The sequence below is a fragment of the Pseudomonas sp. Sample_16 genome (assembly GCF_004307665.1).
Classification (GTDB): domain Bacteria; phylum Pseudomonadota; class Gammaproteobacteria; order Pseudomonadales; family Pseudomonadaceae; genus Aquipseudomonas.
In genome coordinates, this window is sequence record NZ_RCOB01000210.1 from 1 (window position 1) to 40,838 (window position 40,838).

Here is a 40,838-nt window from a genome sequence, read left to right on the forward strand (position 1 = left end):
GCGAAGTATACCCGAGCGTCTTCGCGGGGGGATCGCTATAATCGGCGGCTTTTGTGTTCATGAGTGCGGGGTGTGGGATGCGCGATCGACTGTTGGCTGCGGAGAAGGTGAAAGCCATCGATTGGCGTGATGGCGCCCTCTATCTGCTTGATCAGCGTGTTTTGCCGTTCGAGGAAACCTGGATCGCCTATACCAGCGCGGCCGGCGTGGCCGAAGCCATTCGTACCAGGGTGGTGCGCGGTGCGCCGGCGATCGGCATCAGCGCCGCCTATGGCATTGTGCTGGCGGCCCGCACCCGGATTGCCGAAGGCGGCGACTGGTATGCGGCGCTGGAAGAGGATTTCGCACTGCTCTCCGACGCCCGTCCCACTGGCGTAAACCTGTTCTGGGCACTGGGCCGCATGCACGATCGGCTTGATCGCCTGAAAGAAAATGCCGACCCGCTGGTTGCGCTGGAAGCCGAGGCGATCGCCATTCACGAAAGTGATCGCGAAGCCAACCTGACCATGGCGCAACTGGGCGTGGACCTGATCCGCAAACACCAGGGCAATGCCCAGGCGATCCTGACCCACTGCAATACCGGCGCGCTGGCCACCGGCGGCTTCGGCACCGCGCTGGGGGTGATTCGCGGTGCGTTCATCGAAGGCATGGTCGAGCGTGTGTATGTCGACGAAACCCGTCCCTGGCTGCAAGGTTCGCGGTTGACCGCGTGGGAGCTGGCCAACGAGGGCATTCCCGTAACCCTGAATGTCGATTCCGCCGCGGCCCACATCATGAAGACCAAGGGGCCTACCTGGGTCATCGTCGGCGCCGACCGGATCACCGCCAACGGCGACGTGGCCAACAAAATCGGTACTTATCAACTGGCGGTCAATGCCATGCACCACGGCGTGCGCTTCATGGTGGTGGCGCCGAGTTCGACCATCGACATGCATTTGGCCAGTGGTGATGACATTCCGCTTGAAGAGCGTGACGGTCGCGAATTGCTGGAAGTCGGCGGCAAGCGCCTCGGCGCGGGAGTGGATGCGTTCAACCCGGTATTCGACGTGACCCCGGCGGATCTGATCGACGCCATCGTCACTGAAAAAGGCATCGTCGAACGCCCGGATACCGCGAAAATAGCGCAGCTGATGTGCCGCAAGCGCCTGCATTAAAGGATTGTTGTGCCTGAAAGGTCGCCATCGCTGGCAAGCCAGCTCCCACAGGGTTTGCGCCCGCCATTAATCCTGTGGGAGCTGGCTTGCCAGCGATGGGGCCTTAAAAGTCAATAAACAACCACAAGCCAGGCCTCAAATCTGCATACAAAGAAGCTCTAAGCCTCTCTCGTCCCCTTCAAGCCTGTCACCGGTCAACTAACTACTCTCCATGCGCATCTGGGGGATAGGTGCGTGGCGGCTCTTGTGATAACATCCGGCGGTTTCCAGGGTTGCCCCGCGGGGTGACCTTTACTGCGCAGATCCGTGGCATAACTCGTTGATTTGTCGTAAGTCGGTGCATGGCACTCAGCCGGCAGCGGCGAGCTTCGTTGGTCCCATATGGATATGACGAAGTTTCACCAGAAAAAGGAATCAGGCTTCTCATGGGCGAACTGGCCAAAGAAATCCTCCCGGTCAATATCGAAGACGAGCTGAAGCAGTCCTACCTCGACTACGCGATGAGCGTAATTGTCGGGCGGGCACTGCCGGATGCGCGCGATGGCTTGAAGCCCGTGCACCGGCGTGTGCTGTTCGCGATGAGCGAGCTGGGCAACGACTTCAACAAGCCGTACAAGAAATCTGCCCGTGTTGTCGGTGACGTGATCGGTAAGTATCACCCGCACGGTGATACCGCGGTGTACGACACCATCGTTCGGATGGCGCAGCCATTCTCCCTGCGCTACCTGCTGGTAGACGGCCAGGGCAACTTCGGTTCGGTGGACGGCGACAACGCCGCGGCCATGCGATACACCGAAGTGCGCATGACCAAGCTGGCACACGAGCTGCTGGCTGACCTGCACAAGGAAACCGTGGACTGGGTGCCGAACTACGACGGCACCGAAATGATCCCGGCGGTCATGCCGACCCGTATTCCCAACCTGTTGGTCAACGGCTCCAGCGGTATCGCCGTGGGCATGGCGACCAACATCCCGCCACACAACCTCGGTGAAGTCATCGACGGTTGCCTGGCGCTCATCGACAACCCTGAGCTGACCGTCGACGAGCTGATGCAATACATCCCCGGTCCGGACTTCCCGACCGCGGCGATCATCAACGGTCGCGCCGGCATCATCGAAGCCTACCGCACCGGTCGCGGGCGCATTTACATGCGTGCCCGTTCGATGATCGAAGACATCGACAAGGTCGGTGGCCGCCAACAGATCGTCATCACCGAACTCCCTTACCAGCTGAACAAGGCGCGTCTGATCGAGAAGATCGCCGAGCTGGTAAAAGAGAAGAAGCTTGAAGGCATCACCGAACTGCGCGACGAGTCCGACAAGGACGGTATGCGCGTCGTGATCGAGTTGCGTCGCGGCGAAGTGCCTGAGGTCATCCTCAACAACCTCTACGCCCAGACCCAGCTGCAAGCGGTGTTCGGTATCAACATCGTCGCGCTGATCGACGGCCGTCCGCGGATCCTCAACCTCAAGGACCTGCTGGAAGCCTTCGTTCGTCACCGTCGCGAAGTGGTGACCCGCCGTACCGTGTTCGAACTGCGCAAGGCGCGCGAACGTGGTCACATTCTCGAAGGTCAAGCGGTCGCCCTGTCGAACATCGACCCGGTCATCGCCCTGATCAAGGCTTCGCCAACGCCGTCGGAAGCCAAGGAAGCGCTGGTCAGCACCCCTTGGGAATCCTCGGCGGTAGTGGCGATGGTCGAGCGTGCCGGCGCCGATTCGTGCCGTCCGGAAAACCTCGATCCGCAATACGGCCTGCGCGAAGGCAAGTACTTCCTCTCGCCAGAACAGGCGCAAGCCATTCTGGAACTGCGTCTGCACCGTCTGACCGGTCTGGAACACGAGAAGCTGCTGGCCGAGTACCAAGAGATCCTCAACCAGATCGGCGAGCTGATCCGCATCCTCAACAGCGCCACGCGTCTGATGGAAGTGATCCGCGAAGAGCTGGAAGTGATCCGTGCCGAATACGGCGACGTGCGCCGCACCGAGATTCTCGATGCACGTCTCGACCTGACCCTGGGTGACATGATCCCGGAAGAAGATCGCGTCGTGACCATTTCCCACGGTGGCTACGCCAAGACCCAGCCATTGGCTGCGTACCAGGCCCAGCGTCGTGGCGGTAAAGGCAAGTCGGCGACTGGCGTCAAGGATGAGGACTACATCGCTCACCTGCTGGTTGCCAACAGTCACACCACGCTGCTGCTGTTCTCCAGCAAGGGCAAGGTGTACTGGCTGAAAACCTACGAAATCCCAGAAGCATCCCGCGCCGCCCGTGGTCGTCCGCTGGTCAACCTGCTGCCGCTGGATGACGGTGAATACATCACCACCATGCTGCCGGTCGAGGAATACACCGAAGGCCACTACATCTTCATGGCCACCGCCAACGGCACCGTGAAGAAGACCCCGCTGGAATCCTTCAGCCGTCAGCGCAGCGTCGGCCTGATCGCCCTGGAACTGGATGAAGGCGACGTATTGATCAGCGCCGCCATCACCGATGGCGAGCGCGAAGTCATGCTGTTCTCCGACGGCGGCAAAGTGACGCGCTTCAAGGAATCCGACGTTCGCGCCATGGGCCGTACCGCCCGCGGTGTGCGCGGCATGCGTCTGCCGGAAGGCCAGAAGCTGATTTCCATGCTGATCCCGGAAGAAGGCAGCCAGATCCTCACCGCTTCGGCGCGTGGTTATGGCAAGCGCACCGCGATCACCGAGTTCCCTGAATACAAGCGTGGCGGTCAGGGCGTTATCGCCATGGTCAGCAACGAGCGTAACGGCCGTCTGGTCGGCGCGGTGCAGGTGCTCGATGGCGAGGAAATCATGCTGATTTCCGACCAGGGCACGCTGGTGCGTACTCGCGTCGACGAAGTCTCCAGCCTGGGCCGTAACACTCAGGGCGTGACCCTGATCAAACTGGCCAATGACGAAACACTGGTCGGCCTGGAACGGGTTCAGGAGCCTTCGGAAGTCGAGGGCGAAGAGCTGGAAGGTGAAGAGGGTGCAGTGTTCGAAGGTGACGTCGTAATCAATGATGTCGCCGAAGACCAGCAGCTCGACGCCGCCGCTGACGAAGAACCACAGGAATAAGCGGGTAAACAGGGGGCGGATGAGAATTCGCCCCCTTGTTGTTTGTCCGGTATGAAAATCTGCAACACTGCGAATGATCGTTCCCACGCTCCGCGTAATGATCGTTCCCACGCTCTGCGTGGGAATGCATCCCATGACGCTCTGCGTCATGGGACGCGGAGCGTCCCCAGCGGCATTCCCGCGCAGAGCGTGGGAACGATCATTCGCAGACCAAAAGATTCAAGTGACCACCAGATCAGAGCGAGATTGGATGTGAGCAAGAGAGCCTATAACTTCTGTGCCGGTCCTGCGGCGCTTCCCGAAGCTGTCCTGAAGCGCGCCCAGGGTGAACTTCTCGATTGGCACGGCAAGGGCCTGTCGGTCATGGAAATGAGCCATCGCAGCGATGAGTTCGTGTCCATTGCCACCAAGGCAGAGCAGGATCTGCGTGATCTGCTGAATATCCCCTCGAACTATAAAGTGCTGTTCCTGCAAGGCGGCGCCAGCCAGCAATTTGCGCAGATTCCGCTGAACCTGTTGCCGGAAAACGGCTCTGCCGATTATATCGACACCGGTATCTGGTCGCAGAAAGCCATCGAAGAAGCTTCGCGCTATGGTCACGTCAACGTCGCCGCGACCGCCAAGCCTTACGATTACTTCGCCATTCCCGGCCAGAACGAATGGAAGCTGTCGAAAGACGCGGCCTACGTTCACTACGCACCGAACGAAACCATCGGCGGCCTGGAATTCCAGTGGATTCCGGAAACCGGTGATGTTCCGCTGGTGGCCGACATGTCCTCGGACATCCTGTCGCGTCCGGTAGATGTTTCCCGTTTCGGCATGATCTACGCCGGCGCGCAGAAAAACATCGGCCCGAGCGGCATCGTCGTCAACATCGTGCGCGAAGACCTGCTGGGTCACGCCCGTTCCCTGTGCCCGACCATGCTCAACTACAAGGTCGCGGCCGATAACGGCTCGATGTACAACACGCCGCCAACCCTGGCCTGGTACTTGTCCGGCCTGGTGTTCGAGTGGCTGAAAGAGCAGGGCGGTGTCGAAGCCATCGGCAAGCTCAATGAAGTGAAAAAGCGCACGCTCTACGACTTCATTGATGCCAGCGGTCTGTACAGCAACCCGATCAATCACTCGGACCGCTCGTGGATGAACGTGCCGTTCCGCCTGGCTGACGATCGCCTGGACAAGCCGTTCCTGGCCGGCGCCGACGAACGCGGCCTGCTGAACCTCAAAGGGCACCGTTCCGTGGGCGGCATGCGTGCCTCCATCTATAACGCCGTCGACATCAACGCGATCAACGCGCTGGTTTCGTACATGGCAGAGTTCGAGAAGGAACACGGCTGATGTCTGAGCAAGAACTCAAGGCACTGCGCCTGCGCATTGATGCTCTGGACGAAAAAGTCCTGGAGCTGATCAGTGAGCGCGCGCGCTGCGCCCAGGAAGTCGCGCGAGTAAAGATGGCCTCGCTGGCCGAAGGCGAAGTGCCGGTGTTCTATCGTCCCGAGCGCGAAGCTCAGGTGCTCAAGCGTGTCATGGAACGCAACCAGGGGCCGCTGGGCAACGAAGAGATGGCGCGTCTGTTCCGCGAAATCATGTCGTCGTGCCTGGCGCTGGAGCAGCCACTGAAAGTGGCTTACCTCGGCCCTGAAGGCACCTTCACCCAAGCGGCAGCGATGAAACACTTCGGCCATGCGGTGATCAGCAAGCCGATGGCGGCGATCGACGAAGTGTTCCGTGAAGTGGCGGCCGGTGCGGTGAACTTTGGCGTGGTCCCGGTGGAAAACTCCACCGAAGGTGCGGTCAACCACACCCTCGACAGCTTCCTCGAACACGACATGGTGATCTGCGGTGAAGTCGAGCTGCGCATTCACCATCACCTGTTGGTCGGTGAAAACACCAAGACCGACAGCATCAGCCGTATCTACTCCCACGCCCAGTCCCTGGCCCAGTGCCGCAAGTGGCTGGACGCCCATTACCCGAATGTCGAGCGCGTGGCAGTGTCCAGCAACGCCGAAGCGGCCAAGCGGGTCAAGGGCGAGTGGAACTCGGCGGCGATTGCCGGCGACATGGCGGCCGGTCTCTACGGGCTGACCCGTTTGGCCGAGAAGATCGAGGACCGTCCGGACAACTCCACGCGCTTCCTCATGATCGGTAATCAGGAAGTGCCGCCGACCGGCGACGACAAAACCTCGATCATCGTGTCCATGAGCAACAAGCCGGGCGCGCTGCATGAATTGCTGGTGCCGTTCCACGATAACGGCATCGATCTGACGCGCATCGAGACCCGTCCGTCGCGCAGCGGTAAATGGACCTACGTGTTCTTCATCGACTTTGTCGGCCACCACCGCGATCCGCTGGTAAAAGGTGTGCTGGAAAAGATCAGTCAGGAAGCAGTGGCACTCAAAGTGCTGGGTTCCTACCCGAAAGCAGTTCTTTAAGGGGCGGTAGCAATGAGTGGCAATTTCCTCGCTCTGGCACAGCCGGGCGTGCAACAACTTTCGCCTTATGTTCCGGGCAAACCCGTGGACGAACTGGCGCGCGAGCTGGACCTCGATCCGGCCAGCATCGTCAAACTGGCGAGCAATGAAAACCCGCTGGGCGCGAGCCCCAAGGCGTTGGCAGCCATCCGTGATGCGCTGGCCGAGCTGACCCGTTATCCGGACGGCAACGGTTTTGCGCTCAAGTCCCTGCTGGCCGAGCAATGCCGCGTCGAGCTGAATCAGGTGACGCTGGGCAACGGTTCCAACGACATTCTTGAGCTGGTGGCGCGCGCCTACCTGGCGCCGGGCCTCAACGCCGTGTTCAGCGAGCACGCGTTCGCGGTCTACCCGATTGCCACTCAGGCAGTGGGTGCCCAGGCCAAGGTCGTTCCGGCCAAGGAATGGGGGCATGACCTGCCGGCCATGCTGGCGGCCATCGATGCCAACACCCGCGTGGTGTTCATCGCCAACCCGAACAACCCGACCGGCACCTGGTTCGACGCCGAGGCGCTGGACGAATTCCTGCAGGATGTCCCGGAGCACGTATTGGTCGTGCTGGACGAGGCCTACATCGAATACGCCGAGGGCAGCGACCTGCCGGACGGTCTGGATTTCCTCGCGGCTTATCCGAACCTGCTGGTCTCACGTACGTTCTCCAAGGCCTACGGCCTTGCATCGCTGCGCGTCGGTTATGGTTTGTCCAGCGCCGTGGTGGCCGATGTGCTGAACCGTGTGCGCCAGCCATTCAACGTCAACAGCCTGGCTCTGGCCGCGGCTTGCGCGGCGTTGAAAGACCAGGACTACCTGGCTGAAAGCCGCCGCCTGAACGAAGCCGGCATGCAGCAACTGGAAGCGGGTTTCCGGGAGCTGGGGCTGAGCTGGATTCCTTCCAAAGGCAACTTCATTTGCGTCGATCTCGGTCAAGTCGCGGCCCCGGTGTTCCAGGGCTTGCTACGCGAAGGCGTGATCGTGCGTCCGGTGGCCAACTACGGCATGCCGAACCACTTGCGCGTGACCATCGGTCTACCGGCAGAAAACAGCCGCTTCCTTGAGGCGCTGACCAAGGTTCTGGCTCGTGGTTGATGTCACTGCACTGCAATCTGCTGAACCTATGATCGGGCGCCTGGTGGTGGTCGGTCTGGGGTTGATCGGCGGTTCATTTGCCAAGGGTTTGCGCGAAAGTGGCGTGTGCCGCGAAGTGGTCGGGGTCGATCTCGATCCGCAGTCGCGCAAGCTGGCGGTTGAACTGGGTGTGGTGGATCGCTGCGAAGAAGACCTGGCCGTTGCCTGCCAGGGTGCCGACGTGATCCAGCTCGCCATCCCGATCCTCGCCATGGAGAAAATGCTTGGCCGTTTGGCCAGCATGGACTTGGGGCAAGCGGTTCTGACCGATGTCGGCAGCGCCAAAGGCAACGTCGTACGTGCCGCCACTGAGGCGTTCGGCGGCATGCCGTCGCGCTTCGTGCCGGGACATCCGATCGCTGGTTCCGAGCAGAGCGGGGTGGAAGCCTCCAATGCTGAGCTGTTCCGTCGCCACAAGGTGATCCTGACGCCGCTGGAGCAGACCGATCCGCAAGCTTTGGCCGTGGTCGATCGACTGTGGCGCGAATTGGGCGCCGATGTCGAGCACATGCAGGTCGAGCGCCACGACGAAGTCCTGGCCGCGACCAGCCACCTGCCGCACCTGCTGGCCTTCGGTTTGGTCGATTCGTTGGCCAAGCGCAATGAAAATCTTGAGATCTTCCGTTACGCTGCGGGCGGTTTCCGCGATTTCACGAGAATCGCCGGAAGCGACCCGGTCATGTGGCACGACATCTTCCTCGCCAACCGCGAAGCTGTCCTGCGCACACTCGATACATTTCGCAGCGACCTCGACGCCTTGCGCGACGCGGTCGATGCAGGGGATGGGCACCAATTATTGGGCGTTTTCACTCGCGCCCGGGTTGCCCGCGAGCATTTCAGTAAAATCCTGGCCCGTCGGGCCTATGTGGACGCTATGAATTCCAACGATCTGATTTTCCTGGCTCAACCTGGTGGCCGCCTGTCCGGTCGGATTCGCGTACCAGGTGACAAATCGATTTCCCACCGTTCGATCATGCTCGGCTCCCTGGCCGAAGGCGTCACCGAAGTCGAAGGCTTCCTCGAGGGCGAAGACGCCCTGGCGACCTTGCAGGCGTTCCGTGACATGGGCGTGGTCATCGAGGGCCCGCACCACGGTCGCGTGACCATTCACGGTGTCGGCCTGCATGGCCTGAAACCCGCGCCTGGCCCGATCTACCTGGGCAATTCCGGTACTTCGATGCGCCTGCTGTCCGGTCTGCTGGCCGCACAGGATTTCGACAGCACCCTGACCGGCGACGCTTCGCTGTCCAAGCGCCCGATGAATCGCGTGGCCAATCCGCTGCGCGAAATGGGCGCCGTGATCGAAACCGCCGCTGAAGGCCGTCCGCCGATGGTCATCCGTGGTGGCAACAAGCTCAAGGGCCTGACGTACACCATGCCAATGGCCAGTGCCCAGGTGAAATCCTGCCTGCTGCTGGCGGGTCTGTATGCCGAAGGCAAGACCACCGTCACCGAACCGGCACCGACCCGCGATCACACCGAACGCATGTTGCGCGGCTTCGGCTACCCGGTCACCGTCAATGGCGCGACCGCCTCCGTCGAATCCGGCAGCAAGCTGACCGCGACCCACATTGAAGTACCGGGCGACATCTCGTCGTCGGCGTTCTTCCTGGTGGCCGCTTCGATCGCTGAAGGTTCAGACCTGGTACTGGAGCATGTCGGCATCAACCCGACCCGTACCGGTGTGATCGACATCCTGCGCCTGATGGGCGCCGACATCACCCTGGAAAACCAGCGTGAAGTGGGTGGCGAGCCGGTAGCGGATTTGCGCGTACGGGCGGCTAAACTCAAGGGTATCGAGATTCCTGAAGAGTTGGTTCCGTTGGCTATCGACGAATTCCCGGTCCTGTTCGTGGCAGCTGCCTGCGCCGAAGGCCGTACTGTGCTGACCGGCGCCGAAGAGCTGCGGGTCAAGGAGTCGGACCGTATTCAGGTCATGGCCGATGGCCTGCTGGCGCTGGGCGTCAAGTGCGAGCCAACCCCGGACGGCATCATTATCGATGGCGGCTCGATCGGCGGCGGCGAAGTGCATGGTCACGGCGATCACCGGATTGCCATGGCATTCAGCGTTGCATCGCTGCGCGCTACTGCACCGATCCGCATCCATGATTGCGCCAACGTCGCGACATCGTTCCCGAATTTCCTGGCGTTGTGCGCACAGGTCGGTATCCGCGTTGCCCAAGAGGCTCAGTCGTGATCAAAATTGCACCGGTCATCACCATCGATGGGCCAAGCGGCTCCGGCAAAGGTACGGTCGCCGGGATCCTGGCCAAGCGTCTGGGCTGGAACCTGCTGGATTCCGGTGCACTTTATCGGCTGTTGGCATTCGCCGCGCATAACCACGGCGTTGACCTGACCAACGAAGAATTGCTGAAAAAACTTGCCGCTCATCTGGATGTGCAGTTCATCGCGGCGACCGAAGGTCAGCTGCAACGCATCATCCTGGAAGGCGACGAAGTCAGCGATGTGATCCGCACGGAAAGCGTCGGCTCCGGTGCCTCACAAGTGGCTGCATTGCCCGCCGTGCGCGAGGCGCTGCTGCAGCGCCAGCGTGCATTCCAGGAAGCGCCGGGTCTGGTGGCCGATGGCCGGGACATGGGAACGGTGGTTTTTCCGGACGCGCCGCTGAAGATTTTCCTGACCGCCAGTGCCGAGGAGCGTGCGCGCCGTCGATACTTGCAGTTGAAGGGCAAAGTCGATGGTGTTAGTCTGTCGAGTCTGCTAGATGAGATACGTGCACGCGATGAGCGTGACACCCAGCGAGCGGTAGCCCCGCTCAAGCCGGCGGCTGACGCCATACAGCTGGATTCCACGGAATTGTCCATCGATCAGGTGCTGGAACGCATCATGAGCGAGATCGCCATTCGCGATATTGCCGGGTGACCAAGAAGGCCGCAGGGGACCAGTCATAGTCCTGGGGCGCTTCTTCTAAATGAAACTAACCCACACCGTCTGGGGTGTGGAGATGGGCGTATTCTTCGCCCTCATCAACAGGAATTAAAATGAGCGAAAGCTTTGCGGAACTCTTTGAAGAAAGCCTAAAAACCCTGAACCTTCAGGCAGGCTCCATCATCACCGGTGTTATCGTTGATATCGATTACCAAGCTCGCTGGGTAACCGTTCACGCTGGCCTGAAGTCTGAAGCACTCATCCCGCTTGAGCAGTTCTACAACGACGCTGGCGACCTGACTATCAACGTCGGTGACGAAGTTCACGTTGCGCTGGACTCGGTTGAAGACGGCTTTGGTGAAACCAAGCTGTCCCGTGAAAAAGCCAAGCGCGCTGAATGCTGGATTGTTCTGGAAGCAGCCTTCGCAGCCGAAGAAGTGGTCAAGGGCGTTATCAACGGTAAGGTTAAAGGCGGCTTCACTGTCGACGTTAACGGCATCCGTGCGTTCCTGCCAGGTTCTCTGGTTGACGTCCGTCCAGTGCGCGACACCACGCACCTGGAAGGCAAAGAGCTGGAATTCAAGGTCATCAAGCTGGACCAGAAGCGCAACAACGTTGTCGTTTCCCGTCGCAGCGTCCTGGAAGCCGAGAACTCCGCCGAGCGCGAAGCTCTGCTGGAATCCCTGCAGGAAGGCCAACAAGTCAAAGGTATCGTCAAGAACCTCACCGATTACGGCGCATTCGTCGATCTGGGTGGCGTCGATGGCCTGCTGCACATTACCGACATGGCTTGGAAGCGCATCAAGCATCCTTCCGAAATCGTCAACGTTGGCGACGAGATCGATGTCAAGGTTCTGAAGTACGATCGCGAGCGCAATCGTGTTTCCCTGGGCCTGAAGCAACTGGGCGAAGATCCATGGGTTGCTATCAAAGCCCGTTACCCAGAAAGCACTCGCGTTACCGCTCGTGTAACCAACCTGACCGACTACGGCTGCTTCGCTGAGCTGGAAGAAGGCGTTGAAGGTCTGGTACACGTTTCCGAAATGGACTGGACCAACAAGAACATCCACCCTTCGAAAGTCGTACAAGTCGGCGACGAAGTGGAAGTTATGGTTCTGGACATCGACGAAGAGCGTCGTCGTATCTCCCTGGGCATCAAGCAGTGCAAATCTAACCCATGGGAAGATTTCTCTGGCCAGTTCAACAAGGGCGATAAAATCTCCGGCACCATCAAGTCGATCACCGATTTCGGTATCTTCATTGGTCTGGACGGCGGCATCGACGGTCTGGTTCACCTGTCCGACATCTCCTGGAACGAAGTGGGCGAAGAAGCCGTACGCCGTTTCAAGAAGGGCGACGAGCTGGACACTGTTATCCTGTCGGTTGACCCAGAGCGTGAGCGCATCTCCCTGGGCATCAAGCAACTGGAAAGCGATCCGTTCTCCGAGTACGTTCAAGAGAACGACAAAGGCGCAATCGTTAAGGGCATCGTGAAAGAAGTTGACGCTAAAGGCGCCATCATCACCCTGGCCGACGATATCGAAGCGACTCTGAAAGCCTCCGAAATCAGCCGTGACCGCGTTGAAGACGCGCGCAACGTTCTGAAAGAAGGCCAGGAAGTAGAAGCCAAGATCATCAGTGTTGATCGCAAGAGCCGCGTAATCCAGCTCTCGATCAAGTCGAAAGACGATGCTGAAGAGAAAGAAGCAATCCAGAGCTTGAAAGACAAGCCTGCTGCTGACATGGCTGCTGGTCCTACCACTCTGGGCGACCTGTTGCGTGCACAAATGGAAAAACAGAACTAAGTTCTGACTTTCTGTAAAAAAGGGCGACTTCGGTCGCCCTTTTTTATGCCCGGAATTTGTAGCTTCTCCCCCGTAGGCGCTGCCGAAGGCTGCGATCCTTCCAACATGCGCGCACGATCAGCAAACCCACGAAACCAACACCCCCGCAAAACTGTCTCTTTCTTTAACAGGATCAACCGCTTATTTGCAGCTAGTCTTACGCTCAAGCGAACCAAGCCAGGGCAGCATGCCTGGCATAAGGAAGTGAATGAACAAGCTCATCGTCGCAATAGCTTTACTGACACTGGCGGGCTGTACCACTAATGCCAAGACCCATGCGGTACGAGGTGTCAGCGGCATTGAGGTTGATTGTTCGGGATTGGGCTCGGGCTGGGAAAAATGCCAAAAGCGCGCAGCCAAGGAGTGCAAGGGCGCTGGCTATAAAGTCGTCACCCGGTCAGACGATGCAAAGGAAGAAGATGAATTCCCGTTCGGCTTCAATCCGGCAGGCTACCTGACACGAACCATGCTGGTCATCTGCAGGTAACGTCGCCAATCAGGATCGGCGTAGTGACCTCAGAACCGCCACCTTCTTCTGCTGGAAGATATGTCAAAACTCGGGCTGTTCAAATTCACGCGGGCGTGCTAAAACCTTTGGAGCGATTTTCCTAGCTGCTTGAAAAAGAAGGGAAAAATATGACGAAGTCGGAGTTGATCGAACGAATTGTCACCCATCAAGGGCTGCTCTCATCCAAGGATGTGGAGCTGGCCATCAAGACCATGCTCGAACAAATGTCCCAATGCCTGGCCACCGGTGATCGGATCGAGATCCGCGGGTTCGGCAGCTTCTCCTTGCACTACCGCGCGCCGCGGGTAGGTCGCAATCCGAAGACTGGTCAGTCGGTTAGCCTGGATGGCAAGTTTGTTCCGCATTTCAAGCCGGGGAAGGAGCTGCGAGATCGCGTGAATGAGGAAGAGGAAGAAGGCCTTTGACAGTCTCTGTGATTCAAGGAGCTGCTGATGCGTAACCTCAAGCGTATATTGCTCGCGGTGTTCATTCTGCTGTTGGTGTTGGCGATCCTGGCGTTTGTCCTCGAGAATCAGCAATCGGTTTCCCTGCTATTCCTTGGCTGGGCGGGGCCGCAGTTACCCGTTTCGTTGGTCATAGTGTTGGCGCTGCTGATCGGCATGGTGATTGGGCCGGTCATTAGCTGGATTTTGGGTCGTGTCTCCAGAGCGTCGCGCAGACGGCTCGTTTGATTGCGGCACTGCAAGTGACAATTAAACGTCAATTACTGCTTGTCCATATCCAATAGTAAAACCGTCATTAAGCTGTAAAATGTTGCGCTTCTCCGATAGTGGCATATTCCCATAACAGTTAAGGCTTTTTCGTCAGAGGTCTCGGCTGGTTTGATGGGTATTGCATTCATGGATCAGGCAGTGCGCGACTTGACGGCTGTCTGCAACTCAAGGGTATGGTTTCGCGTGAAAATTCTTGTTACCGGTGGCGCCGGGTTTATTGGCTCGGCGGTCATTCGTCATATCATTTCCAGCACCAATGACTCTGTCGTTAACGTCGATAAGCTGACTTATGCTGGCAACCTTGAGTCACTGTCTCAAGTTGGTCAGAGCCCGCGTTACGCCTTTGAGCATGTCGACATCTGCGATCGGGATCAGATTAATCGAATCCTGCACGAGCATCAGCCGGACGCGATCATGCATCTGGCTGCTGAGTCGCATGTTGATCGCTCGATCTCTGGCCCATCTGAATTCATCCAGACCAATATTATCGGTACTTATACGTTGCTCGAAGCGGCGCGCCGTTATTGGACTGGGTTGGATGATGTACGCAAGGCCAACTTTCGCTTTCACCATATTTCGACAGATGAAGTCTATGGTGACCTTGATGGCCCAGAAGATCTCTTTACCGAAAACACCCCCTATCAGCCGAGTTCGCCATATTCAGCCAGCAAGGCTAGTTCCGACCATCTGGTTCGTGCCTGGAGCCGTACCTACGGCCTACCCGTACTGGTAACGAATTGCTCGAACAACTATGGCCCTTGCCACTTTCCCGAGAAACTGATCCCGTTGATCATTCTCAATGCGCTAGAGGGCAAACCATTGCCGGTCTACGGTAAGGGCAACCAGGTTCGCGACTGGCTCTACGTTGAAGATCACGCCCGCGCCCTTTACAAAGTGGTAACCGACGGCGTAGTGGGCGAGACATACAACATTGGCGGCCATAACGAAAAGCAAAACATAGAAGTGGTGCGTACTCTCTGTGCGCTGCTCGACGAGCTTCGTCCGGACTCGGCACATCGGCCACATGCCAACCTTATCACCTACGTTCAGGATCGCCCTGGGCACGACCAGCGCTACGCGATCGACGCCAGTAAAATCCAGCGTGAGCTTGGCTGGGTGCCGGAGGAAACCTTCGAGACCGGAATTCGCAAAACCGTCGAATGGTATTTAGAAAATGCTGAGTGGGTTGAGCATGTGAAAAGTGGTAGCTACCAACAATGGATCGATCAGAACTACGCAGGTCGCTCAAACAACGCATGAAAATCCTGCTACTTGGAAAGAACGGTCAGTTGGGGTGGGAGCTGCAACGCTCGCTGCCTCCGCTTGGTGAATTGATTGCCGTGGATCGGCGCGTCACCGATGGTCTTCCCTCGCTGTAAGTGGCAAGGTGTCTTTTGCATGGTTACGCCAGCTATGCGATCGGTTTCGCTCAGGCAAGCGGCGGCAGCTCGCCGTAAAAACGATTAGTCCAGTAGAATCGGCTACCTATCCTGCGCCCGCTCGTCGTCCTCTGAATTTGCGTTTGAATACTAGAAGCTGCGCGAGAATTTTTCTCTACACTTGCCGGATTGGCAAAATGGTGTAAATCGAATGCTTAGGGAAGTTCTTAATAAATGAGCACGATCAATCGTAAAGGCATCATCCTCGCTGGTGGTTCGGGCACGCGTTTGCACCCGCTGACTCTTGGTGTGTCTAAGCAAATGTTGCCTATCTACGACAAACCAATGATTTTCTATCCTCTGTCTGTGCTGATGCTCGCCGGCATCCGGGAAATCTTGATTATCTCCACGCCGGAAGACATACCGAATTTCCGCAAGTTGCTGGGCGATGGCAGCCTTTACGGTATCAAGCTCAGCTATGCCGAACAACCAAGCCCAGATGGCTTGGCGCAAGCTTTCATCATCGGTGAAGAATTCATTGGTGATGACCCGTGCTGCTTGATTCTAGGAGATAACATCTTCTACGGCCAAATTACCGAGCACCTTCGCTCGGCTGGTGATCAGGTACATGGGGCGACCATTTTTGGCTATCACGTCTCAGATCCGGAACGCTTTGGTGTCGTGGAGTTTGATGCAACAGGTCAAGTCTTGAGTATTGAAGAGAAGCCGCAGCACCCCAAGTCCAACTATGCAGTGACTGGCTTGTACTTCTATGACAATCAGGTTGTCGAGATCGCGAAGAACATCAAACCTTCGGCGCGAGGCGAGCTGGAAATTACTGATATCAACCGCGTCTACCTCGAGCAAAAGTCGCTCAAGGTCGAGATGCTCCGGCGCGGGTTTGCTTGGTTGGATACAGGAACCCACGATTCTTTGCTTGAGGCGAGCCACTTCGTACACACAATCGAGAAGCGCCAAGGACTGAAAGTCGCGTGTCTTGAAGAAATTGCCTACAACAAAGGATGGATTTCAGCCGCCGAGTTGCTGGCCCAGGCTGAGCGTCTTGGCAAGACTGGTTACGGTCAGTATCTGGAAAAGCTTCTGGAATCCCATCCGCGCTGATATTTCATCGGTGTTGAGGGTTGATGTTATTTTGATGGCAGATAACAACGCCATTTATTTGTTTTCAAATGATTTTTTCGTCTCCGGTCGGCCCGTGAGTTATTAATCGTCAGTACTAGCTGTAGAATGGTCGACAGAATTGTTAGGCCTGTTGGATACACAGCTGATTCTCAATTGAGTTGCTTGAAACGGTGTGAATATCCGAGAGCCGGTGCCAGGGAGGTTCGTGCAGGCGAAGTGCATCAGGAGGCCCGACAGGATTGTATCAACGTTGAGCAGCCCCAACTGCAATCGCTTCAAGCAATAGCTTGCATTGATTACGATGCAGGAATGACTGGAAACATAACTGAGCCCCGCTTGCTGGTCGCATCTGCCAGAGGAGGGGATTAAGGACCTAGAGCATGGAACTGATTCCCGTAATTTTGTCTGGTGGAGTGGGTAGCCGTTTGTGGCCTGTTTCTCGAGAGGCTCACCCCAAGCCGTTCATGGACTTGCCAGATGGCCAGAATCTCATTCAGAAAACTTTTCTGCGCGCATCGCGCCTGGAAAGCGTGGTAGAGATTCTCACGGTGACCAACCGGGAGCTCTTGTTCAAAACCGAAGACGAATACGGCGCAGTCAATAAAGCCAAGCTTGCGCAAGGTTTCATTCTGGAACCATTCGGCCGCAATACAGCAGCCGCCGTTGCTGCTGCCGCGCTACAACTGGAAGCCTCCCACGGCCCTGATGCCCAGATGCTGGTATTGGCTGCAGATCATCTGATCAAAGATGAAAAAGCTTTTGCTGCTGCCGTGACTAACGCCATGGCGCTCGCCGCCGAAGGATGGCTGGTCACATTCGGCATTCAGCCGACGTATCCCGAAACCGGATTCGGCTACATAGAGGCGCAGAAAGCTGCACCCTTGAAGGGCGGATTGAAGGTAGCCCGCTTCGTCGAAAAGCCTGATCTGGATACAGCCCAAGCCTATGTCAGCGCAGGTAATTATTACTGGAATTCCGGTATGTTCTGTTTTCGGGTCGGCACAGTTCTCGAAGAACTCCGCGAGCATGCACCGGACGTCGTGGCCGCTGTCATCAAGACCATCGAGCAATCGCGTCTTACGTCGTCTTCCAAGTATCGCTGCCTCGCGCTCAACGCTGAAGCATTCGCCGAAGTGCCGGATATTTCCATCGACTACGCGCTGATGGAGCGTTCGTCCAAGGTCGCGACCATTCCATGCGATATCGGTTGGAGTGACATAGGCTCGTGGAATGCCGTCAGTGAGTTGACTGAACCTGATGAGAATGGCAACCGTTTTGAGGGGGAAGTGCTGTCTCACGGGTCGCGCAACAACTATGTGAACAGTGAAGGCCGCCTGACGGCACTGGTGGGTGTTGAAGATCTGCTAGTGATTGATACACCTGACGCAGTGATGATTGCCCACAAAGATCACGCTCAAGACGTAAAACACATAGTCAATCAGCTCAAAGCTTGCAGTCATACGGTTCACCTGCTGCACCGCACCGTGCATCGCCCGTGGGGTACTTACACAACGCTTGAAAACGGCGATCGTTTCAAAATCAAGCGCATTGTGGTGAAGCCGAAGGCGTCGCTGTCCCTGCAAATGCATCATCACCGAAGCGAACACTGGATCGTCGTCAGTGGCATGGCTGTGGTCATCAACGACAAGCAGGAGCTGATGTTGAACACCAATGAGTCGACATTTATCCGTGCGGGCCACCAGCATCGATTGATGAACCCGGGGGTCATAGACCTGGTGCTGATTGAAGTGCAAAGTGGTGATTATCTCGGCGAGGACGATATCGTGCGCTTCGATGATAACTACGGTCGCGCCGACAAGTAACAGGGCCTTGCTCAAGCCAGGTCGGTGAGGTACTCGCCGACCGGGCTTTTTTGCTTTTTATCTAGGCTGATACTTCCGTCTGTCGCAGACGTGTGACTCGCGGTGCGGCATCACTTCATATACCTCAGTAAGAGAGCGGTATGAACACCCCTATCAAAACCCAATGTTTCAAAGCCTATGACATTCGTGGCCAGGTTCCGTCCGATCTCAATGAAGAAGTTGCCTACCGGATTGGTCGAGCCTTGGTTGCCGAATTGCAGGCCAGGAATGTTGTGCTGGGCCGGGATATGCGCCTCGAAAGCCCAATGCTGGCAGAGGCGATGACTCGTGGGTTGCTTGAGGCAGGCGCGAATGTCATCGATATAGGGTTGTGCGGCACCGAGGAAGTCTACTTTGCCACCAGTGCGTTTGGAGCTGACGGCGGCGTGATGATCACTGCAAGCCACAATCCCAAGGGCTACAACGGGATGAAGCTGGTAAAGGCGCAATCTCGGCCGATCAGTGGTGATACCGGTCTCCATGCCATACGCGACCGTGTGGAAGCAGGGGATCTGGGAGCGTTGGCGACAACTCCCGGCAAGATTCAATACGAATTGGATAAGTCTCGCTACATCGAGCATCTGCTTTCTTACGTCAATGTCGACAATCTGAAGCCATTGAAAATACTGGCCGACCCGGGCAATGGCGCAGCTGGGCCGGTATTGCAACAATTGGTTTCGAGGCTGCCTTTCGAATGGGTGATGATCAATGCTGAACCCGATGGCAATTTTCCGAACGGTGTACCTAACCCGTTGCTGCCGGAAAATCGTGACCTGACACGGCTATCCTTGCTGGAAAACGGCTGCGATCTGGGGTTGGCTTGGGATGGCGATTTCGACCGTTGCTTCTTTTTTGACCAGAATGGTCGATTCATCGAAGGTTATTACCTGGTAGGGCTGCTGGCAGAAATGCTGCTGAAAAAGAACCCGGGGTCGAAGATCATTCATGACCCGCGGCTGACATGGAACACCATCGATCAGGTTCGATTGGCGGGCGGTGTTTCAGTACAATGCAAAACTGGTCACGCCTTTATCAAGGAGCGCATGCGCCTGGAAAATGCAATCTATGGTGGTGAAATGAGTGCCCACCATTATTTCCGGGATTTTGCTTATTGTGACAGCGGCATGATTCCCTGGCTGCTGGTGACTGCGTTGATGTCTGCCTCGGGTAAAAATCTGGCCCAGCTTGTTGATGAGCGCATTGCCGCCTATCCATGCAGTGGCGAAATCAACTACCGAGTGAGCAACGTGGCAGCAGCACTGGAAGAGGTCTTGAAGCATTATTTGCCTCAGTCACCTCAACTGGACGAAACGGATGGAATTAGCCTGGATTTCTCTGATTGGCGTTTCAATCTGCGAGGTTCCAATACCGAACCCTTGTTGAGACTGAATGTGGAGAGCGGAGGGGATCCGGCGCTGGTAGCTACAAAAGTCAAAGAAATTGAGGGATTGCTGAACAGTAAATATATGGAATGAAAAAAACGGTTCTCACTTCCGAATGGAAGGTGAGAGGGCGGCAATGAGTTGGCTCTCTGATAGAGACTTACTGTTCGATTGATTAATTTAAATTGGTGAAAAAATGAGCGACAAGAAAGTAGCGTTGATTACGGGTATTACTGGTCAAGATGGGGCTTACCTCGCTGAGTTCCTGCTCAAAAAAGGTTATTCGGTACACGGCATCAAGCGCCGTGCCTCGCTGTTCAATACTCACCGTATTGACCACCTTTACCACGACCCGCATAAGAAAGGCTACGATCTGAATCTGCACTACGGTGACCTGACCGATTCGAGCAGCCTGATCCGCATCGTGCAGGAAGTCCAACCCGATGAAGTTTACAACCTCGGGGCGCAGAGCCACGTTGCTGTATCCTTCGAGTCGCCAGAATACACCGCTGACACGGATGCCATGGGTACACTGCGCATTCTGGAAGCAATCCGTATCGCCGGCCTTGAAAAGAAGACCAAGTTCTATCAGGCATCGACTTCTGAGCTTTACGGTCTGGTGCAGGAAATTCCTCAGAAAGAGACTACTCCTTTCTATCCACGCTCCCCATATGCCGTCGCCAAGATGTACGCCTACTGGATCACCGTGAACTATCGCGAGTCCTACGGTATGTATGCTTGCAACGGTATTCTCTTCAACCACGAATCGCCAATTCGCGGTGAAACATTCGTAACTCGCAAAATCACACGTGCTTTGGCACGAATCAAGGTCGGTCTGCAAGACTGCCTGTACCTCGGTAACATGGACGCCCTGCGTGACTGGGGTCATGCCCGTGATTACGTAGAAATGCAATGGCTCATGTTGCAACAGGAAACGCCAGACGACTTCGTGATCGCGACAGGTGAACAGCATTCTGTTCGCGAGTTTGTCGAGGTTGCTGCGAAAGAAATCGACATCAAGATTCGTTGGGAAGGTACGGGTGTAGACGAGAAAGGTTACGACGTCGCTACCAACCAATGCATCGTTGCCGTCGACCCGCGTTATTTCCGTCCTGCCGAAGTTGAGACGCTGCTGGGTGACCCAAGCAAAGCCAAGGCAAAATTGGGCTGGGAGCCAACTACCTCCTTCAATGAGTTGGTAGAAGAAATGATGCGTGAAGATCTGCGTGAAGCCAAACGCGACAAGCTGGTCGCTGAACACGGCTTTAAATATTTCCAAGGTCAGGAATAAAGGGGGCTGGGATGATTCCTGTATATCAGCCCTTCCTGGGCGGCCGCGAAAAGGAATACGTAAACCAGTGTCTCGATTCGACCTGGATTTCTTCTCGTGGAGAATTTATCTCCCGTTTTGAGAGCGAGTTCGCCCGTTACATTGGTGCAGAACACGCGACCACAGTGAGCAATGGCACCGTAGCTCTTCACCTGGCAATGGCAGCATTGGGGCTTGGGCCTGGCGATGAAGTGATTGTTCCGACACTGACCTATGTCGCGTCGGTCAACACCATCATGCAGACCGGGGCGAAAGTCGTGTACGCCGAATCGTTGGCGGATACCTGGAACGTCGACATTGCTGACATTCGCAGTCGTATCACGCCAAAAACCAAAGCGGTCATGGTCGTGCACTTGTACGGCTTGAGCTGTGACATGGACGAAGTCGTCGCGCTTTGCAAAGAGCACAATCTGCTGCTGATCGAAGACTGCGCAGAAGCTTTTGGCTCTCTGTACAAAGATCAGCATGTTGGCACCTTTGGCGATGTCGCTACCTTCAGTTTCTTCGGCAACAAAACCATTACTACCGGTGAGGGTGGAATGGTGGTTTGCAAGAACAAGGACATTCACGAAAGAGCCTGCCATCTCAAGAGTCAAGGCGTCTCCAAGACCCGGGAATACTGGCACGACGAGTTGGCTTACAACTATCGGATGACCAATATCTGCGCGGCCATTGGCCTCGCTCAATTGGAACGTGCTGACGAGATCATTGCACTCAAGCGGCAGGTCGCGGACTGGTACCGTGAAGCACTTGAAGGGCTTCCATTGCAGATGCACGCAGAGCAGCCAGGAACCCGTCACTCCTACTGGATGTGCTCGGTAGTGCTGGATGATGCGAGCAAGCGTCAGGCGCTGCGTGATCATTTGAAGAGCAAAGGTATCGAAACACGTCCGCTATTTGCTCCCGCTAACACCATGCCGCATTGCAAAACGGACGAGACTTTTCCGGTCGCGCAGGATCTTAGCTCGCGTGGGATGAACCTTCCGAGTTATCCGACTCTGACTCGTGAGCAGGTGCAGCAAGTAGTAGAAGAGATTCGATCTTACTTTGCCAGCTGATGATGCGCTTGAATTGAGGCTGGCAACAGCCTCAATTTTTATAAGAATTCAAAGAGGACGAATAATGTCCAGGCTTTCGAATTTAATTATTCAGGGGAAGTAATGTTTTCGTATTTTTCGCGCGTTTGGGCTGCTCGATACTTTTGGGTGCATCTTGCACTGGCTGATTTGCGTTCCCGCTGGCGCAGGTCGTTTTTTGGTGTGACATGGTCAATTATTCAACCATTGGGCATGACCGTACTCCTGACGCTTGTATTTAGCAAACTGTTCAATACGGATGTATTAACCTACGCCCCCTATGTTCTTTCTGGGATAGTCGTGTGGGAATTTATTTCGGCTAATACTATTGGCGGCTCTTTGTCATTCGTTCAAGCGGATGCCTACATAAAACAATGTAATCATCCTTTGGCAATTTATACCCTGCGTACGGTAATTGGTAGTTCAATCGTGCTCATGCTGGCCAGCGTTTCTCTCTATCTCTGGGTCGCAATCATGATGCCTCAGAATTTCGGTTGGAGTTGGTTGGCGACCCTAACGATATTCCCCATCGTTGCTTTGATAGCATGGCCCGTGTCAACTCTACTCTCCTATATCAGCACCCGTTTTCGCGACGTTCCCCATGCGCTCGGCCTGGTTATGCAGTCTTTGTGGTTTGTATCCCCGGTGTACTTTGAAGCAAAAATGTTTCAGAACGGCGGACTGCATGCCCTGATCGACTACAACCCGATCTATCACATTCTTCAGTTGTTTAGAGCGCCTCTATTACAAGGGGAATGGCCAACGTTGGCTAACTATTCCTACAGTTTAGGGACCGCTTTGTTTTTTGGCTTGATCGCGATGTGTGTTGGTTACAAAGCAGAGCGGAAGGTGATTTTTTACCTATGAGAATGAATAAGATCAATCAGATCAATGTAAAAAATGTGAATCTCCATTATGCAGCCGCTGCTTACAAGGAGCGTTCGTTAAAGTCGTTGTTGGCGAATATCTTCTCAAAAAAAGACGCTGATAATCATGTAGCTGATATTCATGCGCTGAAGAATATAAATGTTCAAATTGTCAGTGGCGAGCGTGTAGGGCTTCTTGGTCATAATGGCGCGGGTAAGAGTACATTCCTCAAGACTGTTGCCGGCTTGTATCCTATCTCCAGCGGCGAACTGAATGTGCAAGGCCAGGTTCGTTCCTTGTTCGACTTAAGCTTGGGTTTTGAACCTGATGCGACAGGGCGGGAAAATATCCTTTATCGAGGTTTGTTGCTTGGTCTGTCACCCAAATTTATGCGAGAGAAAATCGACGAAATCGTCGAGTTTGCTGATTTGGGCGAATTTATTGATTACCCTATTAAAACATATTCTGCCGGGATGCAAGTGCGACTTGCGTTCGCTATTTCCACCACGGTGGGCGGCGACATATTGTTGCTGGATGAAGTTATTGGTGCGGGCGATGCCAACTTTATGGCAAAGGCGAAAGTAAGAATAACCAGTCTGATCGAAAAAGCAGAAATTCTCGTTCTTGCCTCTCATGACTTTGGAGCCTTGCAATCCATCTGTACCCGAGGATTGGTATTTCATCATGGTGAGTTGCTGTTCGATGGTAAAATCACTGACGCAATTGCTGAATACAAGAAGATAAATGGACTTGCTGATGCAAACTAAACCGCTTCGTGTGATGTGGCTGCTGAATCATGGTGCGGCTCGTAAATTCGAGCTTGAAATGCTTAGGTCTCTGGGCGTCAATGAGTTTTTTTTGCCAAAGTCATTTCCACAGGAAATCGGTTTTCGTTCGGCTAGCATTGATTATTCTGAAGATGCGAATCTAACTATTCCAACTGAAGATCTGGAAGTATTGAACCAGCAGAATTGGTATGTGGCACCTTCCAAAGAAGCTTGGGATATTGCCAATAAATACTTTGATATCTGTTTTTTCATCTGCCATTCGAAAGGCTTCATGAATGAAGTATCGAGATCATTTACCGGTGCGGCTATCTGGCGTGCTTATGGCCTGGATAAAACACTAAGTTATTCAGAAGTGGTTAAGGTTTTATCTCTAGGTACACAGTCTGTCAAGAAGCTCGGTCGACGGCTTTGGTTGGGGATAGCCTACGACCATCTGGCTGACTCGGAGCCCATGTATCTGCAAAAACGAAAGGCTTTTTTACCACTGGGCCTTAACAACTGTGCGATCAATGATGTCTGGAACGGAAAGCAGAAGCACATTTTTTTCGTGTGCCCGGACATTGGTTTCAGTAGCTACTATAAAAAAGTATACGAAGATTTCGTTTCGGACATGCAGGGGATGCCCTACAAAATCGGCGGTTCTCAGCCGATTGAAGTGGACGATCCAAATGTGCTGGGATTTGTCACCCACGAAGAACATGAACGCAATATGAGAGAGTCGCGAGTCATGTTTTATCATTCAAGCGAACCCAATCATATTCATTATCATCCTTTCGAAGCCATCCGCGTCGGCATGCCACTAGTCTTCATGAGTGGTGGCATTCTTGATCGAATGGGGGGAGCGACCCTTCCTGGTCGATGCGAGTCTGTCAAAGAAGCGAGAGAGAAAATTCGTCGCATCTTGAATGATGATTCGAAATTTATCGAGCAAGTGCGTAAAAGTCAGGCGGTACTGCTGGAGCCGATGCGGGCAGAGAACTGTGAAGCCGCTTGGATAAGCAGCTTCAAGGAGATTCTGCAAGAGCTGGAAGTCAGTCGCTTGGAACAAAGCCAGCGACCAGTCAAACGCAAGAAAATCGCAGTGGTAGTCCCTGTCGAATATCGAGGGGGAAGCCTTCGTGGGGCCCACCTGCTAGCGGAAGCATTGCATGAAGGAAGCAGGCAGTGGGGGGAAGATGTCGACGTTGTCCTCCTGCATTTGAAGTCTGCTGATGATGAGGCAGAAGTTCCTACCGATCAGGATGAGAGAATTCAGCTTCGCACCTTTCACTGGAAAACCCTCGACGCGCAAACCGCACGCAGAGCCATGCGATACGCAGGCCACGACGGCTGGGAACCTGACTCCGTGAGATATGTTGTTCCGGATGATGGCATTAAACAGCTTCTGGACTGCGACGCGTGGATCATAGTCTCTGATCGTGTTCAAGCTCCGTTAGTGCCTTTGCGGCCCTGCATTTTCATGGTCTATGACTACCTCCAGCGCTATGAAAAGGTACTGTCGAAAAGTGGAGATGAACACTTTATCAGCGCTGTGCGTCGGGCGCAGAAGCTTCTTGTAACGACTGAATTTACGAAACAGGACGCCATTCAGTACGCAGGCGTTGAAGTGAATCGAATCGCTAAGGTGCCTATGCTGGCTCCTGACTTTTCAAAAGTTGGACCTGGGATATTGTCGGCACCCGACCAGCCCTATTTCTTGTGGACAACTAATGCCGGCGCGCATAAAAATCATGTGAACGCACTGAAGGCGCTCAAATTTTATTATGAGGCGCTGGGAGGTCAATTCTTCTGTCATGTGACGGGTGTGAACACTGACAATATGCTAGAGAGTAGTGAACCGCACCTTAAGTCCCTTTCTGCATTGGTTAATGCAAGCGCCGCATTATGGGAGAAAGTTAAGTGGCTTGGTGAACTCCCTGACTTTGAATACCGTTGTACATTGGCGAATGCAACGTTTCTATGGCATGCCGGTAAAATTGACAACGGTTCATTCAGTGTTGTTGAGGCCGCTAGCTTAGGTGTGCCGGCATTAAGCAGTGACTATCCCGCCATGCGTGAGATGGACATTCAATTTTCACTGCAGTTGTCCTGGATGAATGCCTCCGACTATAAAGAGATGGCGCACCAGTTAAAAGATATGGAATTGACTTACTTGTCCAAGAAGGCCCTGCTTCCATCGCCTGAGGTATTGGCAGAACAAGGCGTTGAGAAGTTGGCGGCACAATATTGGGGAGTCATAAGAGAGTGTCTATAAATAAATATGGTATTTACCTGGCCTACGCGCCAGGGTTGGATTTGCGCCATGAAGGATTGGGTAGATACCTCGCTGCCTTTCTGAAAGGTGCAAGCGACCGAGAAGACGTGGGCTTTGTCCTGGTATGCCCGAGTTGGTCGAAAGAAGGCCTTGAAGATCTATTTCGCAGCGAAGGGGTCTCACAGGAGCGCTTTGAATTAGTTTCCCCCTCGAAAAAGCCGATGGTGTTACGCATTTACGAAGCTTACATAGCCCGAAAGAAACGTAAGCGCAAGCCTGGACTGTTCAAAAGGCTTTCCAATGGCGTCTCAGCGATTAAAAAAGCTGCCATTGATCACGTTGAGCAGCAGTTAGTTACGACAAACTCGTACTTGGGCTTGGCGGTGTTGCTCATAGAAGGGCTTTTTCTTGCAGGCCTTGCGCTTTTGATTAGCCCAATCATTATCCTGGGGTTGGTTGTTCTTTTTTTAATAAAATTAAAGTTTGTTTTCAAACGACTTTCCCGGCCTTTTCGGCGCCATTTATCACGGGCCCGAGGGGCAGTTGGACAGCCTAAGGACGACGCTTTTATTTTTCGACTGTATAAGCGGATGGAGAGAATCGAGTCAGAGCGGATGCTTCACTTGATTGATAGCCTGGCTGATGTGAAAGCTTGGTACAGTCCTACTGCTTTTTGGCCCGCCTTCAACAAAATAGATCGTCCACGTCTGATGTGTGTGCCGGATGTAGTGCTATCGGATTTCCCCGTCGGTTTCTCTAGTGTGGGAGGCGAACGCTTTTTGCAAACCTATGAGGATGTTCGCCGATCGATTCAGACTGGACAGCATTACGTCACTTACAGCAACGCGATCAAGTGGGACACGCTGGTCGAACAGTATTCGATACGCGCTTCTAATGTATCGGTGATTCACCATGCCCCGAACATGTTGAACCAATGGGTCACAACCCGAGGATTTGCGGATCTGGAAGCGACGTCGCTTCATTATTCACAAACGCTTCTTAGTAGTGCGATGCGCAAGTCCTCCAATAAGAACTATACGGTGGGTTTTGCAAATACATCGTTCAAGTTTATATTTTATGCAAGTCAGTTTAGGCCGAACAAAAACCTGCTGATGTTACTGCGGGCCTACGAGTTTCTTCTAAGAAAAAAATATATCAGTCACAAGCTGATTTTGACCGGTGATCCTGAGCGTTATTCGGCGGTCAAAAAGTTCATTGCCGAACACGGCTTGGAGAACGACATTTTATGCTTGCACGGTTTGACGGTGCAGGAGCTTGCTGCCTGTTATAAGTTGGCAGATCTGGCAGTCAACCCTAGCCTGAGTGAAGGAGGATGCCCATTCACCTTTACCGAGGCTCTGTCCGTAGATACGCCTGTGGTCATGGCTCGAATCGCGGTGACTGAGGAAATACTCAATCAGCCAGAACTTCAGGAAACGACATTTTTTGACCCGTTTGATTGGGAAGATATGTCACGTCGTATTGACTGGGCGCTTTCTCATCGAGAAGAGCTTCTGACACTGCAGAAAACTATCTATCAAAGCCTGATTCAGCGAACCTGGACGGATGTTGTGAACGAGCACATCACGGTCCTTGAATCGATTTCCGCGGGCGACGGTATCCCTTCGGAGGTCACTGCATGACTTCAACCACAGGGCTGTTGATTCTAGGGTTTGGCGGGCATGCCCGGAGCGTGGCTGATGTCGCACTCTCATCGGGTATCACGCAATTGTGCTTTATCGACGCCAACGCCAGACCAGGTGAGTCGTTTTGTTCGTTTCCCGTGAAAGCGTCCGTGGATTTTGAGTTGCCTGAGGATTGGTCAGTCATTCCCGCCGCGGGAGACAACAAAAAACGAATAGAACAATGCGGATGGGTCATTCAACAGGGATGGCCTTTAGCAACTCTCATCTCTCCCAGTGCCACGATAGGTGTTGGAGCCCAAATTGCTGAGGGGAGTTTTATTGCTCATCACGCTCATATCGGGCCAATGGCTTCCGTCGGACGTGGTTGTATTATCAACACTGGTGCAATTGTCGAACATGAGTGCGTAGTGGGTGACTACAACCACATTTCCGTTGGCGCTGTGGTCGCCGGTCGGAGCCGTGTCGGCGATCGCTGCTTCCTGGGGGCGGGCTCAACGGTGATCGACGGACTGCAGGTGGCAGACGATGTCATGCTGGGCGCCGGTGCGTGCGCCCATCGCAATCTGGAAAAGGCCGGTACTTACGTGGGAGTTCCTGCGAAGTTTTTGGGGCACAAATCTTGAAAATCCTGCATTTTTTCAAGACTTACTACCCGGATACCATGGGCGGTATAGAGCAGGTTATCTTTCAGCTCGCTGAGGGGGGGATACAGCACGGTATAGAGTCTGAAGTCCTGTACCTTAGCCCCCGTGGCGCAATGCGCAACGAACGGCTCGGAAACCATATTACCCACCGGTCATATCAAAACCTTCAGATCGCTTCCACCGGCTTTTCAATCGGCGCGATCAAGGACTTCATCGAACTCGCAGAGCAAGCCGATGTTATCCATTACCATTTTCCATGGCCATTCATGGACATGGTCCACTTTCTTTCCAGAGTGAAGAAGCCGACCGTTGTTACTTATCATTCGGATATCGTGAAGCAGCAGACGTTGCTCCGACTCTATAATCCGCTCTTGCACGCATTTCTCCGAAATGTCGACGTTATCGTTGCCTCTTCACCCAACTATGTCGCCAGTAGCGAGACACTGGGTAAGTACGTGGATAAAGTCAGAGTAATCCCGATCGGGATCGATCGCAAAACATATCCTGTGGTGACTGACGCGTCGCTGGCTCATTGGCGTGAGACAGTAGGTGAGCGCTTCTTCCTGTTTGTCGGGGCGCTCCGTTACTACAAAGGCCTCGACTTTCTTCTGGAAGCTGCTCAGCAAACAAAGCTGCCGGTCGTGATCATGGGCAAAGGCCCCATGGAAATGGCACTGAAACAGAAGGCCAAAGACGCGAACCTGGATAATGTCTATTTTGTCGGGGGCCTGCCGGACGCTGACAAGGCCGCTCTGATGACCTTGTGTTTCGCTTTGGTGTTTCCTTCCCACCTCAGGTCTGAAGCCTTCGGGATCACCCTGCTCGAAGGGGCGATGTACGGGAAACCATTGATTTCCTGCGAGATAGGAACCGGTACCACGTACATTAACATCGAGGGTGAGACGGGCTATGTAGCGCTGCCGGGAGACAGTGCATCTCTGGCCAGAGCTATGACGAAGTTATGGAATGACCCGGTGGGTGCAGCAAAAATGGGCGAGAATGCTCTAAAGCGATATGAAGAATATTTTAAGGCTGATGATATGGTTAAGTCTTACAGTGATGTATATCTATCGCTTTTGAAGTGATTAGCGCGAGCACTAAAAAAGTTAAAATAAATGCACTACTAGTCTAAGTATTATAGCAATGCATCCACCCCCTAGATGGGGGCGCCACAGAGATAAAGCTATTACCTTGAAATCTCGCAATTTCAATGCTTGGCATTTGTCGGCATTCAAAGTGGTTGTGTAACTTTTAACACTTAGTACGTCCTATTGATTAACGCTCTGAGCTAATTTTCCTTCGTTGCGGAAATAGGCTGCGCATCTCGGCTTTTCACCAATTGCATCAACCAACGCCTGCATGGTTTTTCTACAGATAAATGCAGTCCGATTGACATTGTCATAATCAATCCCAAAAACAGAAGCTCAAATGCTAATCCAGTGAAAAATGATCTGTTGATATTCAGTGCAAATAAGGGGAGCGCAATAATATGTATTAAGTAGAAAGCGAACGATGCCTCACCTAATAAAACAGCAGGACTGGTTGATAAAAGTCTGCTCACAGGGCTTTTATTAGTCTTGGCAGTTGCAAGTATAAGTAGAGTAAATAATCCTGCGTATGATGCATCCCAACTGAATGAGGATAGATAGTTTGCTTTTGATGCCATGAGAGCGATGAGGGCAAGTATTGAGCTGTAGCAAACGTAGCTCCAATATTTTTCATTGTTTTTGTTTTTTGTACTTCTGCAGTAATAGGTAGCAGCAAAAATTCCAAGGATGAAATCTAGCACCCTTGTAAGCGGAAAGTTATATAGCCATCGGTGCGCTGAGTCGGGGTCTGTGAAAGGCAAATCATGCCTTGGAGGCAGCGCTAAGTATCCCGCCAAAGATAGCTGGATGGTAACGACTAGAAGCGCTGCAGTTAGCATTTTGATGCCAGGTTGTAGAATGCCAAGCCGCATGAATGCAGGAATTAGGATTGGGAAACAAAAGTATAAAAAAGCCTCAACGCTTATACTCCAAGCAGGACTGTTAAGACCTCCTACTACGCTAGCGTCTGGGTGCCAGGCTTGTGCTGCAAACAGATAAATTGTTAGCGGGGTCGCTGCATCTTTCTGTAACCAAACGAAAAGCATAGTCAATATGTACAGCGGGTAAACTCTACTGAACCTAGCCCATAGGTATTTAGGAGTGTTATTTAATGGGTTTGATTCGAATTTGTCTATATAGTTGTAGGTAATAATAAATCCAGATAGTACGAAGAAAAATGTAACTCCCGCGTAACCAGAGGCCATAATCCTCTCTGGTAACTCACCAAGACCCGTTATTGGGTAGTGAGAAAAAAATACCATTAACGCTGCAATAAATCGCATTCCAGTAAGCGCTGGGATCGTCTCTAGCCTCTCATTTGGTGCTGACATTCCGGCCTCCTAAGTTTCGCGGCATTCTACAGCAAATTTTTTCGAGATGTGATCTGATGCGGTGATTCTCGGCGCATTCATTATTGAGTTTTTACCTGAAAAAATGACCATGCTCTCTATCGGCTAGATGGCAGTTGAAACGTGCTTTTATTTCTGCGACTTGTGTTCATTGCAGCCTATCGTAGCAAGAGTGAAGGAGAGCCTCGTAGCAGGTCTGAACAAGGATAGGACACTTGCGCTTTAAAAGACGCCGTACTGCTATCGATATGTCTCACAGTACGGCTAACATCGATAAAGATCAGGGTAGGCTATACGATACGCAGGCCATGGCAGCAGTTGTTATTGCTAGAAATGAGGCCGCGAGCAAAGTATAAGCAGCGAGTATCGGCAGCCAGTGCTTCTTTAGAAGCCTGGAAAAGTCTGACCATTCGAATTGGGTTGCAATGGCACCGAACAACACGAGATAAAGAGGCATGAAAAATCGGGTTTCGACTGCTCCTGGAAGTATCGCGAGTACTGGGATAAGTAGGGGAGTGAGGTAAGCGACTTCTATCCGTCGAGGATTTTGTCTTGTGCAAAAAATCAGAGCGCCAAAAAAGAATAGGCTGTAGCAGAGAAAAGCTACGACACTTTTGTTGATAGAAGGCTTCGTGACGTAAACGAGCCCATCGCGAACATCGATGCCATTAATGAAGTGCCTTCCGTAGATGCCAAGAAACTGAACTGGGTGTTTCGCAACCAGTGCGATGTATCCACCGATAGTTGGATCGTCAGTGAACAGCGATTCATCAAGTGAACGCAATGCAATTCCAGCGGGATCCCTATAGTAGAGGCTAGGTGCGGGGGTATCTCCACCATTGTAGGTTTCGTAACGCTGTATCGTTACACCCCAATATAACTGTGTCGCCATCAAGGATTTGCCTTTGACAGTGGCGAACACTAAAGGAGTGGCTACGTCATGAATACGTTTATTGATGGCCATCTGCGGCAGGGCAACGACAAATGCCCCTAAAATAAACGCAACCATCCCAAGCCCCCGAGCGTTCCATGATTTGCTACGCAGGAAGACAAGCGGAACAATAAATAGCAGTGCAATGAAAGCAAAGAGATAGATGGTTCGAATGTTGTAAGCTGCACTAGCCGCCGCGCCAGAAAAAAACAGAAATGCTAGCCAGTACTTCCGTTTTGCACTGCCTGCGAATGCAATGGCAATTATCATAGCGAGTGCGGCGGGCATATCAGACAGCGGATATAGGAATAATCCGGGAAAAACGGCAATTGCAAGCAATGCAAATACGATACGACGTATAAAGGTAAGGCGACCACCAAAGCACTGTAGGAAAAAATTCGCTACCGGGCCTGTCAAAAGATAGGCATAGATAGCAGAAGTGCTGATCCTGAAAATAACACGACCTGTGTCATTTATGGCATCGGTTAAAGCATGAATAGGAAATAGCAGGTAGGCGTAGACGTAGCCCCTCACAATGTCAGGGAAATTTGCAATGAATGCAGGAGTGCTCAAATTCCAATAGGTTGTAGAGTCGTAAGGAAAGTCTACAACATCAAAAAACTGGTGCGTTACAAACAGTATAAAAAATACCGTAAAGAAAGAGTAGAGTTCGGGTTTGCTCTCTAGTAATGAATAGAGAGTGGGTTTGCTCTCTAGTTTTGACAAAACTTCCATCGGTTGTCCTTTTTTATTTAAGACTCTAGTTTTTCTCGGAGTCATTAACAATTATTTAATATTTAATTATTCGATTGCATGTATTATTTTTTTATTTCAATCCAATCTAATCTTCCGGCGAAGCCGTAGTAATTTTCGTCAACGTCACTTATGAAAGCTACGGTGTTCACTCCGTCGCGGAGTTGATTTTTCATGAGTTCCGCTTCAAACTGATTGGCATCGTTCCACTGGAATGGAATATCGATACCGTTTATTTCGATTTTCATACTGGCTTTTATAGATGGGCTGACTATTATGTCAAACTGACCTTTCAATCGATAATGCGATGATTTCGGTACAAAATTAAAGTCAAGGGAAGACTGCTTATTCGTTTTCCAGGCTGAGGCGTTATGCTGGAATTTATTAACGGTCCACTCGGCCTCGCGCCATCCCGACCCCGCTATTGGTAGCTCCATACTCCACCAGTTACCAAATCCCCAGAAGTAGTGGTCGCTCGATTCCTGATCAGTGAAACCAATCAGAAGATTATGATAGTCAGCTTTATCGATGAACCCACGATAAATCGCGCCTGTGCGGCTTTGGTCGCCTCGTAACATTTCTGCGCGGTTTGGAGTTTCGTTGGGCTTGTCATCTGGATTTACTGTAATGGCAACGGTCTGAGACTTGGGCAGCTTTTTATCTTCTAATTGCTTGGTCGGTTCGAATCCAGGACCACTTATAGACGTGGGGTAGTGAAAGATCCAGTCTTCAGCTGTTTCTTCGCAGGTACCTTTGCGTCCTACGCTATCCGTGTGCTGCCACTCATTGCCCTGTTCGTGGCAAACTTCAATCGCGTTGAAGGTATGCCCGTAGACGTAATTAAGGGTTGCCTGTAAGTTTTCGTTTATAAACATCCATGTGCTGTTGAGTTGGTTGGTTTTATCAGTTATTACCATTGTTTTGTTGCTGTTTTTCCCATCAAAATTTCCGACAATATTTTTTATAATATTACGCTGTCTGTCTGATATTTTGACGTAGTGGTGGAATTGATACAGTTGTGTTGAGAATCCGATAAAAACCAGTAGGGCCGCGCAAAGGGTTGCCAGGTTTTTGCTCGCTTTGCCGATTGCTATAAGCACGGCGAGCGTTACGAATACACCGCCGGGTGTTGCGAACAAGAACGTGCGTTGGCTTATCGCCTGATGGGATGTCGACAGTAAAAATGGGGCGTACCCTAAAAGTACCAATATGACGCCAGCAATCAACAATCGAACGGGAATCGCCGTTGAGATTGCGCTTTCTGCTGATTTCGCTTTTCGATAGCCGGATAGCAGTAGGTAGAATGTCAACGATATTACAAGCATCACACTGATGGCGTACCAATAAGTGCTGAATTCCACCGTGGTTATTCTTGTTGCATCATACCAACCTCCCAGCGTCGTTCTCAGCAAGCCTATCGAGAACAGATTGGGGAGTGAGTGCATGATTGTGCTGACAATGCTGGAACTGCCTGCAATGCCGCTCTGATAGCTGTTAATGAGAGGGGCAGTGTGAATGACATAGGCAATATAGGCAAAAGCACCCGTCAGCCAAATGAGATGTTTCCATATCTGCTGGCGCAGTTGAAAGACGGCTGATTTAAAATCCGACTTTACAAGGATTAATAGAATTGGCAGCACAGAAAGCAGCAGTGAGGCCTCATACATAGCGCAAGCGGCCATCAGCAGGATGGCTGATACGACACGCAGTAAATACGACATGATTGCCGATTTTGCCTGCAGTGCGGCTACGAATAGAGCGGTTCCAAGCAGCAATGAGCTAAGTGCCCAGTTTATATGCAGCGCTCTAAACGATAATTGCATCGTGTCGGCTGGAAAAACTACGATCAGCAAACCCGCGATCATTCCCCACTTGAGTGAGCCAGTAACATAGTTTGTTATGTAGCTTAGGCTCGAGCCCTTTACGCACAGTGAGAGTGCAAGCAGCACATTCCAGTATTTGAATGAATAGGGGTCTAAATAGTAAGCAATGGCTTGAGGGAGAATCGTCAGAGGCCTTAACGCATGAGCAGCCAAGGGACTAGTAGTGTCAGTTACGAAAAAAAGTCCGTGTGTAGTGAATGCCCCGAGCAATCCCCATTCTTCTATCAGGCCGATTAGTGAAAATCCGTAAGGTATCCACAATGCCAGCACTAATATAGCAACGGGTAAGGTATGGGCCATCCAGAATTTCGCGGCAACACAAGAATGGGAAGGGGAAAGCTTTTTTGATAGAAGTTGTTCCGTTATGTTGGTCATCTGGCTCTACTGATCCATGCCTGTCTTGGGCTGATGTGTGGCTTTAAGTATTGTTTTGCTCAGCAAGTAAGTCACAGGCAGAAGCAGGACAATGATCAAAAGCGGGGCTAATTCTTCAGGTATCCCTAATTTCTCCACCATAAGACTAAGCAATAGAGCGCCTAATGCATACTGGAGTAAATACACTAAGGGATAAGCCATTAACCCTTTCCATGATTTTTTCACATTGAAAACAACTTGTGCGTTAAACAAGTATGAGAAAACTATTCCGCTTACGTAGGCAATTACATAAGATTTTTGATAACTCAAGTACATGTTCAACAACAAATAGATTCCATAGGTCAGGAGGGTGTTCAGACACCCCCCTATCAGAAAGGAAACCCATCGGCGTAAGTTTTCTTTTGAGACGGTGATGCCCACTAGTTTTTCGAACCTGTAATTTTCAAAAACTCGGAGTAATCCCGAATGTAATCCGCCGCGTCATAGTAGTCAGACGTAAATACCAGCAGCACTGCATCCTCGGAGTACTTGTACTGAATGCCCCACGTCAAAGGCGGCAAGTAAATACCTTTATTCGGAGCATCAAGCATCACTTCAGCGCGGTTTTGACCGTCATCAACCACGACGGCACAGCTCCCTTTCACGCAGATGAGGAACTGATGGCAGTTGTGATGAGCATGTTCGCCGCGGGTTTTTTGACTGGGGACGTTGAATACCAGGAAATAGCGTTTTGGAATAAAAGGGATTTCCTTCTCGAATTCGCCCACCGACAAATCACCGCGCATGTCCCCAACGAATTTGAAGTTGTGTGTGGTGACGTCACCCACCCCAAGTCTTGTAATCCCTTTTTGCGACGCTGTGTCTTCAACGAGCTTCGGTTTTTCGCTGTTGTCACTTATCGCGGAGTTCTCGACATAGCCGGTAATCCGCGCAGGCGACCCGGTCACGATTGCATACGGGGGCACTGATTTTGTGACCACCGCACCTGCTCCAACCATCGCACCCATACCAATGGTGACGCCAGGAAGGATCACAGCACCGCCTCCGATCGAAGCCTTGTCGTGTATTACGGTTGGGAGAAACGTTTCCGGATAGACCTTGGAACGAGGAAACTTGTCATTGGTGAAGGTGACGTTCGGACCAATGAACACATCGTTGCCAATCCTGAGGCCATTCCAGACATAAACGCCTGACTTGATCGTCGTTCTGTCGCCGATGACGACATCGTTTTCAATCAGGCAATGAGAGCAGACGTTCACATCCGCACCGATCACAGCCTCAGGGAAAATGACAACATACTGCCAAACACGGGTGTTTTGGCCAATGTTGGAGCTCTTGACATCTGCGCTAGGATGAATCGTCGGGTTAGACATGGCTGATTTGCTCTCGGTTGTTCAACTGTATGCTCACGACTGCCAATGGTCGTTGTTTGGTGTTTTCATAAGCACGCCAGGCGTAGGTGCCCACAAGGCCCAGGCCCAGAAGATTCAAAGTGCCCAGCAGCAAGACCACGACCATGGTGGCCGCGTACCCCGGTACCGCGATGGTGCCGTGTATTCTTGCAATGATGACCATCAGGCCTATTGCGACTGACATTAATGAACCGATCGTGCCCATTTTAATCAGTAGACGAATAGGGTAGTCCGTGAAGGCGAAGATGCTGTCCATCATGTATTCCAGCTTCTTCTTGAACGTCCAGGCGGATTTGCCTTCCTGACGAACCTGGCGATCGTAATCGACGAACTTTCTTCGGAAACCGAGCCAGAAGATCAATGCAATCAATGACGAGCGCGATTCTTCAAGCTTCAGCAGCTGCTCTTTGAACGTGTTATTGCAGCCAAAGATGTCGACGCCACCTTTAGGCATGTCATGAACGACCAGCTTTCGGTAAAGCCCCCAGAACATCGAAGACGCCATGCGGCTCAACAAGGGATCATTTCGGGCATTGCGCGTGCCGATGGCTACGTCGCACTCATCATTTGAAAGGGATTGAAAGAAGCTGATCAGCAGTTCCGGTGGCTCCTGCAGGTCAGCAGCCATCACGCCGAAGTACTCACCGGTGGCCGCCATCAAACCTGTTCGAATCGCCGGGAAGGAACCGAAGTTGCGCGAATGCGCCAGTAGCTGTGCTGCAAAAGGCAGGTTCGGAAGTTCTTTTTGAATCAATGCAAACGATGCATCCGGGCTGCCATCAACGACAAAAACCGCTTCTAATTGGTTGTTGAGGCTCTCATTGATTTCGCTGAGTACCTGAATCAAGCGCGGAATGGATTCTGCGTTTTTGTAAACCGGGATGATGATCGAGTACGTCATGCAGCCCATCCGTTGACGGCTTTGATCACTGCGCTGACTTCATGCTCTTCCATTTCTGGATAGCATGGCAGTGTCAGAATTTCTTTGGCCAGACGCTCGGTGTTGGCCAAGTGGAAGTCGGCATGGACATTCTTGAACACGGGTTGCTGGTAGTCAGGAATCGGATAGTGAACTTCGGAAGCGATTTGCACGCCGCGTAGATGTTGCTGCAAGGCGTCACGTTTCACGCTCTTGATCACATACAGGTGAGCGACCCAGGCATCGCTGTCGCCTTGCGGGTGAACAATCTCGGGCTGCCTGATTTCAGTGCGATAACGTTTGGCAATCTCGTTGCGTCGCCCGTTGCCTTGATCAAGGTGCGGCAGAAACTCGGAGAGAATAGCGGCTTGCATTTCATCCAGGCGGCTGTTTCTGGCGCCGCCCAACTCCACGCAATATTTGGAGGACCAGCCGTATTGACGCAATTGAGCTACTTGCTGCGCGATCTCGGCAGAGTTGGTGACGACTGCACCACCATCGCCAAGGGCACCGAGGTTTTTTGTCGGGTAGAAACTGAAGCTCGAAGCGTCGCCGAATGTGCCTACACGTTTGCCATGCATGCTGGCGCCGTGAGCTTGTGCGCAGTCTTCCAGGAGTGGAATGCCATTGTCCGCACAGAACGTCGCAATTTCCTGGATTTGCGGGATGGCCAAGCCATAAAGGTGAGTGACGACGACGACTTTGGCGCCCGCTTCAACTGCACGTTTAACTTCACCGAGTGTGACGACTTGGGTATCGAAGTCGACATCCATGAAGGCCGGGACCGCGCCTATGGCCAGGACCGACGTGGTGGTATACATGCCCGCGTTGGCGACCGTAGCGACGATGTCACCTTTTTCGACACCCAATGCCTTGAGGGCCAATTCGATTGCATCGGTGCCATTGGCTACGGTTACGCAGTGGTTGGCGCCCAGATATTCGGCGAAGGATGATTCAAAACGTTTGACCTCTGGCCCCAGGACTACCCATCCGCTGGAGACCACGCGCTGAATGGATGCATCGATCTGATCGCGATATTTTGCAATTTTCGCGCTGAGATTATTGATTTGCTGCATCGATATGCTCCCTTCGAGGTGTAGCCTGCTAAATTAGTATGTATTTTGAATGACTTACCGACGCCACTCATCTCTGCGAAGCGTCTGCGGCTCTATTCATCGAGCGTTTAGTCAAAATTGGGGGGGATTCTATCTCTACCGCGTGTTTGCTCCAACCTGTGTAATGGCGAATTGTGCTGAGACGCAGGGCTTTGTGTTTTTTTTCAGCTGGCTGGCTTGTGCTCCATAAGGGGCAGGGTGAGGCGCTTCGCACAAATTGAGCGCTCAAAATGACGACTTTTCGTGATAGATTATTCCAATGCTATCTATTTTTTGAATTGGTTTGAAATGTCAAAAAAAATACTTGTGACCGGCGCGACAGGGTTTCTGGGAGGTGCCGTAGTCAGGCGTTTGTGCGCTTTGCCGGAAACATCGGTTGTAGCGCCTCTTAGAAATTTGAATAGCAAGTTACCCAATTCCGTAGAAAAAACTCATATACCAAACATTGATCAATCCACCGATTGGACGTCGTCACTAGCGGGTGTGAGTGTGGTTGTGCATTCAGCAGCACGAGTACACGTTATGCACGAAGACCCAGCGCAGTCGCTGGAGATGTTTCGTGCGACTAATGTTGAAGGCACGCTTAATCTTGCACGCCAGGCGATAAAGGCGGGCGTTAAGAGATTGGTCTTTATCAGTTCGATCAAGGTCAATGGAGAAACGACTTTGCCCGGAAGTGCTTTCTCGGCAGATGATATTCCGCACCCTTTGGATCCTTACGGTATTTCCAAGTACGAAGCCGAACAGCAACTTCTGCAACTTGCCAATACGGGAGCGATTGAAGTTGTCATCATTCGTCCGGTCCTTATTTATGGTGCCGGTGTGGGCGCGAATTTTCTGCAAATGATGCGCTGGCTGGTAAAGGGCGTCCCACTACCGTTCGGGGCCGTGAACAATTATCGAAGTCTTGTCTCACTGGACAATGTCGTTGATCTGGTCACGACGTGCATCGATCATCCCCAGGCCATGAATCAGGTATTTCTGGTAAGCGATGACGAAGACGTTTCAACGACCCAGCTCATGCTGCGCCTGATCACTTATCTGGGTGTCAAAACCTGGCTCGTACCCATTCCAGCAGCAGTGCTGGTGTTCCTGGCCGGCTTGTTGGGACGACGTGCAACCGCGCAGAGGCTTTTTGGCTCATTACAGGTCGATATCAAGAAAACTCAAAAACTACTGGGCTGGCATCCACCCGTAAGTCTGGATGATGGATTGAAATCGGCGGCACAGTATTTTCTGGAGTCTCACAAATAATGAGTTATGCGTGGTTTATTCCGGTGGCTGCCGGTCTTTCTTTTTTACTGACGGCGGCATTACGTAAGTACGCGATATCTCGAAGCCTGATGGACGTTCCGAATGCTCGTAGTTCCCATGTGGTCGCGACACCGCGGGGTGGCGGCGTCGCCATTGTCGTGGCTTTCATCATGTCGTTGGTTTTTCTGTACGGTGCAGGACTGACTTCTCCATCGATCTTTTTCGCGATCGCTGGGTCAGGGATTTTTATAGCGATTATCGGTTTTATGGACGACCATGGTCACATCGCCGCGCGTTGGCGTTTGCTCGGCCATTTTGCCGCGGCGACCTGGCTGCTCGTCTGGATGGGTGGATTGCCGGCCATTGATCTGTTCGGCATCCAGGTCGATCTGGGGTGGGCAGGTCATGTGCTGGCTGCTTTTTATCTGGTGTGGTTACTCAATCTCTATAACTTCATGGACGGCATCGATGGCATTGCCAGCGTCGAAGCTATTTCCGCTTGTCTGGGCGCGTGCCTCCTTTACTGGTTGGCGGGTCTCGACACGCTGATTTGGGGGCCGTTGTTGCTTGCGGTTTCCGTTGCAGGATTTCTTTGCTGGAATTTCCCGCCTGCAAAGATTTTCATGGGCGACGCCGGAAGCGGTTTTCTGGGCATTACACTAGGCGGGCTTTCTTTACAGGCGGCGTGGGTTTATACACCGATGCTGTGGGGGTGGTTGATTTTGCTTGGGGTGTTCATTGTTGATGCGACTTTCACGTTAATTCGACGTTTGTCAAGAGCTGAGAGGGTTTATGAAGCACATAGGAGCCATGCCTATCAATTCGCCTCACGTCGCTTTGGTAAACATTTGCCAGTCACCCTAGCGGTGGGCGCGATCAATATTTTCTGGCTGTTGCCGTTAGCCGTTTGCGTTACACACTTTGATATGGACGGGGTTTTCGGAGTCGTTTTGGCCTACGCACCGCTGATCGTTCTGGCTAATAAATTCCGTGCCGGAGATCCGGAAGAGTCTACTGTGAAGAACTAAGCAAGAAGTGATAGGTCGTTAGGTTTAGAGTGATCGCGCAGGCCCCATGAGATCTCACCACAATGAAAAAGGGTGCTGATAGGAGGACAGAGGTGTTTGAAGGGTTTATGGATAAGATCAGAGCCTATCTAGTAGGTCTTCCCCGGCGCCGAAAAAGGTTGATTCAGGTTGCCACTGATATTGTTCTCGTCTGGGCTGCTTTGTGGTTGGCATTCATCGTCCGTTTGGGTATCGATGATATGTATAACCCATTCAGGGTACATTTTTGGCTTTTCGTCAGTGCCCCTCTCGTAGCCATCCCGTTGTTCATTCGTTTCGGAATGTATAGAGCTGTAATGCGTTATTTCGGCAATGATGCATTGATAGCCATCATTAAAGCCGTCAGCCTTTCGTCACTTATTCTGGCTGTTGTCGTCTATTGGTACAGCAACCACGAAGCCGTTGTACCGCGTTCTATTGTCTTCAACTACTGGTGGCTCAGCCTCGTCATCATTGGCGGACTTCGCCTGTGCATGCGGCATTATTTTATGGGGGACTGGTTCGCCGGTGCCCAGC

32 protein-coding genes and 3 pseudogenes are annotated in these 40,838 nt (G+C 52.7%); 28 read left to right on the forward strand and 7 right to left on the reverse strand.

Features of this window, described 5'->3' with window-relative positions; genetic code table 11:
- Positions 1 to 77: 77 nt before the first annotated feature.
- From mtnA to D8U69_RS27665, 25 genes and pseudogenes are all read left to right on the forward strand, one after another.
- A complete protein-coding gene (mtnA, locus tag D8U69_RS27545; protein WP_056856459.1) occupies positions 78 to 1,154 on the forward strand; it encodes an S-methyl-5-thioribose-1-phosphate isomerase in 1,077 nt (358 codons plus the stop codon).
- Positions 1,155 to 1,579: 425 nt separating this feature from the next.
- A complete protein-coding gene (gene gyrA / locus D8U69_RS27550) occupies positions 1,580 to 4,234 on the forward strand; it encodes a DNA gyrase subunit A (RefSeq protein ID WP_056856458.1) in 2,655 nt (884 codons plus the stop codon).
- 252 nt (positions 4,235 to 4,486) lie between these two features.
- Positions 4,487 to 5,572 (forward strand): 3-phosphoserine/phosphohydroxythreonine transaminase, encoded by a 1,086-nt coding sequence (serC, locus tag D8U69_RS27555; RefSeq protein ID WP_056856457.1) that lies wholly within the window; start codon positions 4,487 to 4,489, stop codon positions 5,570 to 5,572.
- Entirely contained in the window at positions 5,572 to 6,666 is a 1,095-nt protein-coding gene (gene pheA / locus D8U69_RS27560) for a prephenate dehydratase (RefSeq protein WP_007939916.1), read from the forward strand. Before serC ends, pheA begins: the two co-directional genes overlap by 1 nt.
- Positions 6,667 to 6,678: 12 nt before the next feature.
- Complete coding sequence (gene hisC / locus D8U69_RS27565) at positions 6,679 to 7,791, forward strand: histidinol-phosphate transaminase (RefSeq protein ID WP_130908547.1); 1,113 nt, start codon at positions 6,679 to 6,681, stop codon at positions 7,789 to 7,791.
- Between the two features lie 28 nt (positions 7,792 to 7,819).
- Positions 7,820 to 10,027: a bifunctional prephenate dehydrogenase/3-phosphoshikimate 1-carboxyvinyltransferase gene (locus D8U69_RS27570; RefSeq protein ID WP_241668704.1), complete on the forward strand. Its 2,208-nt coding sequence runs from the start codon at positions 7,820 to 7,822 to the stop codon at positions 10,025 to 10,027.
- Positions 10,024 to 10,713, forward strand: coding sequence for a (d)CMP kinase (gene cmk, locus D8U69_RS27575; RefSeq protein WP_056856455.1), 690 nt, complete (start codon positions 10,024 to 10,026; stop codon positions 10,711 to 10,713). The genes D8U69_RS27570 and cmk overlap by 4 nt, the downstream gene beginning before the upstream one ends.
- A gap of 119 nt (positions 10,714 to 10,832) precedes the next feature.
- Positions 10,833 to 12,524, forward strand: a complete 1,692-nt coding sequence (gene rpsA, locus D8U69_RS27580) for a 30S ribosomal protein S1 (protein ID WP_056856454.1) — start codon at positions 10,833 to 10,835, stop codon at positions 12,522 to 12,524.
- Positions 12,525 to 12,771: 247 nt separating this feature from the next.
- Positions 12,772 to 13,050, forward strand: coding sequence for a hypothetical protein (locus D8U69_RS27585; RefSeq protein WP_056856453.1), 279 nt, complete (start codon positions 12,772 to 12,774; stop codon positions 13,048 to 13,050).
- Between the two features lie 149 nt (positions 13,051 to 13,199).
- Positions 13,200 to 13,496 (forward strand): integration host factor subunit beta, encoded by a 297-nt coding sequence (ihfB, locus tag D8U69_RS27590; RefSeq protein ID WP_007899751.1) that lies wholly within the window; start codon positions 13,200 to 13,202, stop codon positions 13,494 to 13,496.
- Positions 13,497 to 13,523: 27 nt separating this feature from the next.
- Entirely contained in the window at positions 13,524 to 13,763 is a 240-nt protein-coding gene (locus D8U69_RS27595; protein ID WP_130908549.1) for a LapA family protein, read from the forward strand.
- Between the two features lie 225 nt (positions 13,764 to 13,988).
- The gene (rfbB, locus tag D8U69_RS27600) at positions 13,989 to 15,065 is read left to right on the forward strand and encodes a dTDP-glucose 4,6-dehydratase (protein ID WP_177434370.1); all 1,077 of its coding nucleotides are present in this window, start codon (positions 13,989 to 13,991) and stop codon (positions 15,063 to 15,065) included.
- Positions 15,062 to 15,172, forward strand: a pseudogene (locus tag D8U69_RS27605) (sugar nucleotide-binding protein); the annotation flags it as partial. The gene rfbB and the pseudogene D8U69_RS27605, both read left to right, overlap by 4 nt.
- A gap of 30 nt (positions 15,173 to 15,202) precedes the next feature.
- Positions 15,203 to 15,422 (forward strand): annotated as a pseudogene (locus D8U69_RS29900) (sugar nucleotide-binding protein); the annotation flags it as partial.
- Positions 15,419 to 16,306: a glucose-1-phosphate thymidylyltransferase RfbA gene (gene rfbA, locus D8U69_RS27615; RefSeq protein ID WP_130904140.1), complete on the forward strand. Its 888-nt coding sequence runs from the start codon at positions 15,419 to 15,421 to the stop codon at positions 16,304 to 16,306. The pseudogene D8U69_RS29900 and the gene rfbA, both read left to right, overlap by 4 nt.
- Before the next feature lie 401 nt (positions 16,307 to 16,707).
- Positions 16,708 to 18,150 carry a mannose-1-phosphate guanylyltransferase/mannose-6-phosphate isomerase gene (locus D8U69_RS27620; RefSeq protein WP_130904139.1) on the forward strand — a complete coding sequence of 481 codons (1,443 nt, stop codon included), beginning with the start codon at positions 16,708 to 16,710 and terminating at the stop codon, positions 18,148 to 18,150.
- A 140-nt stretch (positions 18,151 to 18,290) separates the two neighbouring features.
- A complete protein-coding gene (locus tag D8U69_RS27625) occupies positions 18,291 to 19,664 on the forward strand; it encodes a phosphomannomutase (RefSeq protein WP_130908550.1) in 1,374 nt (457 codons plus the stop codon).
- A gap of 103 nt (positions 19,665 to 19,767) precedes the next feature.
- Positions 19,768 to 20,862, forward strand: coding sequence for a GDP-mannose 4,6-dehydratase (gene gmd, locus D8U69_RS27630; RefSeq protein ID WP_130904137.1), 1,095 nt, complete (start codon positions 19,768 to 19,770; stop codon positions 20,860 to 20,862).
- Between the two features lie 11 nt (positions 20,863 to 20,873).
- On the forward strand, positions 20,874 to 21,959 hold the full coding sequence (locus tag D8U69_RS27635) for a DegT/DnrJ/EryC1/StrS aminotransferase family protein (protein ID WP_130908551.1): 1,086 nt from the start codon (positions 20,874 to 20,876) through the stop codon (positions 21,957 to 21,959).
- A 102-nt stretch (positions 21,960 to 22,061) separates the two neighbouring features.
- The gene (locus D8U69_RS27640; protein ID WP_130904135.1) at positions 22,062 to 22,844 is read left to right on the forward strand and encodes an ABC transporter permease; all 783 of its coding nucleotides are present in this window, start codon (positions 22,062 to 22,064) and stop codon (positions 22,842 to 22,844) included.
- Positions 22,841 to 23,611: an ABC transporter ATP-binding protein gene (locus tag D8U69_RS27645; RefSeq protein ID WP_130904134.1), complete on the forward strand. Its 771-nt coding sequence runs from the start codon at positions 22,841 to 22,843 to the stop codon at positions 23,609 to 23,611. The genes D8U69_RS27640 and D8U69_RS27645 overlap by 4 nt, the downstream gene beginning before the upstream one ends.
- A complete protein-coding gene (locus D8U69_RS27650; protein ID WP_241668701.1) occupies positions 23,589 to 25,886 on the forward strand; it encodes a glycosyltransferase in 2,298 nt (765 codons plus the stop codon). The genes D8U69_RS27645 and D8U69_RS27650 overlap by 23 nt, the downstream gene beginning before the upstream one ends.
- Entirely contained in the window at positions 25,877 to 27,529 is a 1,653-nt protein-coding gene (locus D8U69_RS27655; RefSeq protein WP_241668702.1) for a glycosyltransferase, read from the forward strand. Before D8U69_RS27650 ends, D8U69_RS27655 begins: the two co-directional genes overlap by 10 nt.
- Positions 27,526 to 28,155, forward strand: a complete 630-nt coding sequence (locus tag D8U69_RS27660; RefSeq protein ID WP_130908552.1) for an acetyltransferase — start codon at positions 27,526 to 27,528, stop codon at positions 28,153 to 28,155. The genes D8U69_RS27655 and D8U69_RS27660 overlap by 4 nt, the downstream gene beginning before the upstream one ends.
- A complete protein-coding gene (locus tag D8U69_RS27665; protein WP_130908553.1) occupies positions 28,152 to 29,261 on the forward strand; it encodes a glycosyltransferase family 4 protein in 1,110 nt (369 codons plus the stop codon). The genes D8U69_RS27660 and D8U69_RS27665 overlap by 4 nt, the downstream gene beginning before the upstream one ends.
- Positions 29,262 to 29,464: 203 nt before the next feature.
- Here D8U69_RS27665 and D8U69_RS27670 read toward each other — a convergent pair whose 3' ends face one another.
- The 7 genes from D8U69_RS27670 to D8U69_RS27700 form a co-directional block, all read right to left on the reverse strand.
- A complete protein-coding gene (locus tag D8U69_RS27670) occupies positions 29,465 to 30,595 on the reverse strand; it encodes an acyltransferase (RefSeq protein WP_130908554.1) in 1,131 nt (376 codons plus the stop codon).
- 298 nt (positions 30,596 to 30,893) lie between these two features.
- Positions 30,894 to 32,279 (reverse strand): hypothetical protein, encoded by a 1,386-nt coding sequence (locus tag D8U69_RS27675; RefSeq protein ID WP_130908555.1) that lies wholly within the window; start codon positions 32,277 to 32,279, stop codon positions 30,894 to 30,896.
- A gap of 83 nt (positions 32,280 to 32,362) precedes the next feature.
- Entirely contained in the window at positions 32,363 to 34,555 is a 2,193-nt protein-coding gene (locus tag D8U69_RS27680) for a hypothetical protein (RefSeq protein ID WP_130908556.1), read from the reverse strand.
- A gap of 6 nt (positions 34,556 to 34,561) precedes the next feature.
- Positions 34,562 to 34,975, reverse strand: a complete 414-nt coding sequence (locus D8U69_RS27685; protein ID WP_241668703.1) for a GtrA family protein — start codon at positions 34,973 to 34,975, stop codon at positions 34,562 to 34,564.
- Positions 34,975 to 35,928 carry a WxcM-like domain-containing protein gene (locus tag D8U69_RS29985; protein WP_130908557.1) on the reverse strand — a complete coding sequence of 318 codons (954 nt, stop codon included), beginning with the start codon at positions 35,926 to 35,928 and terminating at the stop codon, positions 34,975 to 34,977. Before D8U69_RS29985 ends, D8U69_RS27685 begins: the two co-directional genes overlap by 1 nt.
- A complete protein-coding gene (locus D8U69_RS27695) occupies positions 35,921 to 36,868 on the reverse strand; it encodes a glycosyltransferase family 2 protein (RefSeq protein ID WP_130908558.1) in 948 nt (315 codons plus the stop codon). The genes D8U69_RS29985 and D8U69_RS27695 overlap by 8 nt, the downstream gene beginning before the upstream one ends.
- A complete protein-coding gene (locus D8U69_RS27700; protein WP_130904124.1) occupies positions 36,865 to 37,962 on the reverse strand; it encodes a DegT/DnrJ/EryC1/StrS family aminotransferase in 1,098 nt (365 codons plus the stop codon). Before D8U69_RS27700 ends, D8U69_RS27695 begins: the two co-directional genes overlap by 4 nt.
- A 327-nt stretch (positions 37,963 to 38,289) precedes the next feature.
- On the opposite strand from D8U69_RS27700, the gene D8U69_RS27705 reads away from it, so the two are divergent.
- The 3 genes and pseudogenes from D8U69_RS27705 to D8U69_RS27715 form a co-directional block, all read left to right on the forward strand.
- Positions 38,290 to 39,255, forward strand: a complete 966-nt coding sequence (locus tag D8U69_RS27705) for an SDR family oxidoreductase (RefSeq protein WP_177434602.1) — start codon at positions 38,290 to 38,292, stop codon at positions 39,253 to 39,255.
- Positions 39,255 to 40,283 (forward strand): glycosyltransferase family 4 protein, encoded by a 1,029-nt coding sequence (locus D8U69_RS27710; RefSeq protein ID WP_130904122.1) that lies wholly within the window; start codon positions 39,255 to 39,257, stop codon positions 40,281 to 40,283. The genes D8U69_RS27705 and D8U69_RS27710 overlap by 1 nt, the downstream gene beginning before the upstream one ends.
- A 107-nt stretch (positions 40,284 to 40,390) precedes the next feature.
- A pseudogene (locus tag D8U69_RS27715) lies at positions 40,391 to 40,838 on the forward strand (polysaccharide biosynthesis protein); the annotation flags it as partial.

Excerpts from the sequence above, each read along its gene's own strand:
- mtnA (WP_056856459.1), top strand. The coding sequence starts at position 78 with ATGCGCGATCGACTGTTGGCTGCGGAGAAGGTGAAAGCCATCGATTGG.
- gyrA (WP_056856458.1), top strand. The coding sequence starts at position 1,580 with ATGGGCGAACTGGCCAAAGAAATCCTCCCGGTCAATATCGAAGACGAG.
- pheA (WP_007939916.1), top strand. The coding sequence starts at position 5,572 with ATGTCTGAGCAAGAACTCAAGGCACTGCGCCTGCGCATTGATGCTCTG.
- hisC (WP_130908547.1), top strand. The coding sequence starts at position 6,679 with ATGAGTGGCAATTTCCTCGCTCTGGCACAGCCGGGCGTGCAACAACTT.
- D8U69_RS27570 (WP_241668704.1), top strand. The coding sequence starts at position 7,820 with ATGATCGGGCGCCTGGTGGTGGTCGGTCTGGGGTTGATCGGCGGTTCA.
- rpsA (WP_056856454.1), top strand. The coding sequence starts at position 10,833 with ATGAGCGAAAGCTTTGCGGAACTCTTTGAAGAAAGCCTAAAAACCCTG.
- D8U69_RS27585 (WP_056856453.1), top strand. The coding sequence starts at position 12,772 with ATGAACAAGCTCATCGTCGCAATAGCTTTACTGACACTGGCGGGCTGT.
- ihfB (WP_007899751.1), top strand. The coding sequence starts at position 13,200 with ATGACGAAGTCGGAGTTGATCGAACGAATTGTCACCCATCAAGGGCTG.
- D8U69_RS27595 (WP_130908549.1), top strand. The coding sequence starts at position 13,524 with ATGCGTAACCTCAAGCGTATATTGCTCGCGGTGTTCATTCTGCTGTTG.
- rfbA (WP_130904140.1), top strand. The coding sequence starts at position 15,419 with ATGAGCACGATCAATCGTAAAGGCATCATCCTCGCTGGTGGTTCGGGC.
- D8U69_RS27620 (WP_130904139.1), top strand. The coding sequence starts at position 16,708 with ATGGAACTGATTCCCGTAATTTTGTCTGGTGGAGTGGGTAGCCGTTTG.
- D8U69_RS27625 (WP_130908550.1), top strand. The coding sequence starts at position 18,291 with ATGAACACCCCTATCAAAACCCAATGTTTCAAAGCCTATGACATTCGT.
- gmd (WP_130904137.1), top strand. The coding sequence starts at position 19,768 with ATGAGCGACAAGAAAGTAGCGTTGATTACGGGTATTACTGGTCAAGAT.
- D8U69_RS27635 (WP_130908551.1), top strand. The coding sequence starts at position 20,874 with ATGATTCCTGTATATCAGCCCTTCCTGGGCGGCCGCGAAAAGGAATAC.
- D8U69_RS27640 (WP_130904135.1), top strand. The coding sequence starts at position 22,062 with ATGTTTTCGTATTTTTCGCGCGTTTGGGCTGCTCGATACTTTTGGGTG.
- D8U69_RS27645 (WP_130904134.1), top strand. The coding sequence starts at position 22,841 with ATGAGAATGAATAAGATCAATCAGATCAATGTAAAAAATGTGAATCTC.
- D8U69_RS27650 (WP_241668701.1), top strand. The coding sequence starts at position 23,589 with ATGGACTTGCTGATGCAAACTAAACCGCTTCGTGTGATGTGGCTGCTG.
- D8U69_RS27660 (WP_130908552.1), top strand. The coding sequence starts at position 27,526 with ATGACTTCAACCACAGGGCTGTTGATTCTAGGGTTTGGCGGGCATGCC.
- D8U69_RS27670 (WP_130908554.1), bottom strand. The coding sequence starts at position 30,595 with ATGTCAGCACCAAATGAGAGGCTAGAGACGATCCCAGCGCTTACTGGA.
- D8U69_RS27675 (WP_130908555.1), bottom strand. The coding sequence starts at position 32,279 with ATGGAAGTTTTGTCAAAACTAGAGAGCAAACCCACTCTCTATTCATTA.
- D8U69_RS27680 (WP_130908556.1), bottom strand. The coding sequence starts at position 34,555 with ATGACCAACATAACGGAACAACTTCTATCAAAAAAGCTTTCCCCTTCC.
- D8U69_RS29985 (WP_130908557.1), bottom strand. The coding sequence starts at position 35,928 with ATGTCTAACCCGACGATTCATCCTAGCGCAGATGTCAAGAGCTCCAAC.
- D8U69_RS27695 (WP_130908558.1), bottom strand. The coding sequence starts at position 36,868 with ATGACGTACTCGATCATCATCCCGGTTTACAAAAACGCAGAATCCATT.
- D8U69_RS27700 (WP_130904124.1), bottom strand. The coding sequence starts at position 37,962 with ATGCAGCAAATCAATAATCTCAGCGCGAAAATTGCAAAATATCGCGAT.
- D8U69_RS27705 (WP_177434602.1), top strand. The coding sequence starts at position 38,290 with ATGTCAAAAAAAATACTTGTGACCGGCGCGACAGGGTTTCTGGGAGGT.
- D8U69_RS27710 (WP_130904122.1), top strand. The coding sequence starts at position 39,255 with ATGAGTTATGCGTGGTTTATTCCGGTGGCTGCCGGTCTTTCTTTTTTA.